Source organism: Paenarthrobacter sp. AT5, from assembly GCF_032764245.1.
GTDB lineage: Bacteria > Actinomycetota > Actinomycetes > Actinomycetales > Micrococcaceae > Arthrobacter > Arthrobacter ureafaciens.
Genome location: NZ_CP136442.1, coordinates 1 through 57,671 on the forward strand (window position 1 = coordinate 1; position 57,671 = coordinate 57,671).

Consider the following 57,671-nt stretch of genomic DNA (forward strand, 5'->3'; position numbering starts at 1 on the left):
ATGGAATGGGGGCTATACGTGAAAGCTAAGCGTGAGACGGATTTCCGTCGGACGGTGATTGACCTGGTTCGGGCACGCCATCCCGTGCTCTTGGTTGAATCGCACGAGGACAGCCGGGTGCTGGAAGTCCTCTCGGACGTGGCCCGGGATCCGGCGCTCAAGAGACCGCGCAACGTGGTCGCCTTCACTCTGAGCCGGGGATTGCACGTTCCCGGTGAGATGGGAAAAGCAGTGGCGCCGGTGGACGCTCTGGCTGCCGCTATGAAGGTTCCTGACCCGACCATCTTTGTGTTCTTCGATCTTCAACATTTTCTCGGCGGCAAGGGCCGTGCTCCTGAGCCAGCGATAGTGCGCGGTTTGCAGGACGTGGCCCGCGAATTCCGTACAGGGCAGGTGCCTCACACTCTGGTGATCGTTGCACCCAGCCTGGATCTGCCGGTTGAGCTGGAAAAGGAAGTGTCCGTAGTTGACCTTCCCTTACCCAGCCGGGTGGAAATCGAAGTCGTGCTGGACGCCATCATTAGTGCCAATGCGGCACAGATCGAAGTTGATCTCTCCGAGGACGACAGGCAGCGGCTTCTGCAGGCAGCCCAAGGGCTGACGCTTGGGGAAGCCGAGAACGCCTTCGCCCGCGCCATTGCTTCGGACCGGCGGCTCGACGCAGGGGACATTGAACTGGTTCTTGAGGAGAAGCGGCAGACCATCAAGAAGTCAGGGCTGCTGGAGTTTATCGACGACCCGGGATCCATTGATGATATTGGCGGGCTCGAAAATCTGAAGACCTGGCTGGACAAGCGCAATGGGTCCTGGTTGCCCAGCGCGCAGGAGTGGTCGATTCCTGCGCCCAAGGGGGTATTGATTACCGGTGTTCCCGGTTGCGGGAAGAGCCTGACAGCCAAGTGCATGTCGTCCCTGTGGGGACTGCCCTTACTGCGGATGGACGTGGGACGGGTCTTCTCCGGACTTGTCGGCTCCAGCGAGCAGAACATGCGCGCTTCGTTGAAGCTCGCGGAAGCGGTCGCGCCGTCGATTCTATGGATCGATGAGATCGAAAAGGGATTCGGCTCCGCCGGCGGGGGCGATTCGGGAACGAGCCAGCGGGTCTTCGGTACCTTCCTGACCTGGCTGCAGGAGAAATCGCAGCCGGTTTTTGTTATCGCCACCGCGAACAAGATCGACAACCTTCCACCTGAACTGCTGCGCAAAGGCCGTTTCGATGAGATCTTCTTCGTGGATCTGCCCACGACGGCAGAGCTCAAGGTCATCTGGAAAATCCAACTGGAGCAACGGCTTACCCCGGACTCAAAGGCATCGGGGGACATCGAGATCAATAACTCCCTGCTGGGCCGGCTGGCAGAAGAGAGCAACGGCTTTTCAGGCGCCGAGGTCGCCGAAGCCGTCGTCAGCGCCTGCTTCGACGCATACTCGGAACGGCGGGCACTTCGCGATACCGACCTGATCCGGACGATCAAGAATACCGTGCCACTCTCGACTACCCAGGCGGAGCAGATCAGGGCCATCCGCGAGTGGGCCTCCCAGCGGGCGGTCGCCGCAACCTCCGCCCAGGACCAGTCAGAGTATGAGATTCCGGTACCTGTCGATACCGGCGACGTCGCGTCCTGGCGCGGCGGCCGCCGAATAGATTTCTAGGAGTTCAGGAATGAGTCTGGAACTTCTGCTGATACCAGCAGGAATCGCCGTCATCGCCGCACTGAAGGACGCCCGCGGTTCGGATCTGTGTGAAAAGTGTAAAACGACCCGCGTCACGGATCAGCAACTGCTGGTTGAAGCCCTGACCGCCATAGGCGGTGTGGAAATGAAAATCGCCGAGGGCCGCATAACCGGAACAAGCCCGTTGGGCCCGATCACCTTCCAGCGCATAGGGGAAGTGTTCTTGGGCCGCGTAAACAAAAACGAGTCGCAGACCGAGATCCTCATGTCCCAACTGGACCAGGCAGTCGGCGCGATCCTGCAGCACCGCACGGTCGAAACCGTGCGCGCCCAGGCTGCTGCCATGGGAATGACACTGATTACCCAGCACGCCGCCGACGGCAATGTTGAACTCGTCTTCGAGGAGGCATCGTGACCAAGCGCATCACAGTCACTGTCAATCCCCACGGAATGATCACTGTCACCGCGAGTGGCCAGCCCGGGCCGAAATGTCTTGATGAGATGGCCACCATCCAGACACTGGTGCAGGGAGCAACGGTTGTCGATTCACGGCTGACGCCGGAGTTTCACCAGACAGCCACGGAGACCGCTGTTCAGGAACAGTGGCTTGGCGAAGATACGGAGAAGTAGGAATGACCCCTGAAGAAAAGCTCATTTCCCGCAAGTGGCGGCTGCTTAACAGCGCCGGAATGTTGTGGAGTATTCTCTCCTTCGGGTTTCTCACCTGCGTCAACTTCCTTATACGGGGAATCAAGTCCAGGAACCGCCGCTGGATCATCTACGGAGTGGGCTTTGCGATTCTGTCCGCCGTGCTGATCATCTGGACCCCAAATCCGGACAGCGGTACGACAGAACCTCCTGTCTCGAGTCCTGATTCCATGGCATGGGGCTGGGTCTGGCTCCTGAGCTGGATCGCCGGAATTGTCCTGTCCGTTACGACAAACAAAAAGTGGCTCATGTGGAAGGCGCACCAGGGGGACAACAAGTGGTACGCGCAACCTGCCCCGGCATATGGAGTGCACCACGCGGGTCCTGGCCTGCAGCAGCGACAACAGCAGGTTCCGCCTGCCTGGCAACATCAGGGGCAAGGGCAACAGCTCCAAGACCAACCGTACGGTGCGCAAACCCATCCGTTTCAACAACCACAGTACCTAGGGCCGGCGCGGCCAAACCCCCCGATGCAAGACCAGAACAGGTCAGCGCCGAGCCAGCCGACAATGAGACGTGCCCCGCAGCAGGAATGGCGCCTTCGGCCGGTGAACGTCAATGCGGCACTGGACCAGGATCTCGCCGCGCTTGGAATGGATCAAACCACAGCTGAAAAAATTTTGTATACACGCCACCACATTGGGTACTACAAATCCTTTGAACACCTTCTCGCAGCCACAGGAGTCGCACCGCACATCCTCATCCCTCTCCGGGCTTCGCTGACTTTCGAATCTCCCCAGCCTGGCCGGCCCACGCCCGCCCCCGACTCTCCAAAACCTCAGGGCGGCGGCCGGACCCTCGACCTGTGACCACTCAGCCGCGAATTGCCCGGGTAGTCCATGCAACGACCGCCGAAGGACCGGGATTGAGGACCGCGATTTGGGTGCAGGGATGTAGCATCCGCTGTTCCGGGTGCATCAACCCCCATCTCTTCAGCCCCACCGGTGGGGAGATCATGCCCAAGGAACAGATCATTGAGGACGCAGTCGCCGCCGGTGTCGAGGGCCTGACGCTGCTGGGCGGTGAGCCTTTCGACCAGGCCGGGCCTTTGGCCGGTTTGGCGTCACTGGCGCAGGCACGGGGAATGGGAGTCATTACCTTCACCGGTTACGAGTTTGATGACCTTGCATCCCGTGACCACTATGCACAGTCATTGCTAGCCAACACCGATCTCCTGGTCGACGGCCCCTACCAAGCAGAAATACCCGAACAGAAGAGGGCGCTGGTCGGCTCCACCAACCAGCGCTTCATCCATCTAACCGATCGGTATGCCGATTACGATCCGGAATCGAATCCAAACCGTCTACACGTCCGGATCGGCCCGGACGGTACAGCGGACGTGGCAGGATTCCTGAATTCGGAAGCCTTGAAGTCTCTTCTAAACGGGACGGGACTGAAACGCGTGCGACGTAGATCCTCGCAGTCGCACTGAGTAGGATGCCTTCAGTTGCAATCTTCCAAGGTCGCTGTTGGCGCGGATGTAGATGCCAAAACGGTCATTATTGACGTGCTCAGTCAAGCTGTAGAGGCTACAAGCATGGAGAATCTGAGCAGCTTGGTTTATAGCAGCTTTTCTGGGAGGCGGCATCGCCCTTGCCTACAGAATCAAACAAGGGTCGAAACGTCATGGCTACCGTATATGACTGATTATTATTTTGCTTCAGCCATTCTCCTTCAGAAGAGCGCTTTGAAAGCGTCATAATTCGGGCTCTTCCTCCCCGGAATCGAACGTCATAAGTTCGGGCTGTTGGGGTAGATGAGTAGGTTTATGGGCACCTTCAGCTGATATCCGTCTCTCCACGATCCGCTGTGCTGATGATTCGGGTAGTAGCTCGCTAAGACCACGTAGGTGCAGGGCAACGTGCTCGCCACCAACTTTTGCAAGGCACCGCAAGGCTACCTGGACAAGACCTTGGTGTTCAGTCGTGAACAAGTGTTCAAATGCAGGTGCCCTCCAAGCAGTGTCTCCGAGGAGGGCATCGAAGCATAGAAGTTCAGTGGTTTGTAACAAGTCTCTGGCCACTAGGGGATTTGCGCGGAGGCGTTCTACAAAATCGATGTAGTCATCCAAATAAGTAGGGGGCTCAGCGATAATGCCTCGAAGAGAGGGGACATCGATCCGGATTGGATCTGCGCCGGCGTCTACATAGCTCCTGTGGGTCTGCTTCTGGAAATATTGAACCAAAGCGTCTGCCTTCTCCAAGAGAGGAAGAAGGTACATATCGTTGGGATCGCCGACTGTCAGGGCTCTTGTCAGACGCTGACGGAGCTCTCGAGTTGGGAACTCATTCAGACGTCCAGCGTCTTGGAGACCTGCCAAGACGATTGCGACCAATGCATGGGCTGCCAAGACAGTGGCAGCAGGTTCGGGGAGGCCACCTTGCCGACTCGCAGCCTTACCGAAGGCATCAACGCCGGAGAGCAAGGAAGCAGGCTCTGATAACAGGGCACCGCCACGCAAGAACTTGGTGACGGATTGCGGAATGTCCGGCAACCCTTTCAACTGGGTGTCTGTTCGCTTCTCAGCAGCCAGACAGGCAGGACCATCCAAGTGGGCAAATCGTTCGGGTACCCATGCATGGGCAGGTTCGCGCGTTCTGATGGCGATGTCGTCTAGAACCGGCACCCCGAGCTGATGCGCAAGCTTGCGACCACGGGAGCTGACGGTTTGCCTAACCAAAGTGACTTTGTCCAGCGACAGGAGTTGCCGAAAACCTGCCAGCCAAACGAGAGTGTAGGGCTCGCCACTCTGCCCTTTACCACTCTTGCACTCCAGGCTGGAGCGGGAAAAGCGTAAACGGGAATCTACATCGATGGAAAGGACATCCACATCAGTGAGGACGTCCCGACCTGATTCTGCTCCATCTGCAGAGACTGGGACTCTTAATCGGACAAAAGCTCCCTCCGCGAATTCCAGGCGTGCTACTCGACGTTCGAGATCGCCTCCTGCCGTATCGGAGGGTTGTGTTCCTGGCGCCGGCGTCTTGGAGTTCAAGCTGCGCGTTTTTCCGTTCCTTGTGGCAGGACCTTCCGAATTAGTCGGATTGGTGCTGGCGGGCTGACTTTGACCTCTCATCCGAATTGCCCCATCCCTCGTGACATAGGCACCTCTCGAAGGGCAGCGATAAGACGAGCTTCTTCCGTTTTGTCCGTATCTGCAGTGTGGGCCAACCTCGCCCTTTCTTTCTCAATGTGTACATACGAACTTTGTCCCTGCAAGACGGCTGCATTGGTACTGCCTGTTCCGACCGGGGCTCCCGAAGTGAGCAGCTTAAGGGCATCTTCTGCAACTTCTGACTGGAGTAGCTCAAGGCTAAAGCGATTCTGTTTGGAACCGTTGATAACGCGCACAATCCCTGCTTTTTCCAGCATCGGGTAATCAGTGCCGATGGAGGAAACATCACCGGCGATCCCTCGATTGATCAAGGCTCTTAGGAAAACAGGGGGGTCGTTCAGCTTGTACTTTGCATACGTGGCTGCGTAGACCATGGAACCGACAAGTTGTCGCACTTGGCCAGACGCATCGCCTGCAGTCCCGCCGAAAGGGTCACGCCCGAGATGAGGACTGAAAAGAAATCCCTTCTCTTGACCTTCCGAAGTCTGAATCACTGAGCGCTGAACGAGGCCCTGTGATATAGCGAAGGTCACCCACCGTGGTTCAGTAGAAGTTACATTTGCCTCAGGCATGCCGGGATTTGCGGCGAGCTCCTCCAGGAGATCGCCGACTTCCTTGGTGCCGCGAGCGTCGGCGGCTTTTAGTGCTGCCGATGCAATTTCATCGCCTTGAGTCCAGACGTTTGGGTTGTAGACAACCGTCCGTCCGTCCTCTGCTGTCACCTCACGTACCAAGCCTGTGTGCCTGAGATAACGAACAGCATCCAGAGCTGGCTGTTGGTCATCGATCAAACCCGTGCCTGCTGCGGCGATCTGAAGAGCATCGTCGACTTCAAGGGGCTGTATGGAAGTCGCACGCAGGAGCGCCAGGGCGGCTCGTTCTGCTGGGGTGGCCAGCAGAACATTAAGGACGCTTTCAGCGGATTTCACCAGATCCGCGGGCGCGGGGATGGTTTCGATGATGGAGACTAGCTGGCCATCTTTATCCTTTTGAACAGAAAGCCATCCGAGGCCCTCCATAGTTTGTAAGACGTCACGAAGCACACGCTTGCCCAAGCCTATGTCCAGACCAATTGCTTGCACCCGACGCGCACTACTGGTTGTGCTGCCTCGAAGACGGAAAGCCACATCGAAGGTTTGGCCTGCTAGTTCGAGCTGCTCCATGTGATTGGGCCCCCTTTAGCAGTCCAGCGGCTATGCGATAGCTGATTGGTGGTCTGCGGTCCACTGATTCCAGTAGTTGGATGGTGTCATTCCATCCAGGGATCCGTGGGGCCGTTCATGATTGTAGATGTCTTTCCATTCGTCGGCCAAGTACTTTGCTTCGGCCATGGTGTCGATGATTTCTCCGGAGAGTTGTTCCCTTCTGAATTGGGCGTTGAATGATTCGATGAACCCGTTCTGCCAGGGCGATCCCGGGTCGATGAACGCGGTCTTCACACCGGCTGTGCTGCACCATTCGATCAGTGCGGCGGCGGTGAATTCCGGTCCGTTGTCGCAGCGCACGTACGCCGGTTCGATACCGGTTTCGGCGATGATGTTCTCCAGCACGGCGACCACGTCGGAAGCCTTGAACGAGCGCCGCGGCACGATCGCCAGCGCCGTGCGGGTGCATTCGTCGATGACGTTGAAGAAGCGGATGTGGCGCCCGCAGGAGGTGACGTCGGACTGGAAGTCGAAGCTGATCACGTGCATCGGGTATTCGGCTTTCAGGCGCTTCTGTTCCCCGGCGTCCGGGCCGGTCCGGCGCTTCTTCTTCGGCTTGGGTTTACAAACCAGTCCCTCGTCGCGCCAGAGCCGGCGTACCCGCTTCTTGTTCAGCGCCACGTCCTGCCACTGCGGCTGGGCACGCAGGTGCCAGCGGGCCTTCTTCCAGCCCCACGCCGGGTGTTTCTGCGCGACTGCCCGCAGGTCAGCGCGCAGCCGTGTTTCCTCGAAACTCATTTCGGGTTTCTTCTTGCGCAGGGCGGAGCGGTTCTGCCCCAGCACTTTGCAGGCAAAGCGTTCCGACGCCCCGAACTTCTCCATCGCCATGCGCACGGCACGGCGGCGTGGTTCGGGGCTCAGAATTTTCCCTTGGCCACCTCGTTCAGGATGTCGATGGCTAGCTCTTTCTCGGCCAGCAGCCGCTTGAGCCTCGCGTTCTCCTTCTCGAGCTCCTTGGTCCGTTTCGTCGCCTCGGCGTTCTTCTCGGACCCGTACTGGTTCAGCCACCGGTACCAGGTCGCCTCGGTGACCTGCAGTTCCTTGACGACCTCGATGAGGGGCCGTCCTTCATTGAGCATTTTCTGGCCCTGCCGGACCTTCGCGATGACCTGCTCGGGGGTATGCCTACGTGCCATAACTAGTGAATTTCCTCCTGCGTCCATTCTCGGACACGAAACTCACATAGTCACCGGACTCCTACACGGGGACCCAACCACATGGCCGCGCGTTCGGGACCCATTTGATATGCAGCCAAGTGACGCGAAAGTCCTAGAACCATTTCTGCATCAGTCAGGATCGACATTTCCCCCCATAAATTGCGCGAAGTTCGTGACGCCGTACAACGGCCTGAACGAGTCCCATCCATGTTACCCAGCCCCCTTCGCCGGCAGCGGAAGCCGGTCGATCCTGGACATAACAATCAGCACTCAATTCAGGTCTTCGTCTCATAAAACGATCGTTTATTACGACGAGCTGGCTATCTTGTCATTGAGCGATCGACCTCGAGGATTTCCACGACTCGGATGTCTCATCTGCCTGTCGCACTTATTTGTTCTCAACATCAAGAAAACTGACCTTTGATGGCACTCGGGGGATCACCTTATGTGCAGGATCACTGTAGGAAGGTTTTGCGCGGAGGCCGGCTGCATTGGCCGACGTCGTTAGGTGTTCGGCTAGGATCCAATTGTCGACATGGTTCCGGAAGAACCTGCGCGTCCCAGCGTCCATAGCCAAGCGTTGCGTGAGTGGCGACTCCGCTATAGGGATGCCACTTGAGCAGGAGGCGTTCGGGCAGCAAGGTAGCGTTGATCTGATTTCGAAGGCACCCAAAAGCTCGACACTGACGACGAACTTGTGACCTGACACATTCTGGCAAATGCCCATGAGAAAATGAAGTGATGAGCGCCGCCGATCTGACTGCTGAAACTATGGAATTGTTCCGTCGATCAGGCCTTGAGACTCATACGACTTTTCTGCTTGGCGCGGGCGCATCTGTAACGTCTGGACTGCCCGGTTGGGACGACTTCGCGACTAGGTTGCTCATACAAAGCGGGTCGGTTGCTTCGCCCGAGACGGCGGAAATCTTGCTGGCTCGGCAAGATCCGTTGATTGCCGTCGAAGCTGCACGCGTTTCGTTTGGGGATCGATGGCAGCAGAAACTGCGTATCGCACTTTATGAAGGCGTAACTTCCCTCAAGCCGTCTCCTCTCCACCTTGCAGTGGTCGGCCACTTCCTGAGTGGTGACGATGCTGACACCAGCCTCGCAACGCTTAATTTCGACACTCTCCTTGAGCAGGCGATCGAAAGGGAGACTGATTGGGCCCCCTTTAGCAGTCCAGCGGCTATGCGATAGCTGATTGGTGGTCTGCGGTCCACTGATTCCAGTAGTTGGATGGTGTCATTCCATCCAGGGATCCGTGGGGCCGTTCATGATTGTAGATGTCTTTCCATTCGTCGGCCAAGTACTTTGCTTCGGCCATGGTGTCGATGATTTCTCCGGAGAGTTGTTCCCTTCTGAATTGGGCGTTGAATGATTCGATGAACCCGTTCTGCCAGGGCGATCCCGGGTCGATGAACGCGGTCTTCACACCGGCTGTGCTGCACCATTCGATCAGTGCGGCGGCGGTGAATTCCGGTCCGTTGTCGCAGCGCACGTACGCCGGTTCGATACCGGTTTCGGCGATGATGTTCTCCAGCACGGCGACCACGTCGGAAGCCTTGAACGAGCGCCGCGGCACGATCGCCAGCGCCGTGCGGGTGCATTCGTCGATGACGTTGAAGAAGCGGATGTGGCGCCCGCAGGAGGTGACGTCGGACTGGAAGTCGAAGCTGATCACGTGCATCGGGTATTCGGCTTTCAGGCGCTTCTGTTCCCCGGCGTCCGGGCCGGTCCGGCGCTTCTTCTTCGGCTTGGGTTTACAAACCAGTCCCTCGTCGCGCCAGAGCCGGCGTACCCGCTTCTTGTTCAGCGCCACGTCCTGCCACTGCGGCTGGGCACGCAGGTGCCAGCGGGCCTTCTTCCAGCCCCACGCCGGGTGTTTCTGCGCGACTGCCCGCAGGTCAGCGCGCAGCCGTGTTTCCTCGAAACTCATTTCGGGTTTCTTCTTGCGCAGGGCGGAGCGGTTCTGCCCCAGCACTTTGCAGGCAAAGCGTTCCGACGCCCCGAACTTCTCCATCGCCATGCGCACGGCACGGCGGCGTGGTTCGGGGCTCAGAATTTTCCCTTGGCCACCTCGTTCAGGATGTCGATGGCTAGCTCTTTCTCGGCCAGCAGCCGCTTGAGCCTCGCGTTCTCCTTCTCGAGCTCCTTGGTCCGTTTCGTCGCCTCGGCGTTCTTCTCGGACCCGTACTGGTTCAGCCACCGGTACCAGGTCGCCTCGGTGACCTGCAGTTCCTTGACGACCTCGATGAGGGGCCGTCCTTCATTGAGCATTTTCTGGCCCTGCCGGACCTTCGCGATGACCTGCTCGGGGGTATGCCTACGTGCCATAACTAGTGAATTTCCTCCTGCGTCCATTCTCGGACACGAAACTCACATAGTCACCGGACTCCTACACGGGGACCCAACCAAGACAGGTGAGGAAGTGATCTCGCACGTTGAGAACGCAACAGATCACATGCAATACAGAGTTCATCACCTTCACGGCGTCATCACTCCTCAACGGGCAGACGCCGTCATCCTCACGCTAACCGATTTCAGCGATCTCATTGCCGACACGGAATCTTGGCAACTGGATTATTTGGAATCAGCTCTGGATAAAGGGGTACTTATCATTGCTGGCACGTCTTACAGGGACCCTGATGTCCGCCAATGGTTGCATGCCGCGCTGCGAAAGAAGCCGTTGAAGCACGATGCGATGGTGCTTCTCGCCCGGCAAAGCTTCGCGGTTTCGAAAGATCAATTCGCCGAAATTAGATCTGCTCTAAGTGATCAATGGCGCGCAGTCGGCTTGCAGCCTGTTCTCCTTGAGGATCACTCTGACGCTGCACAGATCATTCGTGAGCTCCGTCATGTCACGTTGCCCTCGTACCTTTCTCCTCAGCAAAGATCACGCCTTCTATGGGAAGCGCACACAAGGAGATTTCAAGACTTGCAGAGTACTCACGTCGACCAACTGGAACGCGATGCATCGACTATGCGTGAAGCGCTCGACGTAGATCGTTTGAATCTGACGCTCTGGCTCGCAAACGGTGAGGGTGAGCTCGTAAAATGGGCTGCGCAGGACCGAGTGTATCGAGACCTGGCTGCCTTGCGAACTGTCAGCACGGGGCATGACAGTGAGTGGATCGCTGGGAAAGCATTAGGCGTGGATGAAGTCCTTATCCAAGACCTTCCTGACGACCCCACCCGTCGATGGCGGTCCGTTTTGGCGGCACCGATTCCGGTACCGCATCCGGACTTTCCAGCACATTCAGCAGCTGTTCTGACCTTGGGTCTTCCCGAGGAAGCCTCCCGTTATGACGCATCCAGCATGATGTGGGCCGGTAGTCTCGCCGAAATCGCCGATCAGTGGGGGCTCGAACTATCAGCGGTAGCATTCGATCACTAAGCCCGTAGACTGGTTACACAAGAGAGTCGGAGGGACGACTGTGGCCAAGAAAACCAACACAAGCTCATATCAAAGTCTCGGCAAGGGCGTTTACCGTGTCGGGGCAGTGCAACGTAGCGCCGTAACTGGGCGCTATGTCACGAAAGCTACAACTGCTGCGGCTACCCGTACGACCGTGACCGAGAGTAAGAGCACTAGCACCACGGGGAAGAAGCGATAAGGCAACCTGGATAGCAGTCCTACCACGTGGGGCGGCGGTACTCACTCCGCTAGAGCGGCTGCGGCTGGGCGGAGGTGCTGGTAGATCGTTTCCCGGCTGATCCCATAATCACCTGCCAAGTCAGTTCGGGCCTCACCGCGGGTTTAGGCGGAGACGTCCCTGCTGGCATGGCCATGTGCTTCATCTTTGGCCTTTGCGATCTCAGGGTCGTCGCTGATGGCATCGGATGCATAGGCCCAAAGCATGGGCTTCACCTTGGCCCTTCCAGCTACGTCGGCGACATGGTTGTACTCTGCTTGGGAATGAACGTGTGGAACCGCGATAAGTTCCCGGCACTTGGATTCGATCCACGCGCCCATACCGAACTCATCGTTGTTGTCCATATGCAGTATCGTGTGGATTCCTTCTGCATCTTGGAGAATCGCGGCTCGAGAGCCTTTCCTATCTATGGCGTAGGACGCGGCTTGCGAGATGAGATCAATCATCCGTTCGGCCATATGCCTTCGCCACTTCTGGAGATCGGCTTCAGCCTGCGCTGTGAGTGTCGCATTGACCTCGGCCTGACGCTGGTTGAACGACTCCGTTTGTTCTTTTTCTCGCCGATCGAAGTCTTTTCGTTGAATCCAAATCGAAATTAGGACGGATCCCACTATGGCGATCAGGGTCAGGACCCCGGCCCACAAAATCTCCGATGCGTTGCCGGGCGCAGAGAAATCAAGCAAGGTGGCCCTCTGCGCTCTCGGAGTCTCCTGCCTGTGGCAGGGCGTTTAGTTCGCCGAATGGAATATGAACAGAGGGGGCTGACTGCGATGTCGAGGTCAGATGGCCGATTTGGTCATCAAAGAAGATGTGTGGACGCAGGATGCGGAGAATCTCTCCCTTATCAATGCCGCCGAGAAAGAAGGCGTCGTTGACCATGACGCCCCAATCCTTAAGCGTTCGAAGCGGGCGTTCGTGGGAGGGGGCGTTCCTCGCGGTGACCATGGCTACGTGGAGACGGATATTGTATTTTGGGTTGGCTTCCTTCCGCGCCTGTTCCCGTTTCTGTACGGCAGCGACTCGTATTAGAAAGTCTCGAAGAGGCCCGGGATTATGGGGTGTAACCAGGTTGACGCGCTCGTAATCATGAAAATCGCTCAGGCCCTTGGCTTGCATCACTTGTTCTGAGCCGTCATCTGCAAGGACCCCGTCAAAGTCGAAAGCAATGCGCAAGTCGTCATCATCGTCATCCACCAGTGTCGATTCCAGGACGCGGCCAGCTGGAAGGTTGAGAGCCAGAGCCTCCCGCACATCTCGTTCATTGGCAGACAGGAAGAGCGATACATTGAGGGCAGGGATGAATTTATAGGGCGACTTTCCTTGCATAAATATTGCCCTCGTAATATCAAGTTCATGGTGTTTCACGGATTCCATGACCCGGAGTCCGGTGTCGGGGTCGTTACGTGAAAGCACTATGACTTCGACAATGTTTCCTTCGTCTGGTTCCGCGAGGTCATTAAGCGAGAGAATACGCTTAATGAACGGGAACGCGACTCCTGGGCCAAGCGGGCGGCCTAGGTTTTCCTCCTGAAACTTCCGGTACTCTTCTTCGCCTTTGTCCCTGAAGACTTGGTCGGACTCCTTGAGGTCGAACAGAGCGCTGGATGCAACGCCTACAACTAAGCGATTCTGGAGCGAGTAAGGCATGTATTCCCCTGATTGCCTGACTAATGACGTTTGATGCCACTCTACGGCCCTACCATTGAAGGCGCTCAACCCGGGGTGTCTGGCTACGGGGTTCGCTGAACAATTCGGTACACCGTGCTGCAGGCGACTTTGAAAATATCGGCGATTTCGGTGGTGGTGTGTTGTCCTCCCTTATATAGGGAGACGAGGTGGGCTTCCTGGCTTTTGGAGAGTTTGGGTTGTTTGCCGCGGAGCCGGCCTTTGGCTTTGGCGACTTGCATGCCTTCGCGGGTGCGGGCGCGGATGAGGTCGGATTCGAATTCGGCGACCATGGCCAGGACGTTGAAGAGGAGCCGGCCGACGGGATCGGTGGGATCGTGAACAGAGCCGCCTATGCTCAGCTTCACCTTCTTCTTGGTGAGTTCTTCGACGATGTCGCGGGCGTCGGGTAGGGAGCGGGCGAGCCGATCGAGTTTGGTGATGACCAAGGTGTCCCCGTCGCGGACGGCGGCGAGGGCTTCGCGCAGGCCGGGCCGGTCCCTGTTCCTGCCGGTCAGCCCATGGTCAAAGAAGATCATGTCTTCGGGGACACCGAGGGCGGCGAGTCCGTTCCGTTGGGCGGTGAGGTCCTGCTCGTTGGTCGAGACCCGCACGTTATGTTGGCGCTTTGGCCGTGTCTCACGTGGTGGTCGGCGTGTTGCAAGAAACTATTGTTTTTCAAGACACTCGAATGGGCCTGGGAAGAGGGCGTCGCTATCCTGTGATTCCGCCATGTGGCCGCGTCTCGGTAAGTCGTCTCATAGATGAGGATGTCTCCGACTCATTTTTAGGGGTTTATGGGGCAGACTGCCGTTACGGCATACCTCGGATATACGCGCATCAGCACCGCCGGGCAGGACGACCAGCTCCAACGTGACGCCCTCACCACCGCCGGGGTCCAGGCCCGAGACATCTACTCCGATGTCACCTCTGGAAGCAAAGAAGCCAAAAGTCGGCCCGGCATGCAAAAACTCATGAGCTACGCCCAAAAGGGGGACACAATCGTGGTGTGGCGCATTGACCGGCTCGGCCGATCCCTGCTCGATGTCCTGAACACCGTAAACGGACTCAGGGACAAAGGGATTATGGTCCGCTCGATAGGCGACGGCATTGACCCGGACACACCGACCGGCCGGCTGATGTTGAATATGCTCTCCACCTTGGCGGAGTACGAGCGGGAGCTCATTGTGGAACGGGTGAACGCCGGGATCGCCGCAGCCAGAGGCGCCGGTACCGTTTTTGGTCGCCCACCGAACAATCCAGTAGTGACAGCCGAAAAGCTAAAGATCGCCGCCAATGCCCGCGCCGAAGGCAAAACAGCACAGCAAGCCGCCGAACTCGTCGGATGGAGCCGAGCAACGCTGTACCGGGCAATGCAGGCAACAGACCAAACCCGCTCTGGCTCCGGCAAATACCTGCGCCGGTAGAGCGGAGGGCTTCACCTTGGCTTTCTCAGCCAAATTAGGAGGCGCAGCAGGAGAGTTTGGAGACGTCTGTGGTGAAAGACTGTGCGGCGATTTTGATACCTTCGGCCATGGTCAGGTACGGGGACCAGAGGTTCGCCACCTGGTCCACGGTCATGCCCGCCTCAAGGATGTACACGCCGGCCGCGGCCAGGTCCCCGGCCTCCTTGCCGACCGCGGTGATCCCGACGATTCGGCCTGTGCTGTTATTAGCGACGATTTTGATGAACCCGCGGGTGTCCCGGTTCACCAGCGCCCGCGGAACATACTCCAGTGGCAGGACCCTGCACTCACACCGGATCCCCGCTTCATTCGCTTCCTTATCGGTCATACCGACGGCGGCCAGAGCCGGGCTGGTGAACGTCACGCGGGGAAGGTGCCGGTAGTCGACCTCGCGCCCGGCGTCGTTGAACGCGTTCTCCACCATCAGGGTCCCGTGAGCGGACGCGACGTAGACGAATTCCCTGTGCCCGGTCACATCCCCGGCGGCCCAGATCCTGGGGTTGGAGCTTGCCAGCGTGTTCTCAACCAGAATCTGGCCGGTGTTACCGGTTTTAACGCCGACGGCATCCAGATTAAGCCCGTTGGTGACGGCACGACGCCCGGTGGCAACCAACAGCTTCGCGGCACGGAATTCCTCGTGGCCCCCGGCCACCGTGGCGGTGACAGTCACTTCTTCCCCTGACGCGTTAGCGCGGATCGATGTCACGGTGGCGCGGCGGATCACGCGGATGCCCTCATCGGCGAAGACGCCCATCAGGGCACGGGATGCTTCGGGTTCCTCGTGCGAGGCAAGCCGGGAGCGGGCCAGCAAGGTCACTTTAGATCCGAGGCGGGCAAAAAGCTGAGCTTGTTCTAGCGCGACGTATCCGCCGCCGAAGACGATCAGGGACTCGGGCACTTCGCCCAGTTCCATGGCTGTGGTCGAGGTCAGGTAGTCAACCTCCTCCAGTCCAGGCACCGGGGGTGCCCACGGAGCCGAACCAGTCGCAACCAGATAATGGGCAGCGGTTAGGGAGTCGCGGCCGCCGTCAGGCCGGGTGATCTCCAAAGCCGGTTCCTGGGGGGTGCCAGCGAACACCGCGCTACCCTGACGCAGGTCCCATCCATACTCGGCGGCCAGATCCACGTACTTATCCGAGCGCATACCTTCGACCAGAGAGCGTTTCCCGTCAATGAGCGCACCCATATCCACTGGTGCGGCGGTGGTGCTGATCCCGGGGAACCTTCCTGTCCCGTCCAAAGCCACATGTCTGGCGTCGGCGGCGGCCAGCAGGGCCTTGGAAGGAACACACCCGGTGTTCACACAGGTCCCGCCCACCGTGGAGCGTTCGATCATGACCACCCGCTTGCCCAGATTCGTGGCCCGGATGGCGGCGGCGAAGGCACCACCGCCGGAACCGATTACGGCCAAATCAAAATCCGGTGCTGCCTCAGGCATTAGTCCTCCAGGGATCTTAGTGAACACCCATGGTGTTCTTCTGGTGCATGCTGGCCCCCAGTCTGCACCTTCCCCTGCACGGGAAGGTCAAGAGCCCACAGGAGAGGAGCAGTGGAGCGTATCGGGACGCAGCAACCTTCCCGTACCGTGGAAGGCTAAGAGTCGTTTTCGAGCGAGAAGAAGGACCCGAAATGCGGATCGGTGAAGCTGCTGCCGCTGTCGGCATGACAACCAAGACGATCAGGTTCTATGAAAATCGAGGCCTGCTCCCGCCAGCTGAAAGATCCGCCAATGGCTATCGCGAGTATGGCCGCGACACGATCAGCCGCTTAGAATTCATCCGCCGCAGCCAGATTGCAGGGCTGACCCTGGCGCAGATCCAAGGAATCCTCCAGATCCGGGATAACGGCATAACCCCATGCACCCACGTCCGGGACGTCCTGGGTAAACAGCTCATAGATCTGGACCGGAAAATTGCAGAACTAACTGCGCTACGAGCAACCGTGGCCGAACAATATGCATTCGTGGAGGCAGCAGATCCGCGGAACTGTGATGCGGAACAGATCTGCAGCTACATCTGATATCCGCCTAGGTCCCCCGACCAGAAGTGCAATCGGATGGAGCCGAGCAACGCTGTACCGGGCAATGGAGGCAACCGGCCAAACCCGCTCTGAGCCTAAAGCAATGCAGAAACCGCGAGACACGCACCGGGCCGGACGTGTCTCATGCCCGCATATCTGGCGTAACCGACGACGTGTGCTGACATGGGCTCAACTGTAGCGGTTGAGCGGGCTAAGCGGGACGGTTTTGTGGGCGGGGTATATGCGAATCGAAGGAGTCAGCAACTGTATGGGATTTTTGTCAGTTTCAGAAGTCGTTTGCACGGAATGTCTGAAGCCGTCTGCACTGGTTGTGCTCTGGCGCGCAGAGACCATGTTTTCCGCCTTGTTCGGTGCGGGCGCATGCGTTCGGGATAGCTGCCTGGTTTTAGAGCCTGGCGTAGGCCCAGCCGTCCCATTGGCGCTGGGCGAGGTGGGCGGTGGCTGCGGGACCCGTGCCAATGCCGGTGGTGAGGTCTTTGTCTTCCATGCCTCCTGAGCGCATGCTGTTGCCGCAGGCGAGGATGCTCACGTCCAGTTGCCGGGCGCTTTTGACGGTTTCGGTGGCGGGTGAGTTCATGGGGAGAAGTTTCACGCCCGGGCCCTGGATAATCACTTCAATGCCGGTTGCCGGGCCGAGTGCGGCGCGGGCGTTGGTGGCGCTGGGGAGGATGGCGGCCACTGCGTCCTGCTCAAGCGATCCGGCGGAGTGAATGAGCAGCCCCCTGCCGTCGCCATCGTTCTCGGTTCCTGCGGTCCTGCTGATGGGCACCTTTTACTCTGTTGCTTCATTCAGTCCGGCGAGGGCCGCGCGGAGCCGGGTTCCGGCGTCGTCGGCTACTTCTTTTACGGCCGGCGTTTCGCTGAGTTGGACCATGGTCTGCGGATCAATGGCCTCGATTGTAGTCACGGCTGCGTCCTTGTTCCGGCGCACCACCACGTTGCACGGCAGCAGCGCGCCGATTTCGGGTTCTGCGGGGAGGGCGCGGCTGGCCAGGGCCGGGTTGCAGGCGCCGAGGATGACGTAGTCGCCGACGGCGTCCGCGGCTTCGGCGCCAAGCTTGGCTTCGAAGGTGGAGCGGACGTTGATTTCCGTGAGGATCCCGAAGCCCTGGGCTGACAGGGCGTCCCGGGTCCGGTCCAGGGCTTCGGTCCATGGAAGGTCGACGGTGGCGGTGAGGGTGTACGTCATGGTTCTCCTTTGGGCGGCGCGAAAGCAGGTCTGGTCAGGCGAGGGAAAGGAAAAGCTTTTCCAGGTCCTTCTTGTCCATCGTTGCGTCTTTTTGGACGATGCACTGCTCGAGGCCCGTGGCGATGATGGCGAACCCGGCCCGGTCGAGTGCCTTCGATACGGCTGCGAGCTGGGTGACGACGTCCTTGCAGTCCCGGCCTTCTTCAAGCATGCGGGTGACCGCGGCCAGCTGGCCCTGGGCTCGCTTCAGACGATTGATGACAGGGGTGAGTTCTGAGGGGTTGAGTTCCAAGGGTTTCTCCAAATATCGGGGGCTTGCCTCAATCCTATACCCCCTAGGGTGTTTTGACTACCCCCAGGGGTATCTGTAATACTCGGTGGGGTATCCACCCGACCCCTTCCGAGAGGCCAACCAATGACTTCCCCTTCCACGGCACCCGTTGTTACCGCACTCGCCCCTGAAACCCTCCAGTCCTGGTTCAAAGAGCACCAGGACCTCGTGGTGATCGACGTCCGCTCCGCCGCCGAGTTCGAGTCCATGCACATCCGCGGCTCTTACAACGTGCCCCTGCCGCTGCTGTCCGAACACACCGACGAGCTCGCCGCCCGGCTGGGCTCCCGCGTGGTCCTGGTCTGCCAGTCAGGCGTGCGCGCCGAGCAGGCCCGCCAGCGCCTTGCCAAGGCCGGGATCGACACCGCCTACGTCCTGACCGGCGGCGCACCCGGCTTCGCCGCGGCCGGCGGTGACGTGGTCAAGGGCAAGGACCGCTGGGACCTGGAGCGGCAGGTCCGCCTTGTGGCCGGCTCCCTGGTGGTCCTGGGCCTGGCCGGCGGCAAGTTCATCTCCCCGAAAATCCGGACCCTTGCCGGGGTCATCGGCACCGGCCTGACGTTCTCCGCAGCCACCAACACCTGCGCCATGGGCCAGGCGATCTCGGCCATGCCGTGGAACAAGGCCGCCAAGGAACCCACCCGCGAAAGCGCCATCCTCGCCCTGCCCGTCACCACCGAGGTCGATGACGAGGCCATGGCCTCATGACCGCCACCCTCATCCTGGTTCTTGCCCTGTCGGTCGTCATCGGCCTCTCGCTCGGCGTCCTGGGCGGCGGCGGATCCATCCTGACAGTCCCGATCCTGGTCTATGTGGCCGGGTTCGAAGCCAAGGAAGCCATCGCAGCCTCCCTGTTCGTCGTCGGCATCACCTCAGCCGTCAGCGTGCTCAGCCACGCACGCGGCGGCAGGGTGGTGTGGCGGACGGGCCTGATCTTCGGCGCCGCCGGCATGGCCGGCGCGTTCGTCGGCGGACTGCTCGGCGGGCACATCCCCGGGCAGATCCTGCTCATCGCCTTCGCCGTCATGATGGTGGCCACGTCCATTGCCATGCTTCGCGGACGGAAAAAGAAGAACGACAACGGCGCCGCACCGGTCAAGCACGAGCTGCCCCTGGGCAGGGTGCTGCTGGACGGCGCGGTCGTCGGGCTCATCACCGGCCTGGTCGGCGCGGGCGGCGGATTCCTTGTAGTTCCGGCCCTGGCACTGCTGGGCGGCCTGCCGATGTCCGTCGCCGTGGGCACCTCCCTGGTGGTCATCGCCATGAAGTCCTTCGCGGGCCTTGCCGGGTACCTCACCACCGTCCAGCTGGACTGGGGCATCACCCTCGGCGTGACCGCCGCTGCCATCGCAGGCTCGCTCATCGGTTCCAAACTCGCCGGCCGCATCCCGGAAGCCGCGCTGCGGAAGGCCTTCGGATTGTTCGTCCTGGCCATGGGCACCTTCGTCCTCATCCAACAGGCCCCCGCCGACCTGCGCTGGTTCATCGCCGCCGGAGTCGCAGCCCTCACGGCAACCACCGCCGGCATCTGCTGGTTCTTCATCAGCTCCTGCCCCCTGCGCAACCGCAGCGGCCAGCGACGCAGCGACATCCCCTCACCCGCCTGACCCGGCCAGCACCAAGCAAGGAGAACACCATGGGCATCATCAGCTCCCTGAAGAAAGCCTTCAGCAAGCCCTACAAAACTGTCTCGGTCGCTGAGGCCAAGGACCTCCTGGCCTCAGGCGCCGCGCTGATCGACGTCCGCTCCGCCCAGGAATGGCGCTCCGGACGGGCACCGCAGGCGAAGCACATCCCGTTGGACCGGCTGCAGACCAGCACCGCCGGGATCAATAAGAACCGCCCGGTGATTGCCATGTGCCAGTCCGGGATCCGCTCCGCTTCCGCGGCCCGGCTCCTCGCTTCCCAGGGCTACCAGGCCTACTCCCTGCGCGGCGGCATGAGCGCCTGGCGCCAGGCCGGCGAACCCGTCCGCTAACTGAACCCATCCGCTAACTACAGCCCGCAATATTCCAAGGAGAATCCAATGGCTGAAATCACCATCACTGAAGCCGCGCAGCGGCGGACCAGCGCCCGCATCCTCGATGTCCGCGAGGACTTCGAAGTCGAGGAAGGCATGATCCCCGGCGCCCTGCACATCCCCATGGGCCAACTGCAGGCGCGCCTGTCCGAACTGGACCCGGCCGTGCCCGTCATTGCGGTCTGCCGCAGCGGCAACCGCTCCGCCGCCGTCGCCGATGCCCTCAACGGGGCGGGCTACACAGCGGACACCATGGCCGGCGGCATGATCGCCTGGACCCGCGCAGGCCTCCCCACCACCTGACCCTTCCGGTCCCCGCCACACCCCAGATAACTCCCGAAAGGACACGAAAGACGATGGCAACCATCGACGTCACCGGACAGAGCTTCGCCCAGACCCTGGAGAACAACGGGATCGTCTTCGTTGACTTCTGGGCAGCCTGGTGCGGCCCCTGCCGCATGTTCGCCCCCACCTACGGAGCTGCCGCCCAAAGGCACCCCGACATCACCTTCGCCAAGGTCGACACCGAAGCGGAACAGGCACTCGCCGCAGCAGCAAACATCACCTCCATCCCCACACTCATGGCCTTCAAGGACAAAACCCTGGTCTTCTCCCAGCCCGGAGCCCTCAACGCCACCGGACTCGAGGAAGTCATCCAGGCCGTAAAAAACCTCGACATGGACAAACTCCGCGCCGAGGCCGGACACCAACGCACCTGACTCATGCAAGGCGACCACGCATTCGGTACTGTCACGCCAGACGAACTCGCCACGGTGTGGCCCCGCGCAACAGTGGTGGACGTCCGGAGCCGGGAAGAGCACGCCACGGCCCGGCAGCCTGAACATCCCACTCGAGGAACTGTCTTCCCGGCTTGCTGACCTTCCCAACACAACGCTCTACCTGTTGTGCGGGCCAGGGAAACGCAGCAGCCAGGCCGCACGGATCCTCACCGACCGCGGACACACCACTGTCAACGTGGCCGGCGGCATCACATAGTGGTACCGGGCAGGCCACCCCGTCACCTATCAACAAGCCCCGGAAAACCCGTCCCGGCAACAGCCGGGGCATGCCCCGGCAGGCCTGCGCAGGGCTCCTGCACCGGCTTTTCCGCAGGAAATCCGACTAGGCCGCAACCCGCTTGCGTAATACCCCCAGGGGTATCTATACTGGATTCAGAACAAACCTCCCACCCCTTTCAATCGAAGGAGAACACCAGATGCTTATCGAGCGTATTTATGATGAAGACCTCGCCCAGGCCAGCTACTTGATCGGCTGCCAGGCCAACGGCACGGCCGTGGTCGTTGACGGGCGCCGGGACATTACGGTCTACCAGGATCTGGCCGAGAAGAACGGCATGAAGATCGTGGCGGTCACCGAAACCCACATCCACGCCGACTATCTTTCCGGCACCCGGGAGCTGGCGGCCGCTACCGGCGCGAAGATTTATGTCTCGGGCGAGGGTGGGCCGGACTGGCAGTACGAATTCGACGGTGAACGGCTCTACGACGGCGACGCGATCACTGTCGGCAACATCAGCATCAAGGCCCTGCACACCCCGGGACACACCCCGGAGCACCTGTCGTTCCTGGTGACCGACGGGGCGTTCAGCGACCAGCCCGGCTACCTGCTCTCGGGTGACTTCGTGTTCTCCGGGGACCTGGGCCGGCCGGACCTGCTGGACGAGGCGGCCGGCGGCATCGACACCCGCTTCGAGGGCGCCAAGCAGCTGTTCGCGAGCCTGCGGGACAAGTTCCTGACGCTGCCGGACTACGTCCAGGTCCACCCGGCCCACGGCGCCGGCAGCGCCTGCGGCAAGGCACTGGGCGCCATCCCCTCCTCCACCGTCGGCTACGAACGCCTCTACTCCTGGTGGGGTCCGTACCTGGCCGCGAACGACGAGGCCGGCTTCATCAACGAGCTTTTGGATGGCCAGCCCGACGCCCACGCCTACTTCGGCCGGATGAAGCGCGAGAACCGTGAAGGCCCGGCCGTGATGGGTGAGCGTATCCCGCTGCCCGAACTGTCAGCCGAGATCGTTGCCGCGGGCCTGGAACAGGACACCCTGACTTTCATCGACACCCGCCCCAACAGCGAAGTCCATAAGGGCACCGTGGTCCGGTCCCTGAACGTACCAGCCGGCAAGTCCGTAGCCAGCTACGGCGCCTGGGTAGTGAACCCGGAAACCGATCAGAACCCCCTGGTACTCCTGGCCAAGGACCAGGAAGCCGCGCAGGACATGTGGGACCACCTGGTCCGGGTCGGCATCGACAACGTCGCCGGGTACGTCACCAACATCGACGGGCTGCCCACCTTCACGCCGAAGCTGATCCAGCCCGAAGAACTGGGCAACTTCGACGCGGCCATGGTCCTGGATGTCCGGAACAAGACCGAGCACACCGCCGGGCACGTGCCCGGCTCGTACCAGCTCAGTGGCGGCCGCGCCATGTGGCACCTGGATGAACTCCCGGCCGAAGGAACCATCGTGAGCTACTGCCAGTCCGGTGTGCGGAACTCCGTCGCGGCCAGCGCCCTGCGCCGCGCCGGGTACGACGTCATCGAACTCGACGGCAGCTACGCCGCCTGGGACGCCTGGCACAACTCCCGCCAGTCAACCAAGGCCTAGGACCACCGCCCCCGCACGGCGCGGAAAGCCCCCGGTCAGAAACGGCCTCGCCGTGCACGACAAGAGACAAGGAACCCCCTGGATGATGAACGACTATGGTATGGGCGGGATGGGGCTTGCCTGGATTTTCTGGCTTCTGCTGATCGCCGGCGTCATCCTGCTCGCCGTGGTGCTGGTCAAAGCCTTCACCCGCAACGCCGGCGGCAACGCCCCCACCGATGGGCAGGGACCACCACGGCCGGGTGCGGGCCCTGCCCGGGCCCGGGAGATCCTTGAAGAGCGCTACGCCCGCGGGGAGATCAGCACCGAGGAATACCAGGAACGGCGACGGACACTGGAGGAGGACAGCCGGTGAGGCCGCTGACACGCCGCCAGCTGCTGGCACTGGGTGCGGTCGGTGCCGGCGCTACGGCTGCCGGCGGCGCCGGGCTGTGGCAGACCACCGGCACCCGACCCGGCTCCGGATACACCGGGGTTGAGGACCTGACCGAACCGCAGGTGCTGGCCAGCCGCGACCGGGTGCTGGAGCTGGACCTGACCGCCGCGCCGGCACGGGCCCGGATCGGCGGGCAGGAGGCCAACGTCCAGGCGTTCAACGGCTCCCTGCCCGGCCCGACCCTGCGGGTCCGCGCGGGCGACACGATCCGGGTCACCATGCGCAACGGGCTGCAGGCTCCCACCAACCTGCACGTGCACGGACTGCACGTCTCCCCCCAGGGCAACAGCGACAACCCCTTCGTCAGCATTGACCCGGGCGGGTCCTTCGACTACGAATTCACCCTGCCAGCGGACCACCCGCCGGGCACCTACTGGTACCACCCGCACCGCCACGGCCACGTCGCCGGCCAGGTCGCCGCCGGCCTCTACGGCGCCATCGTGGTGGAGGACCCCGACCCGGTCCCGGTCACCCGGGAAAGGGTGCTGGTGGTCTCGGACCTGTCCCTCGACGCCGACGGCAATCTCGCCGAGGTAAGCCAGATGCAGCAGATGATGGGACGTGAGGGGCAGATTGTCCTGGTCAACGGCCAACTCCGTCCGCGACTGCGCGCCGCGCCCGGAGAACGGGAGCGGTGGCGGATCATCAACGCCTGCCCCTCCCGCTACCTGCGCCTGGCACTTGACGGACAGCAGCTCCGGCTGCTCAGCCGGGACCTCGGACGCCTGCCTGTCCCCGAGGACGTCACCGAAGTGGTTCTCGCCCCCGGCAACCGCGTAGAGCTGCTCGTGGAAACCCGCGACGGATCCTCCACCCTCACCGCGGCCCCCGTGGACCGCGGCAGCATGGACGCCATGATGGGCGGTGCCATGGGGGGTGACAACGCCTCCGGTGGCGGCCCGGTCGACCTGCTCACCCTGGCCGTCTCGGGAAGCGCCGGCACTGACCCAGGGCCCGTGCCCGAAGGCAGGCCCCTGCGCGATCTGCGGAACGAACCGGTCACCGCCGCCCGCACCCTGAACTTCGCCATGGGCATGAACGCAAACACGGGCATGAACGAAAACATGGGCTCGGGCGCGGGGATGGGCAGCATGATGGCCTTCACCATCAATGGACGGAAGTTCGACCCCGAACGGGTCGACGAGACGGCCGCGGCCGGGACCGTGGAGGAGTGGACCCTGACCAACTCCAGCCCCATGGACCATCCCATCCACCTGCACGTGTGGCCCATGCAGATCGTCCAGGACGGCGACCGTGACGTGACCAGGCCCACCTGGCAGGACGTGGTCAACGTCCCCGCCCGCAGCCAGGTGAAAGTCCGGGTAGCCTTTGACGACTTTCCCGGCCGCACCGTGTTCCACTGCCACATCCTCGACCACGAAGACCAAGGCATGATGGCCACCGTCCAAGCCCGCTGACCAGCCAGCGACCGCGGGAAAACCCACTGCAACTCCGGTGCGGCGGTCCGGGACGGGCCGGTGCGGGCGCGTTCAGAATCAAAACCGACACGGGCGGGTAAACGGCCGGGCACCACAGGGACCCCGCCGTCGGGTCAGTCAGATAACCGCACCCCTAACACTGACAGGATCCGGCAATGGTCTCAGGCGACAACCCCGCCCGCCGGCAGCCTGGAACAACCGAGGCCATCACGCTGGGACTGCGGCAGAACCTGGCCCAGTTCATGCTCCTCGTTGCCGTCAACGCCTTCGTCGGCGGCACCCTTGGCCAGGAGCGGACGGTGCTGCCGCTGCTCGCCGGAGAGGTCTTCCACCTCGATGAGTACACCTCCGCCCTGACGTACATCCTGGCGCTCGGGCTGGCCAAAGCCGCCACCAACTACTTCGCCGGAACCCTTCGGACCGGTACGGCCGCAAACCGGTCCTGGTCGCGGGCTGGTTCATCGCCCTCCCGGTCCTGCTGATCTACGGGCCAGGGAGGGGCGCGTTGCAGATTCTCCCGCCGAAACCCTCCCAATGATGCCTGCAGTAAGCCGGGGACACCCGCCCCGGCAACACGGATCAACGTGTACCGATCAAGCATCAGCTGCCTTTGCGATTACGATCTAGAAGGGCGTGATGGCCCTCTTCTCCTTAATGAGGGACAGATTCCCATGCAACCTTTAGTACTGCCCGGCTTCTTTATTCCGTCGCCGACGGTCAGCGCCGTCGAAATCGGGCCGCTGACGATACGTTTCTATGCGCTCTGCATCCTGGCAGGCATCGTCATAGGCGCCTGGCTGACAGCCCGCCGCTTCCGGGCTCGGGGCGGCACGACGGCGCAGGCCATGGACATCATCATGTGGGCGGTTCCATTCGGCATCGTCGGCGGCAGGCTTTATCACGTCATCACAGACAACCAGCTGTACTTCGGGCCCGGCAAAGACCCGTGGGGCGCTTTCCGGATCTGGGAGGGTGGTCTCGGGATCTGGGGCGCCGTCGCCGTCGGTCTGGCCGGCGCCGCTATTGGGGCACGGCGCACCGGCGTGCGCCTGGCAACATTCGCCGACGCCGCCGCACCCGGCCTGCTCCTGGCCCAGGCGATGGGCCGCTGGGGCAACTGGTTCAACAACGAACTCTACGGCGAGCCGACAAACCTGCCCTGGAAACTCCAGATCCACAACATGAACCCGGCCACCGGTCAGGCCGTACTCACCGCCGACGGAACGCCGGAGACCCTCGGATACTTCCAGCCGACGTTCCTCTACGAGTCACTGTGGTGCCTGGCCGCTGCAGCGCTGCTGGTGTTCCTGGACCGCAGGTACAAGCTCGGGGCCGGCTCCGTATTCGCCCTCTACGTCGTCCTGTACACCGCCGGCCGTTTTATCTTCGAACTGATGCGCTCCGACTACGCCAACACCATTCTGGGCCTGCGCGTGAACACCTGGGTTTCCGCTCTGCTCTTTCTAGCCGCCCTCGCTGTCTTCCTGATCCTCAGATCCCGTCCGCGGTCCGCATCAACGGCTCAAAGCGCCTGTTCCATTGATGGCTTCGACACTCGCGCAAACGGGCACGATCCTGAGAAGCACGACGAAACGGACGGCAAAGGGAATCGCCACCACGTGCCCTGAGGACCACATGGTGCTGCTGGTGGCGGTCCTGCCTTCACCTTGATCTGCACACCGCTGCCGCTGTTGGATTCACGGCCGTCGTGCTCATGCCGATGCCTGCACTTCAGACACTTCGAGGGCGGTACGACCGGGCAAGGAGCCCTTCGCCTTCGGGGCGCAGTTCCCCGGTGGGTGATACGTGCCGGTAGAGCGTCTGGCGGGTGATGCCGAGTTCTGTGCAGAGGTCGCTGACTTTGGTTTCGGGCCGGCCCATGGAGGCCATGGCGAGACGGAGTTTCGCCGGGGTCATCTTGTAGGGCCGTCCGCCGTTGCGGCCGCGGGCGCGGGCGGCGGCAAGGCCGGCGATGGTGCGTTCGGAGATCAGTTCGCGTTCGAACTCAGCCAGGGCGGCGAAGATCCCGAAAACAAGCTTCCCGGAGGCTGTGGTGGTGTCGATGGCAGCACCCTGCCCGGTGAGGACTTTCAGCCCGATACCGCGTTCGGTGAGGTCATGGACGACGTTGACCAGGTGGCGCAGGTCCCGGCCGAGCCGGTCGAGCTTCCAGACGACCAGGGTGTCCCCGTGGCGCAGGGCCTTGAGGCAGGCGGCGAGCTGGGGCCGGTCCTCCTTCTTGCCGGAGGCCTTGTCCTCATACAGGGACTCCGGATCGGTGCCGACGGCCAGGAGCGCGTCGCGCTGCAGATCCGTGGTCTGGGAGCCGTCGACCTTCGAGACGCGCATGTAACCGACGAGCACGCCACTTCTCCTCTGTTATTTATACGTTCGATTATGTGACAGTGTGCACCGGAAAGTTCTGGTCGTCAAAATTTGTCACTTAACCCGTCATTCTGTCTAAGACATGCAAAGGGTCCATCAGCCTCGTAATGTGACAGAAATTCCGGGGGAATGCCTTCCTTTGCAAAGGTGGCGCGCAACTGTTCCAGGGAAGCGGGATCGCGCCGACCATAGGAAGCCAACGCGAACAGGGGTCTCCTCGTTTTCAGTGCAATAAGTGACGGTACGAAAAGCTAGCACTGGCGCGGAGGTGGTGTTGGTAGATCGTTGATTTCATTGACTTTCCTGTTCACTTTCAAATCTGCGATTCGTGGCGTCAAACCGTGGTCGGTTTCATCCATTGGTGCCAGTTATCGATGCATTTGGCCGCGAAGGCAGGATTTGGTCAGCATAGCGGTCAACCGGGAAGCGAAACACACCCCGCAAGTTGATGCTCTCCAGCCTGGTGGGCGCAATCTTCCCGATCAGTTCCGGTGGAATGACCTGGCGGCGGTTCGACCAGCGATCCAGGACCGCCTGCATCTGTGAGGTATTCCACGCCATCACGATGTTGGCCATCAGGCTCAACGCATCGGCCACAGCCTGCATTTCATCGACACGTTTGGCCTGCGCCGGGCTGATCCGGCCGGTATAAATGGCGCGCTTGAGGGCGTTAACAGCCTCGCCCCGATTGAGCACCCGGCGCAACTCGTTCCTGAAAGCGTCCTTGACAAAGTAGTCAGCCAAAAACGCCGTACGCAGCAACCGCCCCAATTGCACGCCAGCCTCATAGATTGGATCGCCCTGGGCGGCAGAACCGAACCGCGCAAGAGCTGCCACCGCACTGGCATGTCCGCTCATGACCGAGGCTGCCAGGTGCACCAGACTATCCCAATGCTTTTCGATCAAAGCGACGTCGACATTGGCTTCGCACACCGCAGCGATTTCTGCGGGCACTTTGGTGCCGCGTGGCACAAAGAGGTGGCGCTGTTTGAGTTCCTTCAACCGCGGGCAAAGATCAAAACCAAGCAAACGGGCATGTGACATGGCAAAGTCGGTGTAGCCATGGGTATCCACAGCAAGCTGGCTGGTCTCCAGCTTTTCTTGGCGGATGACACCTTCAATGGCCACGCCCGCCTGGCGCTCATTGAGCACAAAGGGCTGCGCATGGAAGATGCCCCACCGGTCTTTTACATGGGAGTAGATTCCAATGGAAGGTGTGTTGCGCCGAGGATCAAGCCGGGCTTGCCACACCCGTTTGGTGGTCTCCATGCTCATCATGTCAGAAGATGCCAAATCGGACCGCCCCCAGGTGGCGGCAATCGGGTGTCGCTGCATGAATTCCAGCACAGCCTGGCAGGCCTGGCTCAGACGCCGTTCGTCCCGCGCCCAGCGCATGGCCTGGCGAATGCTGGTGGCAGACAATTGCGGAATCATGCGCGCGCATTCGACCGCAGTCAGACTGGTGCCGTGGGCCATGATGCCGGCATAGACCATCAGCAGCTCGTCGGTAGAGCGCGGCTCACGTCCGAGCATGATCCAGCTAAAGCGCACCTGGGCGTCAACGGCCAGAATCACTTCCGGCAATTGAACCTCACCGATGCGGTGATCCAAAGCCGCGCGCAGCTTGGTCACTTCTGGGTCTTCGTCCTCTGCGGGCAATGGCGACAAATGGAGTTCATCATCCACGCGCAGTACGCCACTGCGGGCTGCAGCGGCCACCGCATCGACACCGGCAGTTACTCTGGCCAGCAAAGGCTTCAAGAAAGTGGCAGCCTTGCTGGGTAACGATAGACGGGCATAGTGTTTCTTGGACTCTGCCTGCCAACGCTCGTCCGTGAAGAACAAGCGCGCACGACCCCGAAAGCTCAGGCTGTGCTCAATCCAGACCGAGCCATTGCGCACCGCGCGGCGCAGGGCAAACAGGGTGGCCACCTCCAACGCCTGAAACGCCCGTTCCCGGTCTGGGCTGGAGATCGAAACCTGCCAGATCATTCCCAGACTTGGTGCCACCACTTCAACTGGCAGCTTTCTGGATCCTTTGAGATATAAAGCTTGCAGCTTGGCAAGGTACTCGATGGCAGGATGCTCGCCGGTGGCCTGCCAGGGCAGCTTTGCAATGGCGACGAGCAACGACCGCACGGGGCGAATTCCATCAATCAATCCCTCGCGGACCAGGGAGGCCCTGCTCGGTGGTTTGCGTTTCTGGGTTTCGGTGATCAAGGCTTCAAGACGGGCACGCAACTCAGCATCTGGCACCGCACCTTGCGCGCTCAAGGCAACAAGTTCGCCGAGCAGCGTTTTGTACATTGCGGCCCAATTGACGGTAGCGGGGACATCGGCGGCAGCCTGACGCCACAGATCGGCGATCCGGCGCTGCACCATAAGGATCAACTGGTCTGTGGTGGTGAACAGGCAATACCGAAGAAAGCATGCGACCTCCACGGTGCGCGCTGGCTCTTTGATCTTGGCTCCGGCTGAGGGCGGCCTGGAGACAAGTCGGCGCGCGTAGCGGCGCAAGATGAGATCGGGGATGTCTGCCAGGTGCTTATGAACGTCCAGCGTGTAAAGCAGGTCGATGCGCTCCAGTACCTCGCTGATTTGGCGGGTTGAGTGTTTCGCCGGTGCAGCCCATAGCCAACTCTGCTGGGTTTGTCCATCTGGGCGCAGCTCTGAAACTGAGGCTCGCCAGCGATCAAGTGTTGCTGGATCAACGCTGGCGGCGATGGCGGTGCCTGTTTCAACTTCAAGCTGGGCAAGTGCCGCCGCAATCAGTGTCCGAATTGCCCGCTCGTGCACGATCACCAGCTTGTTCTTGTACAGCCATTGACGCGCCCGCACGAGTAGCTGATCGCGGTCGGCGCAGCGCGCCACTTCGTCGCGCAGTTCACGTACCAGTGAGCGGCGCTGGTGCTCGCTCATCCACTGGAATCCAAGGACCGTGCAGGCTACTTGTTGGTGATCGAATAGCGTGCGCCCGCGTTCATACATGGCTCTCAGCGAGGCGACTTCTGGTGCTGCAATGCCAAGCTCGTTGCCAAGGTGGCGCCACAAGGCTACTGGAATTACCCGAAAGGCACCGAGCAAACGCCCACTCATGCGCAGGAAACCAATATGGAGCGCCAGACCAAGCTTGTGGGAATCACCTCGGCGTGCATTGATTGCGTCGCGCTCGGCACCATCGAAGGTGAAAAATGCCTTCATCTCGAAGTCGCTGATATCGCGGGGGAGCCCACGCATCCCCAAAAACGTTGTGTGCCAACCCTGCATCGTGAACCTCAAAAGTGGGAGGCCACCATACCCGTTTACAAAGCGAACAGGAAAGTCAATGAAATCAACGGTCTACCCAGACCACCCCCGCGCCAGTGCTAGCTTTGCGTACCGTCACTTATTGCACTGAAAACGAGGAGACCCCGCCATGGCCAAAATGCGCAAGGTCACCACCGTTCGCGGCTACGGTGCCTTTGTCGGCGCCAACCACCTCGAAGTGGAAGAAACCACCGGCACGGGCCAGGAGAAGACGGGCACCAAGAAGGTCATCGCCTTCAAGCGCGCCATCATCGCCGCTGGCAGCCAGGCCGTGCGCCTGCCGTTCATGCCCAACGACCCGCGCGTGGTCGATTCCACCGGCGCGCTGGCGCTCAGCGGCGTGCCCAAACGCATGCTCATCCTGGGCGGCGGCATCATCGGCCTGGAAATGGGCACGGTGTACAGCACCCTGGGCGCACGCCTGGATGTGGTGGAAATGATGGACGGCCTGATGCAGGGCGCCGACCGCGACCTGGTCAAGATCTGGCAGAAGATGAACGCCAAGCGCTTCGACAACATCATGTTGAAGACGAAAACCGTGGGTGCCGAGGCCACACCTGAAGGCATCAAGGTCACATTCGCGCCAGCGGAAGAGGGCGGCACCACCCCCGAACCCCAGGTGTACGACCTGGTGCTGCAGGCCGTGGGCCGCACGCCCAACGGCAAGAAGATTGCCGCTGAAAAGGCCGGCGTGGCCGTGACGGACCGCGGTTTCATCAACGTCGACATCCAGATGCGCACCAACGTGCCGCACATCTTCGCCATCGGCGACATCGTCGGGCAGCCCATGCTGGCGCACAAGGCGGTGCATGAGGCACACGTGGCGGCAGAAGTGATTGCCGGTGAACTGCAAGGCAACAAAGAGCTGGCAAGCGCCGCCTTCAACGCCCGCGTGATCCCAAGCGTGGCCTACACCGACCCTGAAGTGGCTTGGGTGGGCCTGACGGAAGACCAGGCCAAGGCCCAAGGCATCAAGGTCAAGAAGGGCCTGTTCCCCTGGACGGCCTCGGGCCGCGCCATTGCCAACGGCCGCGACGAAGGCTTCACCAAGCTGCTGTTCGACGACAGCCCCGAAGCAGGATCAGGAGACGGCCATGCTGGCCGGGGCCACGGCAAGATCCTGGGCGGTGGCATGGTCGGCACCCACGCGGGCGACATGATCGGAGAGATCGCGCTGGCTATCGAGATGGGTGCGGACGCAGTGGACATCGGCAAGACCATCCACCCGCATCCGACGCTGGGCGAGAGCATCGGCATGGCGGCGGAAGTGGCGCATGGCAGCTGCACGGATGTGCCGCCTGCGCGCAAGTAAGTCCGCAGCCAAGCTACCCTGACAAGGCCCGAACTGGCGACGGTTCGGGCCTTGTGCTTTGCGTACCCAAACAATCGCCGCAGAATACTGTGCATTTGTACAGCATTCATGTCAGCCACTTCCAAGCCCAAGCTCTACAACCCACGCCACCCCGAACGCACGCTGCTGTACCAAACGGTAGCCGAGCACTACGAGACCTGGCTAGAGTTGGCCAGCGCGGGTCAGTTCGACGGCCAGGGCGACCACCACACCCCCAAGCCCTTCGTGCGCAAAGCGTTTGCCAAGTATCTTGAGTGCGGCATCTTTGCCCATGGCTTTGCCCGCGCTCGCTGCGGCGACTGTGGGCACGACTACTTTGTAGCCTTCTCCTGCAAAGGCCGGGGAGTCTGCCCCTCGTGCACCACCCGGCGCATGGTGGAGACAGCAGCGCACCTGAACGATCACGTATTCCCCCGCCTGCCGGTGCGCCAGTGGGTGCTCTCCGTGCCCAAGAGGTTGCGGTACTTCATGCAACGCGACGGAGCGGTGCTGAGCATGGTGCTGCGCATCTTTCTGCGGGTGATCGCACAAACTCTGCAGACCCACAGCCCCGGTGCGGCCCATATGGACAAGGCAGGCCTGCACATCGGTGCCATCGCCTTCATTCACCGATTCGGCTCCAGCCTCAATGAACACGTCCACTTCCACGTTTGTGTGGTGGACGGGGTGTTTGAGGAAGTGGAGGGCGAGGGCGATGCTGATGCGACCCCTCGAATCTCATCGCCGGGTGTCATCTTTCACGCGGCCACCGGCATCGATGCGGCTACCGTGGCCCCAGTGCAGACCACACTGCAAAAACGCATCCTGCGCGCCTTCGTTGCTCGGGGCCTGCTGGAGAACTGTGACGCCAAAGACATGCTGGGCTACAAACACAGCGGCTTCTCGGTGGACGCCGGTGTCTGCATCGAAGCCCACGACCGCGCTGCGCTGGAGCGGCTGCTGCGCTATTGCGCGCGTCCACCGTTTTCCATGGAGCGCCTACGCAAAGAGGGAAGCAAACTGGTGTACCGCTGTGCCAAACAGCGCAGCGAGCCCACCAGTGACAAGCGTGGTGCCAAGGCAGATGAGCTGCACCTCACACCGCTGGAACTGATCGACCGCATCGCCGCGCTGGTGCCACCGCCACGCACCCACCGGCACCGCTACTTTGGTGTGCTGGCACCAAACTCGCCGCTGAGAGCGGCGGTAACGGCGCTGGCCCAGCCTGCTGCGTCGCAACCAGCCACGGTGGAGACTGCACAACCTGGCGCGGGCGTACCTGGGGTGGCGGCGCCGGGCAACGCGGCCACACCCACACCCGAACCTGAAGCACGCCCGAAGCGAGCGGCGCATTACTTGTGGGCGGTGCTGATTGCCCGCATCTACGAGGCATTTCCGCTGCTGTGCCCCATGTGCGGTGGGCAGATGCGCATCATTGCCTTCATCACCCACAGCGCCGAAATCCGCCACATCCTGAACCACATCGGGGTGGAGTCTGCCCCCCCGCACATCACCCCGGCACGCGGGCCACCGCTGTGGGAGGGCTGCGACGCGCCGGTGGATGATGGTGCGCAAGGCGAGCCGGATTGGGATCTGGCAGCTCAACCCGACGAGGTAGACCAGCGCGTCAATTGGTGACCCAGTGAAGCGGCGGTATCCATCGCTGCGGGGAAGCAGCTGCGCGCGCGCCAGGCCCAAATGCATACTGCCTCCCAAGCTCTTGCCATTGAGCGGCAAGCGAGCGCTCAACCTTCCTTGGCCGAACGTGTTTCGAGGCCCAAAACTCGTGCCATACTTGGCCTCATGCGGTTGAATTTCCTATCCGTGAACCCTTCAGCACTGTTGTGCATGGGCCATGGCAGTTCTGACGTCTGACGTGAACACGCAACACGAATGCAAGAGCATCCTGCCGAGGCCCGGTGCACTGCGGTTGCGTCTGACGTCTGACGTGCAGCGTCTAACGTGCAACGTCTGGCGTCTGATCCTTTACAACAGGTCAGACAATCACAGTCTGAACAATGTGCACAAACCCTTGTCCTGGCACAGATCAAAGCGGAACAACAGCCGTCGGTACGCAATTTGCAGACCATTTGGACAGGTTTTCAAAACCATCCGCTGCTGCCACTGCTCCCGAGGCTGCCCTTGAACAAGTCTGCTGATACCGCCGCGCCCGACTGCACCCCTACCCCCATGCCTACCCCGATGGAGCGGGTGGACCGCTTTTTCGAACTGAGTTCCCGGGGCACTACCGTGCAGCGGGAGTTGCTGGCGGCGGTGACCACCTTTGCCACCATGTCCTACATCCTGGTGGTGCATCCACTGATCATGTCCGATGCCGGCATGGACAGAGCCCAGGTGCTCACCATCACCGCCGTGGTGGCGGGGGTTTTTTCCATTCTGATGGGGCTCATGGCCAATCTGCCCATCGCCGTGGCGCCCGGCATGGGCGCCAATGGACTGGTGGCCTACACCCTCATTCTGGGCCTTGGCGTGCCCTGGCAGGGCGCGCTGGGGCTGGTGTTCTGGAGCGGGGTGGTGTTTCTTGTCCTCACCCTCACCGGCATCCGGCGGCTGCTGCTCGATGCCTTCCCCGATGCCCTGCGCCGGGCGCTGACGGCGGGCATCGGTCTTTTCATCATGTTCATCGGCCTCAAAACGGCGGGCATTGTGGTGGCGGCCCCGGCCCCCTCCCTGGTGCAGATCGGCGTGGTCACGGCACCCACGGTGCTGCTGGCGCTGTCCGGCATCCCGATTGTCATGGGACTCATGGCCCGGCGGGTGCCCGGGGCGATCATTCTCACCATCATACTGCTCACCGCCATCGGCTTTTTTATCCCCACAGCCACAGGTTCCCTGACTCCGATGCCGAGCGCCGCCCTGGCCCAGCCGACAGGCTTTGGTGACCTGTGGCTGGCGCTCGATTTTGGCTATCTGTGGTCGCATCTCGGCATTGCCCTGCCAGCCATGCTGTCCCTGGTGTTCATGGACCTGTTCAGCTCCCTCGCGGCCATGAACGCCCTGTGCCAGCGGGCCGGTCTTGTCGATGACCAGGGCGCGATGCTGAAGCCGACCGAGGCCCTGTCGGCGGATGCCATGGCCGCCATCGGCGCCTCCCTGGCGGGCACCTCCACCGCCATCTGTTTCGGCGAATCCGCCGCCGGTATCGAAAGTGGCGGGCGCACCGGCCTTGTCGCCATTTTCGTGGGCCTGTTCTTTTTCCTGGCCCTGTATCTGAACCCGCTGATTCTTATCATTCCCGCCGAGGCCTCGGCCCCGGCACTGGTGTTCATTGGCCTCTTGATGTTCGTGGAAGTGGCGCGCATCGATTTTTCCGATGTCATCACCGGCGGCGCTGCCACCCTGACCCTGATCCTGATGGCGGTTACCTCCATCAGCGATGGCATGGCCATAGGGCTGATCGTCTACGCCATCGCCATGGTGATCACCGGCCGCGCCCGCCAGGTACACCCCATCGCCTACGGTCTTGCCGTGGTGCTCGGCGCCTACTACGTACTGCTGCCGCCGCTATGAGCCGAGGCGTTGTGACTGTGGGCCTTGGCTTTGTGACCGCAGTTACCGGATAATCCCTCGCCATCACCGGGGTTGGTCTTGCAAGGAGATTGGTCTTGCAACGGATTGGTATTGCAAGACCTCCGCCAGTGAAAACATCCCTGTCCCGTAGCAAGATCCGGTGCATCGCAACCATTGCCATGCAGATCGGGAGCTGCCTATCATCGAGAGCTAGTTATCATCGAGAGCTGGTTATCATCGAGAGCTGCGCATTATCGAGTTATCGAGAGCTCTCCATGATCAGGGCTGCCCATGCCTGGCTCGCCAGGCCGAACATTGAAACTCGAATAGTCAAGCTCGAACAGTCAAGCTCGAACATTGCGCTCTTCTGAATTATTGACGGTATGACATGACCAAAGAACCAGGCACCAGAGCTCTTGAAACCCGGAAAAGAATCATTGCTGCGGCACTTGAACTCACCCTGCGACAGGGTGAAAGCGGCATCACCATGACCGAGATCTACAAGCTGGCAAACATTTCCAGAACTTCCCTGTACCGCCACTTCAGCACTGTCGAAGAAATCCTGACCAGCATCTATTTAAAGATCAGAAGCGAATTTGAATCGGGCCTGCAAAATGCCATAGAGGCAAACCCTTCGGCGGAAAACCGGCTGGATGTGGTGACAGATTACCTGCACCACTTCTTTACCAGTGACCTTGCCCAGAAGCTCAGCGCCGCCAATACCAGCTACCTGAAAAAATTGAGCCTTATCAGTTTCGATGCCCGGGTCGACATGTACAAAAAAGTTCTGGGGCCGTATTTCGACATTGCCGAACAGCAAAAAGGCGCGCCGGTGGACCGGGATCTGGTCGCCTATTTCATCACCCACTACTATGCATCCATGGCACTCTACGGGGGTTATGGTAGACCCGAGGCAATAAACCTTTTGCTCAAGAAACTCATCACCGGCCTCAGCATGGTGTGACACCGGTGCCCCGTCGAAGGGCTGCCACCAAAGGATCGCCGTAAATCACCCGGCGAAACACCTCGTCCGCAGCCCGGGCCAGCTCCATTTCATCAAGGCCCGGAAATTCACCGTTGCGCCACACCACCTTGCCGTTGATCACGGTCATGTCCACGGGGCCGGAAAAACCCACTTTCGCGGGCAGGCTCCGTGGATCGTGGTTGGCGCCGATGTATTCGATCCGGTTCAGATCGACGGCAAAGAAATCCGCAGCCCTGCCCACGGCGAGGGCGCCGAGATCAGGCCGGTTGAGGCAATCCGCACCACCCTGGGTGGCCATGCGCAGAAAGTCATAGGGAGCTGGCACCGGATGCTGGCGCTCACTGGCCTTCAGGCACTGGAGCAGGTAGGCAAGGCGGATGCACTCGGCGAGGTTCGAGCTGTCGTTGGAGGCGTGGCCATCCACCCCAAAGCCCACCCGCACACCTGCCGCCGCCATGGCGGGAATGTCGGTGACTTCGGCACCCACCAGAAACACCGGCGCCGGGCAATGGGCAACACCGGTGCCGGTGGCGGCAAGGCGGGCGATGTCCGCTGCGGTGAATTCCAAGCCGTGGGCGAGCCACACATCCGGCCCGACAAAGCCCCGGTTTTCGCACCAGTCGAGGCTGCGCTCGCCAAAACGGGCCACCATGGCGGGGGTTTCCCCCTCCCCCAGATGGGTGTGCAGGCTCACCCCCAGGTGGCGGGCCAGACGGGCAGACTCGACGAAGGTTTCCGGGTTGGCAATCACCGGCGAGCTGGGCGCCACCACCACCCGCTGCATGGCGAAGGGCCGCGGGTCATGAAAGCGGCTCACCAGGCGTTCGCAATCGGCAAGAAAAGTATCGGTGCTCTCCCGCATGGCATCGGGAATGGTGCTGCCCTCCGCCATCGGCAGGGTGATGCAGCCGCGCCCGGCGTGAAAACGCAGCCCCAGCAGGTTAGCGGCATCAAACTGGCGGTCCACCAGAAAGGGTCCACCCCGGCGGCTGTAGTTGTACTGGTGATCAAACGCGGTGGTGCAGCCGTGCTTGATCAGCTCCGCCATGGACACCACTGTGCTGTGGTAGATGCAGTCTTCATCCACCAGGGCAAACACCGGGTAGATCTTGCGCAGCCAGGCCAGCACATCAAGCTGGGTCCAGTCGAGGGGGGCAAGATTGCGGACAAAGGCCTGAAAAAAATGGTGATGGGTGTTGATCAGCCCCGGATAGGCGGTCAGCCCCCGGCAGTTCACCACCTCAACACCCTGTTCCTGGCCAACGCCAATTGGGGCCAGAGTTCGGGGCAGATCCGGGCCAAGGCCAATAATCTCCCCGTCTCTCACCAGAATATCGACGCCATTAAGCACCGTGCCCGCGACATCCCCGGTGACCAGCTGGTGAAACCCGGTGTAAAGAGTAACGGCAGCTTTTGCAGGTGTGGCGGTGTGGCTCATGGTATCTCCCTTTTTCTGGTAAACCTGTCTGATGGCATGGTTTCACGAAACACCGGTGTTTGTCAACGTAGTTGTCGTGTAGACCGTGTTTTTATGCAGCCTCGTTCAACTGCATTTCTTGCCTCTCCGGATTGAGTGTGTTCCCGGTCTGGGCTGGAGATCGAAACCTGCCAGATCATTCCCAGACTTGGTGCCACCACTTCAACTGGCAGCTTTCTGGATCCTTTGAGATATAAAGCTTGCAGCTTGGCAAGGTACTCGATGGCAGGATGCTCGCCGGTGGCCTGCCAGGGCAGCTTTGCAATGGCGACGAGCAACGACCGCACGGGGCGAATTCCATCAATCAATCCCTCGCGGACCAGGGAGGCCCTGCTCGGTGGTTTGCGTTTCTGGGTTTCGGTGATCAAGGCTTCAAGACGGGCACGCAACTCAGCATCTGGCACCGCACCTTGCGCGCTCAAGGCAACAAGTTCGCCGAGCAGCGTTTTGTACATTGCGGCCCAATTGACGGTAGCGGGGACATCGGCGGCAGCCTGACGCCACAGATCGGCGATCCGGCGCTGCACCATAAGGATCAACTGGTCTGTGGTGGTGAACAGGCAATACCGAAGAAAGCATGCGACCTCCACGGTGCGCGCTGGCTCTTTGATCTTGGCTCCGGCTGAGGGCGGCCTGGAGACAAGTCGGCGCGCGTAGCGGCGCAAGATGAGATCGGGGATGTCTGCCAGGTGCTTATGAACGTCCAGCGTGTAAAGCAGGTCGATGCGCTCCAGTACCTCGCTGATTTGGCGGGTTGAGTGTTTCGCCGGTGCAGCCCATAGCCAACTCTGCTGGGTTTGTCCATCTGGGCGCAGCTCTGAAACTGAGGCTCGCCAGCGATCAAGTGTTGCTGGATCAACGCTGGCGGCGATGGCGGTGCCTGTTTCAACTTCAAGCTGGGCAAGTGCCGCCGCAATCAGTGTCCGAATTGCCCGCTCGTGCACGATCACCAGCTTGTTCTTGTACAGCCATTGACGCGCCCGCACGAGTAGCTGATCGCGGTCGGCGCAGCGCGCCACTTCGTCGCGCAGTTCACGTACCAGTGAGCGGCGCTGGTGCTCGCTCATCCACTGGAATCCAAGGACCGTGCAGGCTACTTGTTGGTGATCGAATAGCGTGCGCCCGCGTTCATACATGGCTCTCAGCGAGGCGACTTCTGGTGCTGCAATGCCAAGCTCGTTGCCAAGGTGGCGCCACAAGGCTACTGGAATTACCCGAAAGGCACCGAGCAAACGCCCACTCATGCGCAGGAAACCAATATGGAGCGCCAGACCAAGCTTGTGGGAATCACCTCGGCGTGCATTGATTGCGTCGCGCTCGGCACCATCGAAGGTGAAAAATGCCTTCATCTCGAAGTCGCTGATATCGCGGGGGAGCCCACGCATCCCCAAAAACGTTGTGTGCCAACCCTGCATCGTGAACCTCAAAAGTGGGAGGCCACCATACCCGTTTACAAAGCGAACAGGAAAGTCAATGAAATCAACGGTCTACCCAGACCACCCCCGCGCCAGTGCTAGCTTTGCGTACCGTCACTTATTGCACTGAAAACGAGGAGACCCCGCCATGGCCAAAATGCGCAAGGTCACCACCGTTCGCGGCTACGGTGCCTTTGTCGGCGCCAACCACCTCGAAGTGGAAGAAACCACCGGCACGGGCCAGGAGAAGACGGGCACCAAGAAGGTCATCGCCTTCAAGCGCGCCATCATCGCCGCTGGCAGCCAGGCCGTGCGCCTGCCGTTCATGCCCAACGACCCGCGCGTGGTCGATTCCACCGGCGCGCTGGCGCTCAGCGGCGTGCCCAAACGCATGCTCATCCTGGGCGGCGGCATCATCGGCCTGGAAATGGGCACGGTGTACAGCACCCTGGGCGCACGCCTGGATGTGGTGGAAATGATGGACGGCCTGATGCAGGGCGCCGACCGCGACCTGGTCAAGATCTGGCAGAAGATGAACGCCAAGCGCTTCGACAACATCATGTTGAAGACGAAAACCGTGGGTGCCGAGGCCACACCTGAAGGCATCAAGGTCACATTCGCGCCAGCGGAAGAGGGCGGCACCACCCCCGAACCCCAGGTGTACGACCTGGTGCTGCAGGCCGTGGGCCGCACGCCCAACGGCAAGAAGATTGCCGCTGAAAAGGCCGGCGTGGCCGTGACGGACCGCGGTTTCATCAACGTCGACATCCAGATGCGCACCAACGTGCCGCACATCTTCGCCATCGGCGACATCGTCGGGCAGCCCATGCTGGCGCACAAGGCGGTGCATGAGGCACACGTGGCGGCAGAAGTGATTGCCGGTGAACTGCAAGGCAACAAAGAGCTGGCAAGCGCCGCCTTCAACGCCCGCGTGATCCCAAGCGTGGCCTACACCGACCCTGAAGTGGCTTGGGTGGGCCTGACGGAAGACCAGGCCAAGGCCCAAGGCATCAAGGTCAAGAAGGGCCTGTTCCCCTGGACGGCCTCGGGCCGCGCCATTGCCAACGGCCGCGACGAAGGCTTCACCAAGCTGCTGTTCGACGACAGCCCCGAAGCAGGATCAGGAGACGGCCATGCTGGCCGGGGCCACGGCAAGATCCTGGGCGGTGGCATGGTCGGCACCCACGCGGGCGACATGATCGGAGAGATCGCGCTGGCTATCGAGATGGGTGCGGACGCAGTGGACATCGGCAAGACCATCCACCCGCATCCGACGCTGGGCGAGAGCATCGGCATGGCGGCGGAAGTGGCGCATGGCAGCTGCACGGATGTGCCGCCTGCGCGCAAGTAAGTCCGCAGCCAAGCTACCCTGACAAGGCCCGAACTGGCGACGGTTCGGGCCTTGTGCTTTGCGTACCCAAACAATCGCCGCAGAATACTGTGCATTTGTACAGCATTCATGTCAGCCACTTCCAAGCCCAAGCTCTACAACCCACGCCACCCCGAACGCACGCTGCTGTACCAAACGGTAGCCGAGCACTACGAGACCTGGCTAGAGTTGGCCAGCGCGGGTCAGTTCGACGGCCAGGGCGACCACCACACCCCCAAGCCCTTCGTGCGCAAAGCGTTTGCCAAGTATCTTGAGTGCGGCATCTTTGCCCATGGCTTTGCCCGCGCTCGCTGCGGCGACTGTGGGCACGACTACTTTGTAGCCTTCTCCTGCAAAGGCCGGGGAGTCTGCCCCTCGTGCACCACCCGGCGCATGGTGGAGACAGCAGCGCACCTGAACGATCACGTATTCCCCCGCCTGCCGGTGCGCCAGTGGGTGCTCTCCGTGCCCAAGAGGTTGCGGTACTTCATGCAACGCGACGGAGCGGTGCTGAGCATGGTGCTGCGCATCTTTCTGCGGGTGATCGCACAAACTCTGCAGACCCACAGCCCCGGTGCGGCCCATATGGACAAGGCAGGCCTGCACATCGGTGCCATCGCCTTCATTCACCGATTCGGCTCCAGCCTCAATGAACACGTCCACTTCCACGTTTGTGTGGTGGACGGGGTGTTTGAGGAAGTGGAGGGCGAGGGCGATGCTGATGCGACCCCTCGAATCTCATCGCCGGGTGTCATCTTTCACGCGGCCACCGGCATCGATGCGGCTACCGTGGCCCCAGTGCAGACCACACTGCAAAAACGCATCCTGCGCGCCTTCGTTGCTCGGGGCCTGCTGGAGAACTGTGACGCCAAAGACATGCTGGGCTACAAACACAGCGGCTTCTCGGTGGACGCCGGTGTCTGCATCGAAGCCCACGACCGCGCTGCGCTGGAGCGGCTGCTGCGCTATTGCGCGCGTCCACCGTTTTCCATGGAGCGCCTACGCAAAGAGGGAAGCAAACTGGTGTACCGCTGTGCCAAACAGCGCAGCGAGCCCACCAGTGACAAGCGTGGTGCCAAGGCAGATGAGCTGCACCTCACACCGCTGGAACTGATCGACCGCATCGCCGCGCTGGTGCCACCGCCACGCACCCACCGGCACCGCTACTTTGGTGTGCTGGCACCAAACTCGCCGCTGAGAGCGGCGGTAACGGCGCTGGCCCAGCCTGCTGCGTCGCAACCAGCCACGGTGGAGACTGCACAACCTGGCGCGGGCGTACCTGGGGTGGCGGCGCCGGGCAACGCGGCCACACCCACACCCGAACCTGAAGCACGCCCGAAGCGAGCGGCGCATTACTTGTGGGCGGTGCTGATTGCCCGCATCTACGAGGCATTTCCGCTGCTGTGCCCCATGTGCGGTGGGCAGATGCGCATCATTGCCTTCATCACCCACAGCGCCGAAATCCGCCACATCCTGAACCACATCGGGGTGGAGTCTGCCCCCCCGCACATCACCCCGGCACGCGGGCCACCGCTGTGGGAGGGCTGCGACGCGCCGGTGGATGATGGTGCGCAAGGCGAGCCGGATTGGGATCTGGCAGCTCAACCCGACGAGGTAGACCAGCGCGTCAATTGGTGACCCAGTGAAGCGGCGGTATCCATCGCTGCGGGGAAGCAGCTGCGCGCGCGCCAGGCCCAAATGCATACTGCCTCCCAAGCTCTTGCCATTGAGCGGCAAGCGAGCGCTCAACCTTCCTTGGCCGAACGTGTTTCGAGGCCCAAAACTCGTGCCATACTTGGCCTCATGCGGTTGAATTTCCTATCCGTCTTATAGTACAATGGTTACAACCATGGCACGAAACGGGACAGAATTTGGAATTCGGATAAGTGGTTTAGGAACCAGATGGTTTACAGCTCCCGCTGAAATGGTTAAGGGCCTCATTTTCCCAGGGTTTACCGAAGAAGACGCCAATCCGGACATTGGTGATAGTGCTATCACCGAAACGGCCGGGATAGGAGGATTTGCCATGGCGGCGGCTCCAGCTATTACCCAGTTTGTCGGGGGCTCCGTAGAAGTACGATTATTATTCCCGAACCTAAAAAGTTAGTTTAAATCTACCAAAAAGAAGGCTCGAAGTTACAAGTCCTAGTTTAAAAAATGAGGATAAAAATGAGTAAAGATTTTGATTTAATCATTAGAAACGCCTATCTAAGTGAAAAAGACAGTGTATATGATATTGGGATTGTTGGTGACAGAATAATCAAAATAGAAGCTAAAATTGAAGGAACCGTAAAAGACGAAATTGATGCAAAGGGTAACCTTGTGTCTCCCGGATTTGTCGATGCACATACCCATATGGATAAGTCATTTACGAGCACAGGTGAAAGATTACCGAAGTTTTGGAGCAGACCTTATACAAGGGATGCTGCCATCGATGCTGCCATCGAGGATGGCTTGAAATATTATAAAAATGCTACCCACGAAGAAATAAAAAGACATGTGATAGAACATGCTCACATGCAGGTACTCCATGGGACTTTATACACCCGGACCCATGTAGATGTAGATTCAGTTGCTAAAACAAAAGCAGTGGAAGCAGTTTTAGAAGCCAAGGAAGAGTTAAAGGATCTTATCGATATACAAGTCGTAGCCTTTGCACAGAGTGGATTTTTCGTTGATTTGGAATCTGAATCATTGATTAGAAAATCCTTGGATATGGGCTGTGATTTAGTTGGGGGAGTTGATCCTGCTACGCGGGAAAATAATGTTGAGGGTTCTTTAGACCTATGCTTTAAATTAGCAAAGGAATACGATGTTGATATCGACTATCACATACATGATATTGGAACTGTTGGAGTATATTCGATAAATCGTCTTGCCCAAAAGACAATTGAAAATGGGTATAAGGGTAGAGTAACTACGAGTCATGCCTGGTGTTTTGCAGATGCTCCGTCCGAATGGCTCGATGAGGCAATCCCATTGTACAAGGATTCGGGTATGAAATTTGTTACCTGTTTTAGTAGTACACCGCCTACTATGCCGGTGATAAAGCTGCTTGAAGCTGGCATCAATCTTGGCTGTGCTTCGGACAATATCAGAGATTTTTGGGTTCCCTTTGGCAACGGTGATATGGTACAAGGGGCTCTGATCGAAACTCAGAGATTAGAGTTAAAGACAAACAGAGATTTGGGACTAATTTGGAAAATGATAACGTCAGAGGGTGCTAGAGTTTTAGGAATTGAAAAGAACTATGGGATAGAAGTTGGTAAAAAGGCCGATCTTGTTGTATTAAATTCGTTGTCACCACAATGGGCAATAATCGACCAAGCAAAAAGACTATGCGTAATTAAAAATGGACGTATCATTGTGAAGGATGAGGTTATAGTTGCCTAATAGATGCTTTTTTTGGAGCGGCACCCTAAGGATGGTCTGCACGAATCACTTTTGACCGTGGTTGCGAGTTGACTGTCATGGGAGCAAGTCGATTTGCAGTGAATCGCGGCTCCGTGTTGCTGCGAATCGCCTCTCGGTGCCCCTCAATCACCGCTTTTCTGCGGTCTTCGCTGCCTTTTGGCAGCCTGCGGGCGCACTCATCCCACCAAGCTCCCGACCTTGTTCCTCACCATCCACAGGTTGGACAGCGCGAACAGCGTCTTCAACTGCGCCGTGTTCTTCTTCAATCCCCGGTAGCGCACCTTCACGTGTCCGAACTGGCGCTTGATCACCCGAAACGGGTGCTCCACCTTCGCGCGCACACCCGCCTTGATCCGCTCGATCTTCTCAAGCAAGGCATCGGCTTCGTTGTGCTCCGTGTCCAGTGCGCGCCGCTTGCCCGGGCGCATTGCCACATGCCACGTCACACCAGGCTTGGCATCAGGACGCTTGTCCGCTCCTTGGTAGCCGGCATCGGTAAACACCACCGTCTCTTCGCCGTGCAGCAGGCTGTTGGCCTCGACGACGTCATTGACGTTGCCCGACGTTCCTTGCACCGTGTGCACCAGACCGGACTCGGCATCCACGCCGATGTGCGCCTTCATCCCAAAATACCACTGCTGTCCTTTCTTGCTCTGGTGCATCTCGGGGTCTCGCTCTCCCTCACGGTTCTTCGTCGAACTGGGAGCCGCGATCAGCGTGGCGTCCACCACCGTGCCGGCCTTGAGCAGCAGCCCCTTGGCGCTGAGCAACCCATTGACCGTGGCAAGGATCTGATCGGCCAGCTTGTGGCGCTCCAGCAGATGGCGAAAGCGCAGGATGCTGGATTCGCTGGGCATGGCATCGGCCCAGTTGGACAGGCCCGCGAAGTCACGGAACACCGGCACGTCGTGCAGCGCCTCTTCCATCGCCGGATCACTGAGATTGAACCACTGCTGCATGAAGTGGATGCGCAGCATCGCCTCTACCGCGAAGGGCTGCTGGCCGCGGTGGCCGGACTGCGGTGCATAGGGCTCGATCAGCGACACCAGTTCGCTCCAGGGAACCACGCGCTCCATCGACTCCAGGAATTCGCGCTTGCGCGTTCGCCGCGAGGTGTTCGGCAGGCCAAGGCTCGTTTGCTTCATGCTTCACATCGTCGCGGTTCATACGGATTCAGGCAACCACGGATTCGGGGGATTCGTGCAGAGATTCCCTAACGCGTAAGATTTTTACCTATTGATGTTAATTTGAGGAGATGAATAACATGGAATTTTTATTACTGGTATTACCTTTGCTGATTATTATCTTTCTTTTGGTGCGGAAGCAGCATATGTTGGTTGCGGCATTCATAGGCGGAGCCTTAGCAATTATATTGGGACGATTAGATGCAGTAGTAATTAATAAGCTTTTTACAGAAGGCATTACCAAAATGCTCGGTATGACGGTTCCAATTTTGTATGCCGCTACGGCATCAATGGTTACAAAAGCTGGTTCCATCAATTCTGTTGTAAATTTGGCTAATCATTATTTTAAAGGACGTATAGCGATACTGGCAGGTTTTATGGTTCTAATCCAGGGAGTAGCCACTTTAATGTCAGGCCGCCCTCAGCATTACGATGGAAGACATCGACCACGTCACCGCAGACTCCTGGGTGGTCTACGCGATCACCGAAGACTCCGGAGCCGCGCCGCCGCCAGCATCAGCGGACCCCTAACGGCCAACGGTAAAACCTGTCCGTTGTCAGTCCCTGCCGACCCGTAAGCTGCCATGTCTTCTGACAAAACTGCCAACTCAACTGACAACGGACATGCGGGGCTTGAAACCCCTTCTGACTAGGTCTATTGTTTCGCCGATAACATAGATTATGTCAAGTAAGATGGGCACAACAAAAGAAGCGCTTGGCGAAAGCGTTGAAATCAGTATGGCACCGCTCCCCTTCCCACGGCAACCGGAAGGAGCCCTGGCCGGTATGCATTTAAGCTTCCCGGGTTCACTGACACGTCCGACAGCGCGATATCCGTTGCGTGAACTTGTTACCGCTGAATACGTCTGAACCTGATACGCAGACGTGCCAGTATTCACCTTGCCAATGGGCGAGGCTGTGAGGGCCAGCGGGGTTTCCATCGGCAGGAATCGTCTCCCGTACCCGATCCGCCGCTGGGGTGAGGGCAGAAGGAATTTCCAGGAGGCTATGCGCCCGCCCTGGTCAGAGCTTCCATTAGGGCAGGGTCCTTGACGATGCGGACCCGGTTGACGGCGCAACCCTCGTCATCGCAGTTCTCGCCCTCCTCCTTTCACTGTTTGCAATGGCCTACAGCAAACGCAGTGCCGGCGGCAGCGAAAGAAGCCGTCGAACTCGAAAAGGAGCTACTGGAGTCACGGCACATCCGTTGGCAGCTAACCGCGCCAAACGAAGTGACGCAACCCAATTCGAGCTACTCAACCGCGGCACGAGCACCGCGCACATGGTCCGTCTGGCCCTTCCGCCCAGATACGCGAATCTCACCATCGACGGGACCAGCAGCCGGGACCTGCCAAGCGGCAAAATTAAGCGCACCGTCGATTCGATCCCCTACCCACCTGAGGACAACGCTCTAGGGCGCCCGAATGGATGTCAGAACGGATCACCGCACGGCAACCGTAAGCTCGCCGTGCGGGAACCGCCGACCGTAGTGATCGTCTCCTGCGCCGAGATTGCCGATGCGGAAGAACTGCCACGGCCGCGGCCACCGGGCGGAGCATGGCAGCGCATGCCCTGCGGGGGCCGCTTAGGTGTGGGACCGGCGCGGGAGGTAGCGTTGCTGTGGTTTCCGGCGCTTACTTGGCGGACTTGCAGGTCCGGGCCAGCGCGATGTTTGCCAGGGCCAGCTCGAGTAATCCGGCTGCCAGGCCAGTGTAGGCGGGGATGGTCGTGCTGTTGTCCCCGGCCTGTGATGCCTGGGCAATGTCCTCGAGGGACGCAGGGTCCTCGGTGCCGTCAACGTGGCCGGTGTCGGAAGCAGCGGTCAACGTGTAGGTCGGTGCGGGGGCTTCGAGCTCGTGCGGGTCCAGGCCTTCCGTGAGCAGTTCGGCCCAGTCGGTTTCGCCCTTCTCACAGGTCTGCAGCGTAGGGAAGGCCAAGGTTTCCCCGGCTTGGTCCGGGTTCTGGACCTGGATTTCGAAGGCGGCCCGGTAACCGTCCTCCAACGGGGTTTGCGCCGTGTAGACGATCTGGCCGATGTGTTTTGGTGATGGTCGCACTGTCGCGCGGCGGTCACCGGTTCAGCCAGCTCCTCCTCGACCTTCTTCATTTCCCAGCCCGGGTACACCGTGGGCTTTGCGTCCGCGATGGTGTCGGGGATGCTGATCGTAAAGCTCGTGGTCGGTGATCCTTCGCATCCATGGGAGGCGGCGAAGGTTAGCACCGAGAAGGCGCCGGCATCTGTAGTGCTCGGATTGACGGTGACGTGGGCGCTGGCCGAGGCCAGCCCCGCGGTCAGCAGGCCGGCGGTAGCTGCGGAGACTCATGAAAACCTTTCACTGCGCACAGGGCATCCTGGTCTGCCCTGAATACTGATGGAAGCGGAGTATCAGCCTGAAGTTAAACGAGGCACCAAATTCGTGGTTCATCGTCGCGGTGAAGCAGAACGCGGCCCCTTCCTTCGTCGAGCCAAACCCAGAAAACGTCAGGATTTTCGATGGGTCCGTCCACTGTTCCTGTCTGCAGGTTTTCTCCTTGCCTTCGAATAGCGACGCGGTCGGCTGCCTCCAGTGTGTCCCACTGCGAGTCGGTCAAAAGGCGAAGGGAGAGGCCATCCGATATTGCTGCTCCGAATTGGAAGCTTGGGGCGGAGTCTTCGTATTGGATACCGTCGGTTTCGGGCTCTGTCATGCTGTTGTTCACGATCCGGGTTCGGTGGAGACTGATGGCGTAACCAACCAGCTACTTGCGCAAGGTGGCAGTGATTTGCTGCATCACGGTGTTGTCGGCCAGGGTGCTGGCGTCGCCGGTTTCGCGGCCTTCGGCGATGTCCTTGAGCAGGCGGCGCATGATCTTGCCGGAGCGGGTCTTGGGCAGTTCCGGCACCACCAGGATCTGGCGCGGTTTGGCGATCGGACCGATCTCCTTGCCCACATGGTTGCGCAGGGTGGTGACGATCTCCGGGTCTTCGACGGCATTGCCGCGCAGGATCACGAACGCCACGACTGCTTCACCCGTGGTCTCGTCCGCTGCGCCGACGACGGCGGCTTCGGCCACTGAGGGATGGCTCACCAAGGCGGATTCGATTTCGGTGGTGGACAGGCGGTGACCGGAGACGTTCATGACGTCGTCGACGCGGCCGAGGAGCCAGAAGTCGCCGTCGTTGTCCTTCTTGGCGCCGTCGCCGGCGAAGTACATGTTGTCGAAGCGGGACCAGTAGGTCTCCTTGTAGCGTTCCGGGTCGCCCCAGATGCCGCGGAGCATGGCCGGCCACGGCTTGCGGATGACCAGGTAGCCGCCATGGCCGTTGGGCACCGACTGGCCCATCTCGTCAACGACGTCGACGGCGATGCCGGGCACCGGGGTCTGGGCCGAACCGGGTTTGGTTTCCGTGATGCCGGGCATCGGGGCGATCATGTGCGCGCCGGTTTCGGTCTGCCACCAGGTGTCCACGATCGGGGCCTTGTCGCCGCCGATGACGCGGCGGTACCACATCCAGGCTTCCGGGTTGATCGGCTCGCCTACGGAGCCGAGGACCCGGATGGAGGACAGGTCGAACTTCGCCGGAATGTCTTCGCCCCACTTCATCATGGTGCGGATCGCCGTGGGCGCGGTGTACATAATGGAGACCTTGTACTTCTCCACCAGTTCCCACCAGCGGCCCTGGTGGGGGGTGTCCGGTGTGCCCTCGTACATCAACTGGGTGGCGCCGTTGATCAGCGGCGCGTAGGTCACGTAGGTGTGGCCGGTGACCCAGCCGATGTCCGCGGTGCACCAGTACACGTCGGTCTCGGCGTGCAGGTCGAAGGTGGCCTTGTGCGTGAACGCGCTCTGGGCCAGGAACCCGCCGGTGGTGTGCAGGATGCCCTTGGGCTTGCCGGTGGTGCCGGAGGTGTACAGGATGAACAGCGGGTGCTCGGCGTCATGCGGCACCGGCGTATGGTCCGCGGATGCGGACTCCACCACTTCATGCCACCAGCGGTCGCGGCCCTCGTGCCAGTCCACGGGCTCGCCGTTGCGCTTGACGACAACGACTTTGCTGACGGAATGGCCTTCTGCTTCCAGCGCGGAGTCCACGGCCGGCTTCAGCGGGCTGGGCTTGCCGCGGCGGTACGTGCCATCCGAGGTGACCACGAGTTTGGCCTCGGCATCATCGATGCGGCTGCGCAGGGCGTCCGCGGAAAAACCGCCGAAGACCACCGAGTGGATGGCGCCGATACGCGCGCAGGCCAGCATGGTGATGACCGCTTCCGGGATCATCGGCAGGTAGACGGCAACCCGGTCGCCCTTCGCCACGCCGAGGGACTCGAACGCGTTGGCCGCCTTCTTGACCTCATCGGTCAACTGGGCATACGTGTAGGTGCGTGTGTCGCCCGGCTCGCCCTCGAAGTAGATGGCCACCCGGTCGCCGAGCCCGTTCTCCACATGGCGGTCCAGCGCGTTGTAAGCCGCGTTCAGTGTGCCGCCGACAAACCATTTGGCAAACGGCGCATCCGACCAGTCCAGAGTCTGGGTGAAGTCTTCGTTCCAGGACAACAGTTCCCGTGCCTGCTTCGCCCAGAACGCTTCATGATCTGCATCGGCCTCCTCATAGATGCCGGGCTTGACCACCGCGTTCGCGGCGAATTCCTCGCTCGGCGCGAAGGTGTGGTCTTGCCGGTGTCGGGTGGGCGGCTTCGTCGCGGTGGTGGTGCGCACGTTGCTCCTTTTCGTGATTCTTCGGGGAGGGGAGGGTTCAGGAGTGGACTGCGATGGCGCTGAACATCAGCGCCATGGTCAGGGCGGTGCCGGCTTCGTAGGCCCGTTCGGCGGGCAGGAACCGGCGGTGGATAGACCCGGTCTGGTGGGCGGTGGACGGTGTTTTGCTGCGCGGTAACAGCAGCCAGGCCAGCATGGCTGCGGCGAAAAGTGCTGCCAGGGTCAGGGCGGCGGGCTCAAGCCATCCGATGGTGCCCGGGCCGGCGGCCGGGATGGTGAGGGCGGTTCCTTCGTTTGCGTGAGAGCCGTGTCCGTGATGTGGGACGGGGATGGCAGTGGGTGTGGGCGCGGATGTGTGCCGGGGCATGACCGCCAGCATCAGTACCATGGCCGCGAGCATCCCGGCGTGGTAGAGGCATGTGATCCGGTCGCGGCGGCCGCGGCACAGGCCTGGCATTGCGGGGTGGGCCACCGTCTGGAGCAGGAACCAGAAAGACGCCAGCGCGAATATCAGCAGTTGCGGCAGCAGCGGAAGCGGGATCTGGTGCCACACCATGCCGAGCATGCCCAGGCCCATGAGTGTATGGAGGATGTAGTTCACCCGGTTCACCAAGGTGTCCTGCCGGAGCGCTTTGGCCAGGCAAAAGAGTGTGCCTGCCCCCAGCAGCATGCTGATGGGAATGCCAAGCGGTGCTGCGAGCATCAGAATGTCCTTGTCGCCTGCGGCCGGGACAAGCCGGCGGAGATCTTGGTGGAGGGTGGCTGCGGTTTGGCGGTGAGGCGGGGCCGGCGCCGGAGTGTCCCGGGCCGGCCCCGCGGCCGCTTATACGCTCTTGGAGTCGAGTTCGGCCTCTGCCTGTTCGATGGCGGCGAATTCTTCCTCCGGCGCCTGGGCAACCAACCGGTGGCGGCTGTAGAAGGCGAAGTAGGCGATCATCACCGCATAGGCTGCGGCTGCGTAGAGCACCACCGACGGATCGACCACGAATCCTGCGGTCAGGGCGGCCATGGCGAGGACGAGCGCTGTGGCGGAGGTGAAGATTCCGCCGGGGGTGCGGTAGGGCCTCTCCAGCTTTGGCTCCCGGAACCGGAGGATGATGTGCGAGAGCATCATCAGGATGTAGGAGATCGTGGCGCCGAAGACGGAGATGAGGATCAGCAGGTCCCCGGATCCGGTCGTGGAGAGCAGGAAGCCGACGATTCCGGGGACGATCAGGGCCAGGAAAGGGACTTTCCGGCCGTTGGTCAGGGACAGCACCCGCGGGAGGTAGCCGGCGCGGGACAGGGCGAAGGTCTGCCTGGAGTAGGCGAAGGTGATGGCGAAGAAGCTCGATACCAGCCCCACGAGCCCGATGACGTTGACAAACAGGCTCAGAGGCGTGCTTCCGTTGCCGATAAGGGGTGATTCCAACGCGTCGATGAGCGGGTTGCCGGATTCCTGGAGGGCAGCGGAGCCGGCCCCTCCCGGTCCCAGCAGCAGGAGCGCGGCGGCCAGGAGGGTCAGGATGGTCACGCCACCGATGAGCCCCTTGGGTACGTCGCGTACCGGGTTGCGGGCCTCTTCTGCGGCCAGCGGAACGCCCTCGACTGCGAGGAAGAACCACATCGCATATGGCAGCGCGGCCCAGATCCCCACCACGCCGAACGGGAGGAAGGCGCTGGCTCCCCAGGCATCCGTGGGCTCGATGTTCAGGAGATTGCTCATGTCGAAATACGGAATCATTCCGACGGCCCATGCGACCAGGCCGAGGACGGCGACCACCGCGATGCCGAACATGAGCTTCAGGACCTGCTTGACGCCGTACAGGTGAAGCCCGATGAAAGCGGCGTAGAAGACCAGGTAAACGAGCGGGCCGCTGATGCCGAGCAGCGATTCAAGATAGGCTCCGATGAAGGTGACCACTGCTGCGGGGGCCAGAACGAACTCCAGCAGGATAGCCGTGCCGGTGAGGAATCCTCCCCAGGGGCCCATGGCGCGCCGGGCGAAACCGTAGCCGCCGCCGGCTGTCGGGATGATGGAGGACATTTCAGCGAGGGCGAAGCACATGGTTGTGTACATGATCGCCATCAGCGCCGTGGCGATCACCAGGCCGCCCCAGCCGGCTTGGGCCAAGCCGAAATTCCATCCTGCGTACTGGCCGGCAATGACGTACCCCACGCCGAGCCCGATCAGTAGTACGGGCCCGGCCGTGCCCCTGCGGAGCTGGCGGTGTTTCATGTAGTCGGCGCTTACGTTCTGGTACTCGACCCCGCGCTTTACATGCCTGGTCGTTGGCTGTACCGGGGGTGCATCCTGGTGTTCTCGTGACATTGGTTTTCTCCTGGGTCATCGCCCCGGCTTGCGTGGCTGTTCAGGTCACGTCGTCAGGTGCGGGAAGGGAGCTTGTCGGGCCTGGGTGGTGCGGACGGTGTTCCGGGCCGGGTGTTCTCGCGCGGCCGGAACGACGTTGCCGCTCTTCCTAGAGGAAAGGGGCAGCGGGCAGCGATGGGATGCGGCATCCCATGGACTGGTGTTACTGGGAGGACGTGTTTGGGGCGAGGCCGCGGGAGCGCCTTGGGCGGTGAAGGCTTCGGCGCTCCCGTGGCGTCGATCGGCTGTCAGTCCGTGGCGCAGCAGTGCGAGGAATCGTGTGCCGGCGCGGCGGGACGCGGCAGGGCCAGAGTCGGGTTCTGATCGAAGAAACCGTGGGGCTGGAGCATGAACCCGACATGCTGGCGCGGCATGACGGGCCAGTCTTCCAGACGCACAACGTGGTGCATGCCGAAGGTGTACCAGACCACCAGATCTTCATCAACAATATTGCGGTCAGCGGCGGTCCATGCCGGAAGGCCGTCCCCGCCGGTGCTCTGGTTGGGATATTCACCTGCAGGGAAACGTTCCGCACGGTCATAAGCGGTGACCCAAAGGTTGTTGCGGGCAAACCCGGCGCGCTTGCTCACGTAGGAGTCCTCATGAGCGGCCAGAGTGATGGCGTCCGTGGGCATCAGCCGGTAGGCCACGGGCTCATCGACGAGGTTCCGGCTGCCGTGGTTGACGATCTTCCAGAAACGGTGCTTGGATTTGTCGTCTTTTCGGATGGCTTCCTGCTCCGTTGGCAGCAGACGGTCGACCGTGTGGAAGGCATTGAGCGTGGGGTTGTCAGCAGGGATCTCCGTGTCCACTTCGTAGACCGCGTTCTGCGTACCGTCGAGTTCAAAATCCATGCGTACGTTGAAGATGTGCTGGTGGATCGGCGCGTAGAGGCCGTCGTTGTTCAGCGTCTGGCCCCACTGGTTCTTCTCCCCTGCCGGTTGGCCGGCAGTTGAGAGGATGCCGGTAGCTTTGACCAGAAACTCGATGGTGCCATCCAGGTAGAGGTGCCAGTAGAAGCCGTACTCATAATTGGCGACCGTGGCGATGAAGGAAATAACGAGTTTGCGGGAGCGCCGAACCTCCGCGGAGTTCTTACGGAAGTCAAAGTGCTTCCACATGATGCTGTCGTCTTCTTCGTGCATGCAGATGGCGTTCTTGATCGTCATCGGGTTTCCGTGGCTGTCGGAAATGATGCCATCGAAGTATTGGATTTCTCCAAGACAGTCGCAACCAAGTTTCAGCGAGTTCGCCATCACGCCGATGTTGTATTCGCCGGCGTCGAAGGCGTTCTTCTTGGATTGCACCGGTGAAGGATCACCGTAGGGTACGACCATTTCGACAAGGGAAGCCCTGTTAATAACCGAACGGTCCTGGTCCTTGTCGCGGAACTTCATCTGGTGAAGAACCAGTCCCTCACGCGGGGTGAAGCCCACGCGGAATGACCAATCGGCCCACCGGACATGGTTTCCGGTGACAGTGAATGACGGTCCCTCCGGCTGGCTGATCTCGATGGGCTTGATGTCCGTACGGGCCGGGCCGACGTGCTGGGGAAGATAATTGCCTGTGGCCCTGGGAACGTCGACGAAGCCGTTGTCCTCAATTTCTACTACTTTTCCGGAATTGAGATCATAGATCAGTACGAGGTTCTCGGCGGGGTGCGCGTAGGGGTTGTCGTCCTCGTCGAGCCGGGTAAAGACGAGGCAGCGCATCAGGCGCCGGCCTTCGGCGTCGATGCCGAAATGCCCCGCCGACCAGGGCTCGATGCAGACCAGATCAAGGTCGGTCAGACCCCGGCCTGCCAGGGCTTCGACCACCCGCGGATCCGCCTTGCAGTTGACCTCGCACTCGTCGAATTCATCCAGCATGATGGGCGGCTGCACCCCGGCCGCCAGCTCCGTCCATTGCGTGATGATGCTCGATCCGAGATCCACGACGGCCTCATAGGCCACGCCTGTGGTCCTGTCGATCAGTACCGAGTCCGCTTCACGGGCCGGGTCGGTGCCGGCCCGCAGCGTTTCTTTGGAAGGTTCGCGCAGTTCAACGCTGACAAAGCGGAACGAATCAGCCGCAGCCGGCCCGTCTTTCAGGATCGACACCGCATGCGAAATTTCCTCTCGGGACAGCGGGTCAAGCGGGTGTGCGACGTCTACGGCCGCCTGAATTTCTTCATGGACAGTCATGTCTTCTCCTTAATTATCGGATCAGGTCCGGCTTGGGGTGAAAGCAGCATCGGGACCACTGTGCGGCCCTGTCGTGCTGGGAAATTGGTTGGCGGGATCGGGCGGTACGGCGCGGGCCGGATGCGGAGACGTTTTCATCCGGCACGTCGACAGTGCCCCTGCCCCTTGCCCGGGAGCCCGCCGCGCGCGTGCTCCCGGGCAGCGGTGCTTTAGAAGAATCCGAGTTTGTTCTCGTTGTAGCTGACCAGCAGGTTTTTGGTCTGCTGGTAGTGGTCGAGCATCATGGTGTGGTTCTCGCGGCCGATGCCGGAGGACTTGTAGCCGCCGAAAGCTGCCCCGGCCGGGTAGGCGTGGTAGTTGTTGACCCACACCCGTCCGGCCTGGATTTCGCGGCCGGCGCGGTAGGCCACGTTGCCGTTGCGGGACCAGACGCCGGCGCCCAGGCCGTAGAGCGTGTCGTTGGCGATCTGAAGCGCCTCGGAGTAGTCGTTGAACCTGGCCACGGAGACTACCGGACCGAAGATCTCCTCCTGGAAGATACGCATGTCGTTGGTGCCCTCGAAGATGGTGGGCTTGACGTAGTAGCCCTCGGCCAGGTCGCCGTCGAGGATGTTCCGCTCGCCGCCGGTGAGGAGCTTCGCGCCTTCCTGCTTGCCGATGTCCATGTAGGACAGGATCTTTTCCAGCTGGTCGTTGGAGGCCTGCGCGCCGATCTGGGTTGTGGTGTCCAGCGGGTTGCCCTGGATGATTTTCTCCGTGCGCGCCAGCGCGTCGGCCATGAACGAGTCGTAGATGGAGCCCTGGACCAGCGCGCGGGAAGGACAGGTGCAGACCTCGCCCTGGTTGAAGGCGAAGAGCGCGAAGCCTTCGAGTGCCTTGTCGTAGAACGCGTCGTTTTCGGCCGCGACGTCGGAGAAGAAAATGTTCGGGCTCTTGCCGCCAAGCTCCAGCGTGACCGGAATCAGGTTCTGACTGGCGTACTGGCTGATCAGCCGGCCCGTGGTGGTCTCGCCGGTGAACGCGATCTTGCGGATCCGCGGGCTGGACGCCAGCGGCTTGCCGGCCTCAACGCCAAAGCCGTTGACCACGTTCACGACGCCGGCGGGCAGGATGTCGGCGATCAGTTCCATCAACACCAGGATGGACGCCGGAGTCTGCTCCGCAGGTTTAAGCACGACGGCGTTTCCGGCCGCCAGCGCGGGAGCCAGCTTCCAGACGGCCATCAGGATCGGAAAGTTCCAGGGGATGATCTGGCCGACCACGCCGAGCGGCTCGTGGTAGTGGTAGGCGGTGGTGTCGTCGTCCAGCTGGGAGAGGCGGCCCTCCTGCGCGCGGATGGCGGAGGCGAAGTAGCGGAAGTGGTCCGCGGCCAGCGGGATGTCGGCGGCGAGGGTCTCGCGCACGGCCTTGCCGTTGTCCCAGGTCTCGGCCACGGCGAGCATCTCCAGGTTGTCCTCGATCCGGTCCGCAATCCGGTTCAGCACCGAGGCACGCTCGGCCACGGACGCTTTGCCCCAGCCCGGGGCCGCCTTATGCGCGGCGTCGAGGGCCAGATCGATGTCTTCGGCGGTGCCGCGGGCTACTTCACAAAAGGCCTTGCCGGTCACAGGGGAAATGTTCTCGAAGTACTGGCCCTTGGCCGGGGCAACCCATTCGCCGCCGATCCAGTTCTCGAAGCGGGACTTGAAGCTGACCTTCGAACCCTCGGTGCCAGGAGGCGCGTAAACCGTCATTACTTGTTCTCCTATTTTCGGAAGGACGTCTTTATCCTCGGTTTTTTACTTGTTTGCAATGCGAAAAGGGCGCACTGAAATAGCCCGAACACTTCACGGGGTTTTCTCGATTTGTCCTTTTCGTGTAGAAGGCAGCGCAGGAATCCTGCTGCTTCCCGTCCGGTGAGGTCGGGATCCAATAGCCCAAATAAAGGCGCAGATTTCTCTGCTTTAAGGGCCTGGCAGGGTGTCCGGAGGGGGTGACCTCCATCACTTACCGTCGTGCCATGCCTCAAAGCTACGTGCTGAAAATCTTTTACGCGAGCCTTTTTCAGAAGATTCCTATGAGAACTTTCGTGACAATTTTCCCACCGCAGTTAACATGTTGGAAACATTCGAAATCGGTTTGTCCGGCTGCCTCGTCAACAGCCGGAACTGCTAATGTTTTGACACCTCGGGCCGATGCCTTGCAGAACGCAGCAAGGCGGGCGAGCCCGCCGGACGGAAAGATAGTTCTCATGTCTGCCCGCAATAAACGCTTCATTGCGCGCCGGTCCCCGGTTGAGGGGCTGAGCCGGCGCAACCTGTCATTCCTGCCGGTTTTTGCCCAGGCCGTGGCCGCCGTTGCGCCGGCCGGAGCCATCTCCGTGATTCCCGCGCTTGTCCTGGGCGTAAGCGGGACGCATCTGATCCTTGTTTTCGCTCTGGCCATGGTTGTCATGCTGCTGGTGTCCTTGTGCTTGCGGCCCATGGCCCGACGCATGGCGGCGGTAAGCGGGCTGTACAGCTACACGGCCCGAGGACTGGGGCCGAGGGCGGCCATCACCGCCGGCTGGTCAGCGATCTTCGGTTATGCCCTAATAGCCATGGCCAGCCTGCTGGCCGTGGGTGTCTATACCGTTCAGCTCGCTGCGAGCCTCGGCATACAGGTCCGGAACCCGCTCGTGCCTACTGCATTGGTCATTCTTGGCACCGCCGGTGTCGCATCCTTACTCATGGTTCGGGGCATCCGGATATCGGCGGGGGTTACGTTATTGGTTGAATGCGCCTCAATTGCGATCCTCACCATCCTCATGGTGGTTTACCTCATCGTCAGGGCGCCCGACGCAGATCCTGGCCAGGTGTTAACCGGAAACATCGGCTGGGATGCGCTGCCCATAGGGATCGTCGTTGCCGTCAGCGCGTTTGTCGGATTTGAGAGCCCCTCCACCTTGGGCGGAGAAGCGCGCAGGCCCTTCGTCAGCGTTCCGCGCGCCATGACCTGGACTCCGGTAGTGACGGGGGTGTTTTATCTTTTTGCGGTCACCGCGCAGGACATAGCGCTCAGGGGCGCGCCCACCGAGGTCGCCTCCAGTTCCACACCGCTCTCTGACCTCTTTTCCCAGGCTTCACCGGTTTTTGCGGGTGTGCTGAATCTGGGCATTGCCGCGTCTTTCTTCGCCTGCACGATCGCATCGGTGAACGCCCTGGCGCGGACACTGTTCTGCATGGGCAGGGAAGGGGTAGCTCCGCGGGCAGTCGGGCGAACGCATTCCGTGTTCCGCACTCCCTGGATTGCGATCATGGCCGTAATTCCGGTGGTTGCGGCCGTTCCCATTGCGGTGCTCGCCTCCGGCA

General features: G+C 60.9%; 47 protein-coding genes and 9 pseudogenes (1 of these 56 running past the window's edge). 30 read left to right on the forward strand and 26 right to left on the reverse strand.

The window, feature by feature from the left end:
* Window positions 1-18: 18 nt before the first annotated feature.
* From RI444_RS21805 to RI444_RS21825, 5 genes are read left to right on the forward strand one after another with little or no spacing between them, the layout of a single operon-like run.
* Entirely contained in the window at window positions 19-1,650 is a 1,632-nt protein-coding gene (locus RI444_RS21805; protein ID WP_316963925.1) for an AAA family ATPase, read from the forward strand.
* A 10-nt stretch (window positions 1,651-1,660) separates the two neighbouring features.
* Window positions 1,661-2,086 carry a hypothetical protein gene (locus RI444_RS21810; RefSeq protein ID WP_021474789.1) on the forward strand — a complete coding sequence of 142 codons (426 nt, stop codon included), beginning with the start codon at window positions 1,661-1,663 and terminating at the stop codon, window positions 2,084-2,086.
* A complete protein-coding gene (locus RI444_RS21815) occupies window positions 2,083-2,301 on the forward strand; it encodes a DUF2997 domain-containing protein (RefSeq protein WP_021474790.1) in 219 nt (72 codons plus the stop codon). The genes RI444_RS21810 and RI444_RS21815 overlap by 4 nt, the downstream gene beginning before the upstream one ends.
* A gap of 2 nt (window positions 2,302-2,303) precedes the next feature.
* A complete protein-coding gene (locus tag RI444_RS21820; protein WP_021474791.1) occupies window positions 2,304-3,188 on the forward strand; it encodes a hypothetical protein in 885 nt (294 codons plus the stop codon).
* Window positions 3,185-3,811, forward strand: coding sequence for a 4Fe-4S single cluster domain-containing protein (locus tag RI444_RS21825; protein ID WP_031217392.1), 627 nt, complete (start codon window positions 3,185-3,187; stop codon window positions 3,809-3,811). The genes RI444_RS21820 and RI444_RS21825 overlap by 4 nt, the downstream gene beginning before the upstream one ends.
* A 264-nt stretch (window positions 3,812-4,075) precedes the next feature.
* Here RI444_RS21825 and RI444_RS21830 read toward each other — a convergent pair whose 3' ends face one another.
* The 4 genes and pseudogenes from RI444_RS21830 to RI444_RS21845 form a co-directional block, all read right to left on the reverse strand.
* A complete protein-coding gene (locus RI444_RS21830) occupies window positions 4,076-5,209 on the reverse strand; it encodes a hypothetical protein (protein ID WP_021474793.1) in 1,134 nt (377 codons plus the stop codon).
* Window positions 5,210-5,451: 242 nt separating this feature from the next.
* Complete coding sequence (locus RI444_RS21835; RefSeq protein WP_021474794.1) at window positions 5,452-6,657, reverse strand: hypothetical protein; 1,206 nt, start codon at window positions 6,655-6,657, stop codon at window positions 5,452-5,454.
* A 30-nt stretch (window positions 6,658-6,687) separates the two neighbouring features.
* A complete protein-coding gene (locus RI444_RS21840; RefSeq protein WP_225740121.1) occupies window positions 6,688-7,707 on the reverse strand; it encodes an IS3 family transposase in 1,020 nt (339 codons plus the stop codon).
* Window positions 7,671-7,862 (reverse strand): annotated as a pseudogene (locus tag RI444_RS21845) (transposase); the annotation flags it as partial. The pseudogene RI444_RS21845 and the gene RI444_RS21840, both read right to left, overlap by 37 nt.
* 735 nt (window positions 7,863-8,597) lie before the next feature.
* Between RI444_RS21845 and RI444_RS21850 the strand changes: the two are divergent.
* Window positions 8,598-9,053: a hypothetical protein gene (locus RI444_RS21850; RefSeq protein ID WP_316963926.1), complete on the forward strand. Its 456-nt coding sequence runs from the start codon at window positions 8,598-8,600 to the stop codon at window positions 9,051-9,053.
* On the opposite strand, the gene RI444_RS21855 is transcribed toward RI444_RS21850, so the two are convergent.
* Together RI444_RS21855 and RI444_RS21860 are read right to left on the reverse strand one after the other, a co-directional pair.
* Complete coding sequence (locus RI444_RS21855; protein ID WP_225740121.1) at window positions 9,043-10,062, reverse strand: IS3 family transposase; 1,020 nt, start codon at window positions 10,060-10,062, stop codon at window positions 9,043-9,045. The two genes, RI444_RS21850 and RI444_RS21855, sit on opposite strands and share 11 nt — an antisense overlap.
* Window positions 10,026-10,217: pseudogene (locus tag RI444_RS21860) on the reverse strand (transposase); the annotation flags it as partial. The gene RI444_RS21855 and the pseudogene RI444_RS21860, both read right to left, overlap by 37 nt.
* Before the next feature lie 67 nt (window positions 10,218-10,284).
* Between RI444_RS21860 and RI444_RS21865 the strand changes: the two are divergent.
* Complete coding sequence (locus RI444_RS21865; RefSeq protein ID WP_243543041.1) at window positions 10,285-11,250, forward strand: SIR2 family protein; 966 nt, start codon at window positions 10,285-10,287, stop codon at window positions 11,248-11,250.
* Window positions 11,251-11,613: 363 nt separating this feature from the next.
* Here RI444_RS21865 and RI444_RS21870 read toward each other — a convergent pair whose 3' ends face one another.
* The 3 genes from RI444_RS21870 to RI444_RS21880 all read right to left on the reverse strand — a co-directional run bounded on the left by RI444_RS21870 (window position 11,614) and on the right by RI444_RS21880 (window position 13,788).
* Window positions 11,614-12,192, reverse strand: coding sequence for a hypothetical protein (locus RI444_RS21870; RefSeq protein ID WP_011777024.1), 579 nt, complete (start codon window positions 12,190-12,192; stop codon window positions 11,614-11,616).
* Window positions 12,185-13,156, reverse strand: coding sequence for a 5'-nucleotidase (locus RI444_RS21875; protein ID WP_011777023.1), 972 nt, complete (start codon window positions 13,154-13,156; stop codon window positions 12,185-12,187). The genes RI444_RS21870 and RI444_RS21875 overlap by 8 nt, the downstream gene beginning before the upstream one ends.
* Window positions 13,157-13,239: 83 nt before the next feature.
* Window positions 13,240-13,788, reverse strand: coding sequence for a recombinase family protein (locus tag RI444_RS21880; protein WP_011777022.1), 549 nt, complete (start codon window positions 13,786-13,788; stop codon window positions 13,240-13,242).
* Window positions 13,789-13,971: 183 nt separating this feature from the next.
* Between RI444_RS21880 and RI444_RS21885 the strand changes: the two genes are divergently transcribed.
* Window positions 13,972-14,601: a recombinase family protein gene (locus RI444_RS21885; RefSeq protein ID WP_011777021.1), complete on the forward strand. Its 630-nt coding sequence runs from the start codon at window positions 13,972-13,974 to the stop codon at window positions 14,599-14,601.
* Window positions 14,602-14,635: 34 nt separating this feature from the next.
* Here the strand turns inward: RI444_RS21885 and merA are convergent, their stop codons facing one another.
* Window positions 14,636-16,078, reverse strand: coding sequence for a mercury(II) reductase (gene merA, locus RI444_RS21890; RefSeq protein WP_011777020.1), 1,443 nt, complete (start codon window positions 16,076-16,078; stop codon window positions 14,636-14,638).
* A gap of 191 nt (window positions 16,079-16,269) precedes the next feature.
* Here merA and RI444_RS21895 point away from each other — a divergent pair, with 191 nt between their 5' ends.
* Window positions 16,270-16,659, forward strand: coding sequence for a heavy metal-responsive transcriptional regulator (locus RI444_RS21895; RefSeq protein ID WP_031217370.1), 390 nt, complete (start codon window positions 16,270-16,272; stop codon window positions 16,657-16,659).
* Between the two features lie 406 nt (window positions 16,660-17,065).
* On the opposite strand, the gene RI444_RS21900 is transcribed toward RI444_RS21895, so the two are convergent.
* From RI444_RS21900 to RI444_RS21910, 3 genes are read right to left on the reverse strand one after another with little or no spacing between them, the layout of a single operon-like run.
* Window positions 17,066-17,449, reverse strand: a complete 384-nt coding sequence (locus tag RI444_RS21900) for a DsrE family protein (RefSeq protein WP_021474742.1) — start codon at window positions 17,447-17,449, stop codon at window positions 17,066-17,068.
* Window positions 17,450-17,452: 3 nt separating this feature from the next.
* On the reverse strand, window positions 17,453-17,869 hold the full coding sequence (locus RI444_RS21905) for a DUF302 domain-containing protein (protein ID WP_021474743.1): 417 nt from the start codon (window positions 17,867-17,869) through the stop codon (window positions 17,453-17,455).
* Window positions 17,870-17,903: 34 nt separating this feature from the next.
* Complete coding sequence (locus tag RI444_RS21910) at window positions 17,904-18,161, reverse strand: metal-sensitive transcriptional regulator (protein WP_011777016.1); 258 nt, start codon at window positions 18,159-18,161, stop codon at window positions 17,904-17,906.
* Window positions 18,162-18,284: 123 nt separating this feature from the next.
* Between RI444_RS21910 and RI444_RS21915 the strand changes: the two genes are divergently transcribed.
* The 11 genes and pseudogenes from RI444_RS21915 to lgt all read left to right on the forward strand — a co-directional run bounded on the left by RI444_RS21915 (window position 18,285) and on the right by lgt (window position 26,346).
* Entirely contained in the window at window positions 18,285-18,908 is a 624-nt protein-coding gene (locus tag RI444_RS21915; protein ID WP_011777015.1) for a rhodanese-like domain-containing protein, read from the forward strand.
* Window positions 18,905-19,807 carry a sulfite exporter TauE/SafE family protein gene (locus tag RI444_RS21920; RefSeq protein WP_011777014.1) on the forward strand — a complete coding sequence of 301 codons (903 nt, stop codon included), beginning with the start codon at window positions 18,905-18,907 and terminating at the stop codon, window positions 19,805-19,807. Before RI444_RS21915 ends, RI444_RS21920 begins: the two co-directional genes overlap by 4 nt.
* Window positions 19,808-19,836: 29 nt before the next feature.
* On the forward strand, window positions 19,837-20,178 hold the full coding sequence (locus tag RI444_RS21925; RefSeq protein ID WP_011777013.1) for a rhodanese-like domain-containing protein: 342 nt from the start codon (window positions 19,837-19,839) through the stop codon (window positions 20,176-20,178).
* 48 nt (window positions 20,179-20,226) lie between these two features.
* Window positions 20,227-20,523: a rhodanese-like domain-containing protein gene (locus RI444_RS21930; protein ID WP_011777012.1), complete on the forward strand. Its 297-nt coding sequence runs from the start codon at window positions 20,227-20,229 to the stop codon at window positions 20,521-20,523.
* 53 nt (window positions 20,524-20,576) lie between these two features.
* Window positions 20,577-20,939 carry a thioredoxin family protein gene (locus tag RI444_RS21935; RefSeq protein ID WP_011777011.1) on the forward strand — a complete coding sequence of 121 codons (363 nt, stop codon included), beginning with the start codon at window positions 20,577-20,579 and terminating at the stop codon, window positions 20,937-20,939.
* A 139-nt stretch (window positions 20,940-21,078) separates the two neighbouring features.
* Window positions 21,079-21,216 (forward strand): rhodanese-like domain-containing protein, encoded by a 138-nt coding sequence (locus tag RI444_RS23135; protein ID WP_342028989.1) that lies wholly within the window; start codon window positions 21,079-21,081, stop codon window positions 21,214-21,216.
* 220 nt (window positions 21,217-21,436) lie between these two features.
* Window positions 21,437-22,843, forward strand: a complete 1,407-nt coding sequence (locus tag RI444_RS21940) for an MBL fold metallo-hydrolase (RefSeq protein ID WP_011777009.1) — start codon at window positions 21,437-21,439, stop codon at window positions 22,841-22,843.
* Between the two features lie 82 nt (window positions 22,844-22,925).
* Complete coding sequence (locus tag RI444_RS21945; RefSeq protein WP_021474747.1) at window positions 22,926-23,198, forward strand: SHOCT domain-containing protein; 273 nt, start codon at window positions 22,926-22,928, stop codon at window positions 23,196-23,198.
* Window positions 23,195-24,697, forward strand: a complete 1,503-nt coding sequence (locus RI444_RS21950; RefSeq protein ID WP_011777007.1) for a multicopper oxidase family protein — start codon at window positions 23,195-23,197, stop codon at window positions 24,695-24,697. The genes RI444_RS21945 and RI444_RS21950 overlap by 4 nt, the downstream gene beginning before the upstream one ends.
* A gap of 176 nt (window positions 24,698-24,873) precedes the next feature.
* Window positions 24,874-25,220, forward strand: a pseudogene (locus tag RI444_RS21955) (MFS transporter); the annotation flags it as partial.
* 169 nt (window positions 25,221-25,389) lie between these two features.
* A complete protein-coding gene (gene lgt, locus RI444_RS21960; RefSeq protein ID WP_011777005.1) occupies window positions 25,390-26,346 on the forward strand; it encodes a prolipoprotein diacylglyceryl transferase in 957 nt (318 codons plus the stop codon).
* A gap of 103 nt (window positions 26,347-26,449) precedes the next feature.
* Here the strand turns inward: lgt and RI444_RS21965 are convergent, their stop codons facing one another.
* From RI444_RS21965 to RI444_RS21975, 3 genes and pseudogenes are all read right to left on the reverse strand, one after another.
* Window positions 26,450-27,082 carry a recombinase family protein gene (locus RI444_RS21965; protein ID WP_021474748.1) on the reverse strand — a complete coding sequence of 211 codons (633 nt, stop codon included), beginning with the start codon at window positions 27,080-27,082 and terminating at the stop codon, window positions 26,450-26,452.
* A 65-nt stretch (window positions 27,083-27,147) separates the two neighbouring features.
* Window positions 27,148-27,327, reverse strand: a pseudogene (locus RI444_RS21970) (TniQ family protein); the annotation flags it as partial.
* A gap of 127 nt (window positions 27,328-27,454) precedes the next feature.
* A complete protein-coding gene (locus RI444_RS21975) occupies window positions 27,455-30,370 on the reverse strand; it encodes a Tn3-like element IS1071 family transposase (protein WP_003049965.1) in 2,916 nt (971 codons plus the stop codon).
* Between the two features lie 136 nt (window positions 30,371-30,506).
* Here RI444_RS21975 and RI444_RS21980 point away from each other — a divergent pair.
* From RI444_RS21980 to RI444_RS21995, 4 genes and pseudogenes are all read left to right on the forward strand, one after another.
* Window positions 30,507-31,721: pseudogene (locus RI444_RS21980) on the forward strand (dihydrolipoyl dehydrogenase family protein); the annotation flags it as partial.
* Window positions 31,722-31,829: 108 nt separating this feature from the next.
* A complete protein-coding gene (locus RI444_RS21985) occupies window positions 31,830-33,377 on the forward strand; it encodes an IS91-like element ISPps1 family transposase (RefSeq protein ID WP_008328818.1) in 1,548 nt (515 codons plus the stop codon).
* Between the two features lie 552 nt (window positions 33,378-33,929).
* Window positions 33,930-35,270 (forward strand): NCS2 family permease, encoded by a 1,341-nt coding sequence (locus RI444_RS21990; RefSeq protein ID WP_011117162.1) that lies wholly within the window; start codon window positions 33,930-33,932, stop codon window positions 35,268-35,270.
* Between the two features lie 388 nt (window positions 35,271-35,658).
* Window positions 35,659-36,234 (forward strand): TetR/AcrR family transcriptional regulator, encoded by a 576-nt coding sequence (locus tag RI444_RS21995; RefSeq protein ID WP_011117161.1) that lies wholly within the window; start codon window positions 35,659-35,661, stop codon window positions 36,232-36,234.
* On the opposite strand, the gene RI444_RS22000 is transcribed toward RI444_RS21995, so the two are convergent.
* Together RI444_RS22000 and RI444_RS22005 are read right to left on the reverse strand one after the other, a co-directional pair.
* Window positions 36,221-37,693, reverse strand: a complete 1,473-nt coding sequence (locus tag RI444_RS22000; RefSeq protein WP_243543046.1) for an amidohydrolase — start codon at window positions 37,691-37,693, stop codon at window positions 36,221-36,223. The genes RI444_RS21995 and RI444_RS22000 overlap by 14 nt on opposite strands.
* Before the next feature lie 140 nt (window positions 37,694-37,833).
* Window positions 37,834-39,147: pseudogene (locus RI444_RS22005) on the reverse strand (Tn3-like element IS1071 family transposase); the annotation flags it as partial.
* A 136-nt stretch (window positions 39,148-39,283) separates the two neighbouring features.
* Between RI444_RS22005 and RI444_RS22010 the strand changes: the two are divergent.
* The 4 genes and pseudogenes from RI444_RS22010 to atzC all read left to right on the forward strand — a co-directional run.
* A pseudogene (locus RI444_RS22010) lies at window positions 39,284-40,498 on the forward strand (dihydrolipoyl dehydrogenase family protein); the annotation flags it as partial.
* 108 nt (window positions 40,499-40,606) lie between these two features.
* Window positions 40,607-42,154 carry an IS91-like element ISPps1 family transposase gene (locus tag RI444_RS22015; RefSeq protein ID WP_008328818.1) on the forward strand — a complete coding sequence of 516 codons (1,548 nt, stop codon included), beginning with the start codon at window positions 40,607-40,609 and terminating at the stop codon, window positions 42,152-42,154.
* Between the two features lie 190 nt (window positions 42,155-42,344).
* Window positions 42,345-42,590: pseudogene (locus tag RI444_RS22020) on the forward strand (DUF1116 domain-containing protein); the annotation flags it as partial.
* A gap of 95 nt (window positions 42,591-42,685) precedes the next feature.
* The gene (atzC, locus tag RI444_RS22025) at window positions 42,686-43,909 is read left to right on the forward strand and encodes an N-isopropylammelide isopropyl amidohydrolase (RefSeq protein WP_011776997.1); all 1,224 of its coding nucleotides are present in this window, start codon (window positions 42,686-42,688) and stop codon (window positions 43,907-43,909) included.
* A gap of 197 nt (window positions 43,910-44,106) precedes the next feature.
* On the opposite strand, the gene RI444_RS22030 is transcribed toward atzC, so the two are convergent.
* Complete coding sequence (locus RI444_RS22030; RefSeq protein WP_011117176.1) at window positions 44,107-45,075, reverse strand: IS5 family transposase; 969 nt, start codon at window positions 45,073-45,075, stop codon at window positions 44,107-44,109.
* A gap of 110 nt (window positions 45,076-45,185) precedes the next feature.
* Here RI444_RS22030 and RI444_RS22035 point away from each other — a divergent pair, with 110 nt between their 5' ends.
* A complete protein-coding gene (locus tag RI444_RS22035) occupies window positions 45,186-45,692 on the forward strand; it encodes a hypothetical protein (protein ID WP_152343111.1) in 507 nt (168 codons plus the stop codon).
* Between the two features lie 1,056 nt (window positions 45,693-46,748).
* Here the strand turns inward: RI444_RS22035 and RI444_RS22040 are convergent.
* From RI444_RS22040 to RI444_RS22065, 7 genes and pseudogenes are all read right to left on the reverse strand, one after another.
* Entirely contained in the window at window positions 46,749-47,171 is a 423-nt protein-coding gene (locus tag RI444_RS22040; RefSeq protein WP_021474422.1) for a DUF1775 domain-containing protein, read from the reverse strand.
* Between the two features lie 59 nt (window positions 47,172-47,230).
* Window positions 47,231-47,335: pseudogene (locus RI444_RS23140) on the reverse strand (nuclear export factor GLE1); the annotation flags it as partial.
* A 518-nt stretch (window positions 47,336-47,853) separates the two neighbouring features.
* Window positions 47,854-49,809 (reverse strand): acetate--CoA ligase, encoded by a 1,956-nt coding sequence (acs, locus tag RI444_RS22045; RefSeq protein WP_021474420.1) that lies wholly within the window; start codon window positions 49,807-49,809, stop codon window positions 47,854-47,856.
* A gap of 37 nt (window positions 49,810-49,846) precedes the next feature.
* A complete protein-coding gene (locus RI444_RS22050; protein ID WP_021474419.1) occupies window positions 49,847-50,512 on the reverse strand; it encodes a DUF5134 domain-containing protein in 666 nt (221 codons plus the stop codon).
* Between the two features lie 120 nt (window positions 50,513-50,632).
* Window positions 50,633-52,120 carry an ethanolamine permease gene (gene eat, locus RI444_RS22055; protein ID WP_021474418.1) on the reverse strand — a complete coding sequence of 496 codons (1,488 nt, stop codon included), beginning with the start codon at window positions 52,118-52,120 and terminating at the stop codon, window positions 50,633-50,635.
* A gap of 287 nt (window positions 52,121-52,407) precedes the next feature.
* On the reverse strand, window positions 52,408-54,342 hold the full coding sequence (locus tag RI444_RS22060) for a primary-amine oxidase (protein WP_021474417.1): 1,935 nt from the start codon (window positions 54,340-54,342) through the stop codon (window positions 52,408-52,410).
* Window positions 54,343-54,551: 209 nt separating this feature from the next.
* Entirely contained in the window at window positions 54,552-56,075 is a 1,524-nt protein-coding gene (locus tag RI444_RS22065; RefSeq protein ID WP_021474416.1) for an aldehyde dehydrogenase family protein, read from the reverse strand.
* Window positions 56,076-56,572: 497 nt separating this feature from the next.
* Between RI444_RS22065 and RI444_RS22070 the strand changes: the two genes are divergently transcribed.
* Window positions 56,573-57,671, forward strand: the 5' portion of a protein-coding gene (locus RI444_RS22070) for an APC family permease (protein WP_021474415.1). Its footprint extends 359 nt past the window's final position; 1,099 of the gene's 1,458 nt are visible here — the first part of the coding sequence; it begins with the start codon at window positions 56,573-56,575; the stop codon falls past the right edge of the window.

Coding starts and splice junctions, on each gene's coding strand:
- RI444_RS21995 (WP_011117161.1), top strand. CDS start 35,659: ATGACCAAAGAACCAGGCACCAGAGCTCTTGAAACCCGGAAAAGAATC.
- RI444_RS21975 (WP_003049965.1), bottom strand. CDS start 30,370: ATGCAGGGTTGGCACACAACGTTTTTGGGGATGCGTGGGCTCCCCCGC.
- RI444_RS21985 (WP_008328818.1), top strand. CDS start 31,830: ATGTCAGCCACTTCCAAGCCCAAGCTCTACAACCCACGCCACCCCGAA.
- RI444_RS21915 (WP_011777015.1), top strand. CDS start 18,285: ATGACTTCCCCTTCCACGGCACCCGTTGTTACCGCACTCGCCCCTGAA.
- RI444_RS22030 (WP_011117176.1), bottom strand. CDS start 45,075: ATGAAGCAAACGAGCCTTGGCCTGCCGAACACCTCGCGGCGAACGCGC.
- RI444_RS22015 (WP_008328818.1), top strand. CDS start 40,607: ATGTCAGCCACTTCCAAGCCCAAGCTCTACAACCCACGCCACCCCGAA.
- RI444_RS21990 (WP_011117162.1), top strand. CDS start 33,930: ATGCCTACCCCGATGGAGCGGGTGGACCGCTTTTTCGAACTGAGTTCC.
- RI444_RS21945 (WP_021474747.1), top strand. CDS start 22,926: ATGATGAACGACTATGGTATGGGCGGGATGGGGCTTGCCTGGATTTTC.
- RI444_RS22060 (WP_021474417.1), bottom strand. CDS start 54,342: ATGACTGTCCATGAAGAAATTCAGGCGGCCGTAGACGTCGCACACCCG.
- RI444_RS21875 (WP_011777023.1), bottom strand. CDS start 13,156: ATGCCTTACTCGCTCCAGAATCGCTTAGTTGTAGGCGTTGCATCCAGC.
- merA (WP_011777020.1), bottom strand. CDS start 16,078: ATGCCTGAGGCAGCACCGGATTTTGATTTGGCCGTAATCGGTTCCGGC.
- RI444_RS22050 (WP_021474419.1), bottom strand. CDS start 50,512: ATGCTCGCAGCACCGCTTGGCATTCCCATCAGCATGCTGCTGGGGGCA.
- RI444_RS22035 (WP_152343111.1), top strand. CDS start 45,186: ATGAATAACATGGAATTTTTATTACTGGTATTACCTTTGCTGATTATT.
- RI444_RS21810 (WP_021474789.1), top strand. CDS start 1,661: ATGAGTCTGGAACTTCTGCTGATACCAGCAGGAATCGCCGTCATCGCC.
- RI444_RS22000 (WP_243543046.1), bottom strand. CDS start 37,693: ATGAGCCACACCGCCACACCTGCAAAAGCTGCCGTTACTCTTTACACC.
- RI444_RS21850 (WP_316963926.1), top strand. CDS start 8,598: ATGAGCGCCGCCGATCTGACTGCTGAAACTATGGAATTGTTCCGTCGA.
- RI444_RS22065 (WP_021474416.1), bottom strand. CDS start 56,075: ATGACGGTTTACGCGCCTCCTGGCACCGAGGGTTCGAAGGTCAGCTTC.
- RI444_RS21885 (WP_011777021.1), top strand. CDS start 13,972: ATGGGGCAGACTGCCGTTACGGCATACCTCGGATATACGCGCATCAGC.
- RI444_RS21930 (WP_011777012.1), top strand. CDS start 20,227: ATGGCTGAAATCACCATCACTGAAGCCGCGCAGCGGCGGACCAGCGCC.
- eat (WP_021474418.1), bottom strand. CDS start 52,120: ATGTCACGAGAACACCAGGATGCACCCCCGGTACAGCCAACGACCAGG.
- RI444_RS21920 (WP_011777014.1), top strand. CDS start 18,905: ATGACCGCCACCCTCATCCTGGTTCTTGCCCTGTCGGTCGTCATCGGC.
- RI444_RS21835 (WP_021474794.1), bottom strand. CDS start 6,657: ATGGAGCAGCTCGAACTAGCAGGCCAAACCTTCGATGTGGCTTTCCGT.
- RI444_RS21905 (WP_021474743.1), bottom strand. CDS start 17,869: ATGACGTACACCCTCACCGCCACCGTCGACCTTCCATGGACCGAAGCC.
- RI444_RS21925 (WP_011777013.1), top strand. CDS start 19,837: ATGGGCATCATCAGCTCCCTGAAGAAAGCCTTCAGCAAGCCCTACAAA.
- RI444_RS21940 (WP_011777009.1), top strand. CDS start 21,437: ATGCTTATCGAGCGTATTTATGATGAAGACCTCGCCCAGGCCAGCTAC.
- atzC (WP_011776997.1), top strand. CDS start 42,686: ATGAGTAAAGATTTTGATTTAATCATTAGAAACGCCTATCTAAGTGAA.
- RI444_RS21820 (WP_021474791.1), top strand. CDS start 2,304: ATGACCCCTGAAGAAAAGCTCATTTCCCGCAAGTGGCGGCTGCTTAAC.
- RI444_RS21935 (WP_011777011.1), top strand. CDS start 20,577: ATGGCAACCATCGACGTCACCGGACAGAGCTTCGCCCAGACCCTGGAG.
- lgt (WP_011777005.1), top strand. CDS start 25,390: ATGCAACCTTTAGTACTGCCCGGCTTCTTTATTCCGTCGCCGACGGTC.
- RI444_RS21895 (WP_031217370.1), top strand. CDS start 16,270: ATGCGGATCGGTGAAGCTGCTGCCGCTGTCGGCATGACAACCAAGACG.